General features: G+C 70.7%; 59 protein-coding genes and 1 rRNA gene (1 of these 60 only partly in view). 36 read left to right on the top strand and 24 right to left on the bottom strand.

Going from position 1 to position 54,582, the window contains the following annotated elements:
* Window positions 1-318 carry the 3' portion of an enoyl-CoA hydratase/isomerase family protein gene (locus ACWCXB_RS10265; protein WP_450721065.1) on the top strand. The gene continues 483 nt to the left of window position 1, outside the view, so the window shows 318 of its 801 coding nt (coding positions 484-801); its start codon lies beyond the left edge, outside the window; it ends in the stop codon at window positions 316-318.
* 55 nt (window positions 319-373) lie between these two features.
* On the opposite strand, the gene ACWCXB_RS10260 is transcribed toward ACWCXB_RS10265, so the two are convergent.
* On the bottom strand, window positions 374-1,060 hold the full coding sequence (locus ACWCXB_RS10260) for a hypothetical protein (protein WP_450721063.1): 687 nt from the start codon (window positions 1,058-1,060) through the stop codon (window positions 374-376).
* 163 nt (window positions 1,061-1,223) lie between these two features.
* Here ACWCXB_RS10260 and ACWCXB_RS10255 point away from each other — a divergent pair, with 163 nt between their 5' ends.
* From ACWCXB_RS10255 to ACWCXB_RS10230, 6 genes are all read left to right on the top strand, one after another.
* Entirely contained in the window at window positions 1,224-1,688 is a 465-nt protein-coding gene (locus ACWCXB_RS10255) for an Asp23/Gls24 family envelope stress response protein (RefSeq protein WP_450721061.1), read from the top strand.
* Between the two features lie 28 nt (window positions 1,689-1,716).
* On the top strand, window positions 1,717-1,908 hold the full coding sequence (locus ACWCXB_RS10250; protein ID WP_450721059.1) for a hypothetical protein: 192 nt from the start codon (window positions 1,717-1,719) through the stop codon (window positions 1,906-1,908).
* A gap of 6 nt (window positions 1,909-1,914) precedes the next feature.
* Window positions 1,915-2,286: a hypothetical protein gene (locus ACWCXB_RS10245; RefSeq protein WP_450721057.1), complete on the top strand. Its 372-nt coding sequence runs from the start codon at window positions 1,915-1,917 to the stop codon at window positions 2,284-2,286.
* A complete protein-coding gene (locus tag ACWCXB_RS10240; protein ID WP_450721055.1) occupies window positions 2,283-2,996 on the top strand; it encodes a DUF6286 domain-containing protein in 714 nt (237 codons plus the stop codon). The genes ACWCXB_RS10245 and ACWCXB_RS10240 overlap by 4 nt, the downstream gene beginning before the upstream one ends.
* A gap of 5 nt (window positions 2,997-3,001) precedes the next feature.
* Window positions 3,002-3,580 (top strand): alkaline shock response membrane anchor protein AmaP, encoded by a 579-nt coding sequence (gene amaP / locus ACWCXB_RS10235; RefSeq protein WP_450721350.1) that lies wholly within the window; start codon window positions 3,002-3,004, stop codon window positions 3,578-3,580.
* 245 nt (window positions 3,581-3,825) lie between these two features.
* Entirely contained in the window at window positions 3,826-4,017 is a 192-nt protein-coding gene (locus tag ACWCXB_RS10230; protein WP_450721053.1) for a DUF6381 family protein, read from the top strand.
* Between the two features lie 143 nt (window positions 4,018-4,160).
* Here the strand turns inward: ACWCXB_RS10230 and ACWCXB_RS10225 are convergent, their stop codons facing one another.
* From ACWCXB_RS10225 to ACWCXB_RS10205, 5 genes are all read right to left on the bottom strand, one after another.
* Entirely contained in the window at window positions 4,161-4,916 is a 756-nt protein-coding gene (locus tag ACWCXB_RS10225; RefSeq protein WP_450721052.1) for an SDR family oxidoreductase, read from the bottom strand.
* Window positions 4,917-4,964: 48 nt separating this feature from the next.
* A complete protein-coding gene (locus ACWCXB_RS10220; RefSeq protein ID WP_450721348.1) occupies window positions 4,965-5,771 on the bottom strand; it encodes an SURF1 family cytochrome oxidase biogenesis protein in 807 nt (268 codons plus the stop codon).
* A gap of 129 nt (window positions 5,772-5,900) precedes the next feature.
* On the bottom strand, window positions 5,901-6,134 hold the full coding sequence (locus ACWCXB_RS10215) for a hypothetical protein (protein WP_450721050.1): 234 nt from the start codon (window positions 6,132-6,134) through the stop codon (window positions 5,901-5,903).
* A gap of 182 nt (window positions 6,135-6,316) precedes the next feature.
* Window positions 6,317-7,300, bottom strand: a complete 984-nt coding sequence (locus tag ACWCXB_RS10210) for a DEDDh family exonuclease (protein WP_450721048.1) — start codon at window positions 7,298-7,300, stop codon at window positions 6,317-6,319.
* 257 nt (window positions 7,301-7,557) lie between these two features.
* The gene (locus tag ACWCXB_RS10205; RefSeq protein WP_450721046.1) at window positions 7,558-8,181 is read right to left on the bottom strand and encodes a TetR/AcrR family transcriptional regulator; all 624 of its coding nucleotides are present in this window, start codon (window positions 8,179-8,181) and stop codon (window positions 7,558-7,560) included.
* A 131-nt stretch (window positions 8,182-8,312) separates the two neighbouring features.
* Between ACWCXB_RS10205 and ACWCXB_RS10200 the strand changes: the two genes are divergently transcribed.
* The 8 genes from ACWCXB_RS10200 (at window position 8,313) to ACWCXB_RS10165 (ending at window position 16,110) form a co-directional block, all read left to right on the top strand.
* Complete coding sequence (locus ACWCXB_RS10200; protein WP_450721044.1) at window positions 8,313-9,119, top strand: acetoacetate decarboxylase family protein; 807 nt, start codon at window positions 8,313-8,315, stop codon at window positions 9,117-9,119.
* The gene (locus ACWCXB_RS10195) at window positions 9,116-10,000 is read left to right on the top strand and encodes an SDR family NAD(P)-dependent oxidoreductase (protein WP_450721042.1); all 885 of its coding nucleotides are present in this window, start codon (window positions 9,116-9,118) and stop codon (window positions 9,998-10,000) included. Before ACWCXB_RS10200 ends, ACWCXB_RS10195 begins: the two co-directional genes overlap by 4 nt.
* A gap of 32 nt (window positions 10,001-10,032) precedes the next feature.
* Window positions 10,033-11,367, top strand: a complete 1,335-nt coding sequence (locus ACWCXB_RS10190) for an amidohydrolase family protein (RefSeq protein WP_450721040.1) — start codon at window positions 10,033-10,035, stop codon at window positions 11,365-11,367.
* Window positions 11,368-11,370: 3 nt separating this feature from the next.
* Window positions 11,371-12,597, top strand: coding sequence for an amidohydrolase family protein (locus ACWCXB_RS10185; protein WP_450721038.1), 1,227 nt, complete (start codon window positions 11,371-11,373; stop codon window positions 12,595-12,597).
* 25 nt (window positions 12,598-12,622) lie between these two features.
* Window positions 12,623-13,333, top strand: a complete 711-nt coding sequence (locus ACWCXB_RS10180; protein ID WP_450721036.1) for a VIT1/CCC1 transporter family protein — start codon at window positions 12,623-12,625, stop codon at window positions 13,331-13,333.
* A gap of 136 nt (window positions 13,334-13,469) precedes the next feature.
* Window positions 13,470-14,369 (top strand): sterol desaturase family protein, encoded by a 900-nt coding sequence (locus ACWCXB_RS10175; RefSeq protein ID WP_450721034.1) that lies wholly within the window; start codon window positions 13,470-13,472, stop codon window positions 14,367-14,369.
* Window positions 14,366-15,046: a lysoplasmalogenase gene (locus ACWCXB_RS10170; RefSeq protein ID WP_450721032.1), complete on the top strand. Its 681-nt coding sequence runs from the start codon at window positions 14,366-14,368 to the stop codon at window positions 15,044-15,046. The genes ACWCXB_RS10175 and ACWCXB_RS10170 overlap by 4 nt, the downstream gene beginning before the upstream one ends.
* Window positions 15,047-15,066: 20 nt before the next feature.
* Window positions 15,067-16,110, top strand: a complete 1,044-nt coding sequence (locus tag ACWCXB_RS10165; protein WP_450721030.1) for a zinc-dependent alcohol dehydrogenase family protein — start codon at window positions 15,067-15,069, stop codon at window positions 16,108-16,110.
* Between the two features lie 101 nt (window positions 16,111-16,211).
* Here the strand turns inward: ACWCXB_RS10165 and ACWCXB_RS10160 are convergent, their stop codons facing one another.
* From ACWCXB_RS10160 to ACWCXB_RS10150, 3 genes are all read right to left on the bottom strand, one after another.
* Window positions 16,212-16,865, bottom strand: coding sequence for a hypothetical protein (locus tag ACWCXB_RS10160; protein WP_450721028.1), 654 nt, complete (start codon window positions 16,863-16,865; stop codon window positions 16,212-16,214).
* 211 nt (window positions 16,866-17,076) lie between these two features.
* Window positions 17,077-18,450, bottom strand: coding sequence for a CoA transferase (locus tag ACWCXB_RS10155; protein ID WP_450721026.1), 1,374 nt, complete (start codon window positions 18,448-18,450; stop codon window positions 17,077-17,079).
* 89 nt (window positions 18,451-18,539) lie between these two features.
* Window positions 18,540-20,075, bottom strand: coding sequence for a S8 family peptidase (locus tag ACWCXB_RS10150; RefSeq protein ID WP_450721025.1), 1,536 nt, complete (start codon window positions 20,073-20,075; stop codon window positions 18,540-18,542).
* 248 nt (window positions 20,076-20,323) lie between these two features.
* Between ACWCXB_RS10150 and ACWCXB_RS10145 the strand changes: the two genes are divergently transcribed.
* The 3 genes from ACWCXB_RS10145 (at window position 20,324) to moaA (ending at window position 23,480) form a co-directional block, all read left to right on the top strand.
* Complete coding sequence (locus ACWCXB_RS10145; RefSeq protein WP_450721023.1) at window positions 20,324-20,692, top strand: DUF485 domain-containing protein; 369 nt, start codon at window positions 20,324-20,326, stop codon at window positions 20,690-20,692.
* Window positions 20,689-22,323 carry a solute symporter family protein gene (locus ACWCXB_RS10140; RefSeq protein ID WP_450721021.1) on the top strand — a complete coding sequence of 545 codons (1,635 nt, stop codon included), beginning with the start codon at window positions 20,689-20,691 and terminating at the stop codon, window positions 22,321-22,323. The genes ACWCXB_RS10145 and ACWCXB_RS10140 overlap by 4 nt, the downstream gene beginning before the upstream one ends.
* A 167-nt stretch (window positions 22,324-22,490) precedes the next feature.
* Window positions 22,491-23,480, top strand: a complete 990-nt coding sequence (gene moaA, locus ACWCXB_RS10135) for a GTP 3',8-cyclase MoaA (protein ID WP_450721019.1) — start codon at window positions 22,491-22,493, stop codon at window positions 23,478-23,480.
* On the opposite strand, the gene ACWCXB_RS10130 is transcribed toward moaA, so the two are convergent.
* Together ACWCXB_RS10130 and ACWCXB_RS10125 are read right to left on the bottom strand one after the other, a co-directional pair.
* Window positions 23,463-23,687, bottom strand: coding sequence for a hypothetical protein (locus ACWCXB_RS10130; protein WP_450721017.1), 225 nt, complete (start codon window positions 23,685-23,687; stop codon window positions 23,463-23,465). The two genes, moaA and ACWCXB_RS10130, sit on opposite strands and share 18 nt — an antisense overlap.
* A 266-nt stretch (window positions 23,688-23,953) precedes the next feature.
* Window positions 23,954-24,340, bottom strand: coding sequence for a DUF3099 domain-containing protein (locus ACWCXB_RS10125; RefSeq protein ID WP_450721015.1), 387 nt, complete (start codon window positions 24,338-24,340; stop codon window positions 23,954-23,956).
* A gap of 218 nt (window positions 24,341-24,558) precedes the next feature.
* Here ACWCXB_RS10125 and ACWCXB_RS10120 point away from each other — a divergent pair, with 218 nt between their 5' ends.
* Window positions 24,559-24,834, top strand: a complete 276-nt coding sequence (locus ACWCXB_RS10120) for a GlsB/YeaQ/YmgE family stress response membrane protein (protein ID WP_450721346.1) — start codon at window positions 24,559-24,561, stop codon at window positions 24,832-24,834.
* A gap of 96 nt (window positions 24,835-24,930) precedes the next feature.
* Here ACWCXB_RS10120 and tyrS read toward each other — a convergent pair whose 3' ends face one another.
* From tyrS to ACWCXB_RS10105, 3 genes are all read right to left on the bottom strand, one after another.
* Complete coding sequence (tyrS, locus tag ACWCXB_RS10115; RefSeq protein WP_450721013.1) at window positions 24,931-26,199, bottom strand: tyrosine--tRNA ligase; 1,269 nt, start codon at window positions 26,197-26,199, stop codon at window positions 24,931-24,933.
* Window positions 26,200-26,278: 79 nt separating this feature from the next.
* Window positions 26,279-27,670 carry a metallopeptidase TldD-related protein gene (locus tag ACWCXB_RS10110; protein ID WP_450721011.1) on the bottom strand — a complete coding sequence of 464 codons (1,392 nt, stop codon included), beginning with the start codon at window positions 27,668-27,670 and terminating at the stop codon, window positions 26,279-26,281.
* A 251-nt stretch (window positions 27,671-27,921) separates the two neighbouring features.
* Entirely contained in the window at window positions 27,922-29,445 is a 1,524-nt protein-coding gene (locus tag ACWCXB_RS10105) for a TldD/PmbA family protein (RefSeq protein WP_450721009.1), read from the bottom strand.
* A gap of 269 nt (window positions 29,446-29,714) precedes the next feature.
* Between ACWCXB_RS10105 and fabG the strand changes: the two genes are divergently transcribed.
* The 3 genes from fabG to ACWCXB_RS10090 all read left to right on the top strand — a co-directional run bounded on the left by fabG (window position 29,715) and on the right by ACWCXB_RS10090 (window position 31,748).
* Complete coding sequence (gene fabG / locus ACWCXB_RS10100) at window positions 29,715-30,434, top strand: 3-oxoacyl-[acyl-carrier-protein] reductase (RefSeq protein WP_450721007.1); 720 nt, start codon at window positions 29,715-29,717, stop codon at window positions 30,432-30,434.
* A 4-nt stretch (window positions 30,435-30,438) separates the two neighbouring features.
* The gene (gene fabI, locus ACWCXB_RS10095) at window positions 30,439-31,209 is read left to right on the top strand and encodes an enoyl-ACP reductase FabI (RefSeq protein WP_450721005.1); all 771 of its coding nucleotides are present in this window, start codon (window positions 30,439-30,441) and stop codon (window positions 31,207-31,209) included.
* Window positions 31,210-31,430: 221 nt separating this feature from the next.
* Window positions 31,431-31,748, top strand: coding sequence for a hypothetical protein (locus ACWCXB_RS10090; RefSeq protein WP_450721345.1), 318 nt, complete (start codon window positions 31,431-31,433; stop codon window positions 31,746-31,748).
* 131 nt (window positions 31,749-31,879) lie between these two features.
* On the opposite strand, the gene ACWCXB_RS10085 is transcribed toward ACWCXB_RS10090, so the two are convergent.
* Window positions 31,880-32,563 (bottom strand): FadR/GntR family transcriptional regulator, encoded by a 684-nt coding sequence (locus ACWCXB_RS10085; protein ID WP_450721003.1) that lies wholly within the window; start codon window positions 32,561-32,563, stop codon window positions 31,880-31,882.
* 69 nt (window positions 32,564-32,632) lie between these two features.
* Between ACWCXB_RS10085 and ACWCXB_RS10080 the strand changes: the two genes are divergently transcribed.
* The 4 genes from ACWCXB_RS10080 (at window position 32,633) to ACWCXB_RS10065 (ending at window position 35,215) form a co-directional block, all read left to right on the top strand.
* On the top strand, window positions 32,633-34,000 hold the full coding sequence (locus ACWCXB_RS10080; RefSeq protein ID WP_450721001.1) for a CynX/NimT family MFS transporter: 1,368 nt from the start codon (window positions 32,633-32,635) through the stop codon (window positions 33,998-34,000).
* Between the two features lie 4 nt (window positions 34,001-34,004).
* The gene (locus ACWCXB_RS10075; protein ID WP_450720999.1) at window positions 34,005-34,121 is read left to right on the top strand and encodes an SGM_5486 family transporter-associated protein; all 117 of its coding nucleotides are present in this window, start codon (window positions 34,005-34,007) and stop codon (window positions 34,119-34,121) included.
* Between the two features lie 173 nt (window positions 34,122-34,294).
* Window positions 34,295-34,510 carry a hypothetical protein gene (locus ACWCXB_RS10070; protein WP_450720997.1) on the top strand — a complete coding sequence of 72 codons (216 nt, stop codon included), beginning with the start codon at window positions 34,295-34,297 and terminating at the stop codon, window positions 34,508-34,510.
* 153 nt (window positions 34,511-34,663) lie between these two features.
* On the top strand, window positions 34,664-35,215 hold the full coding sequence (locus tag ACWCXB_RS10065; protein WP_450720995.1) for a SixA phosphatase family protein: 552 nt from the start codon (window positions 34,664-34,666) through the stop codon (window positions 35,213-35,215).
* A gap of 142 nt (window positions 35,216-35,357) precedes the next feature.
* On the opposite strand, the gene serB is transcribed toward ACWCXB_RS10065, so the two are convergent.
* Together serB and ACWCXB_RS10055 are read right to left on the bottom strand one after the other, a co-directional pair.
* Window positions 35,358-36,572: a phosphoserine phosphatase SerB gene (gene serB, locus ACWCXB_RS10060; protein WP_450720993.1), complete on the bottom strand. Its 1,215-nt coding sequence runs from the start codon at window positions 36,570-36,572 to the stop codon at window positions 35,358-35,360.
* 189 nt (window positions 36,573-36,761) lie between these two features.
* A complete protein-coding gene (locus tag ACWCXB_RS10055) occupies window positions 36,762-38,402 on the bottom strand; it encodes a streptophobe family protein (protein WP_450720992.1) in 1,641 nt (546 codons plus the stop codon).
* Window positions 38,403-38,635: 233 nt separating this feature from the next.
* Between ACWCXB_RS10055 and ACWCXB_RS10050 the strand changes: the two genes are divergently transcribed.
* Window positions 38,636-41,233: an FHA domain-containing protein gene (locus tag ACWCXB_RS10050; RefSeq protein WP_450720990.1), complete on the top strand. Its 2,598-nt coding sequence runs from the start codon at window positions 38,636-38,638 to the stop codon at window positions 41,231-41,233.
* A 113-nt stretch (window positions 41,234-41,346) separates the two neighbouring features.
* Here the strand turns inward: ACWCXB_RS10050 and ACWCXB_RS10045 are convergent, their stop codons facing one another.
* From ACWCXB_RS10045 to ACWCXB_RS10035, 3 genes are all read right to left on the bottom strand, one after another.
* Window positions 41,347-42,102 (bottom strand): transglycosylase SLT domain-containing protein, encoded by a 756-nt coding sequence (locus ACWCXB_RS10045; RefSeq protein WP_450720988.1) that lies wholly within the window; start codon window positions 42,100-42,102, stop codon window positions 41,347-41,349.
* 293 nt (window positions 42,103-42,395) lie between these two features.
* Entirely contained in the window at window positions 42,396-43,460 is a 1,065-nt protein-coding gene (locus ACWCXB_RS10040) for an S-adenosylmethionine:tRNA ribosyltransferase-isomerase (protein ID WP_450720986.1), read from the bottom strand.
* A complete protein-coding gene (locus ACWCXB_RS10035; protein WP_450720984.1) occupies window positions 43,457-44,155 on the bottom strand; it encodes an SDR family NAD(P)-dependent oxidoreductase in 699 nt (232 codons plus the stop codon). Before ACWCXB_RS10035 ends, ACWCXB_RS10040 begins: the two co-directional genes overlap by 4 nt.
* Window positions 44,156-44,324: 169 nt before the next feature.
* Here ACWCXB_RS10035 and ACWCXB_RS10030 point away from each other — a divergent pair, with 169 nt between their 5' ends.
* From ACWCXB_RS10030 to ACWCXB_RS10020, 3 genes are all read left to right on the top strand, one after another.
* On the top strand, window positions 44,325-45,482 hold the full coding sequence (locus ACWCXB_RS10030) for a GAF domain-containing sensor histidine kinase (protein WP_450720982.1): 1,158 nt from the start codon (window positions 44,325-44,327) through the stop codon (window positions 45,480-45,482).
* On the top strand, window positions 45,475-46,119 hold the full coding sequence (locus ACWCXB_RS10025) for a response regulator (protein ID WP_450720980.1): 645 nt from the start codon (window positions 45,475-45,477) through the stop codon (window positions 46,117-46,119). Before ACWCXB_RS10030 ends, ACWCXB_RS10025 begins: the two co-directional genes overlap by 8 nt.
* 171 nt (window positions 46,120-46,290) lie before the next feature.
* Window positions 46,291-46,533 (top strand): chaplin, encoded by a 243-nt coding sequence (locus ACWCXB_RS10020; RefSeq protein ID WP_450720978.1) that lies wholly within the window; start codon window positions 46,291-46,293, stop codon window positions 46,531-46,533.
* Window positions 46,534-46,860: 327 nt separating this feature from the next.
* Here the strand turns inward: ACWCXB_RS10020 and ACWCXB_RS10015 are convergent, their stop codons facing one another.
* Window positions 46,861-47,649: a hypothetical protein gene (locus ACWCXB_RS10015; protein ID WP_450720976.1), complete on the bottom strand. Its 789-nt coding sequence runs from the start codon at window positions 47,647-47,649 to the stop codon at window positions 46,861-46,863.
* 143 nt (window positions 47,650-47,792) lie between these two features.
* On the opposite strand from ACWCXB_RS10015, the gene ACWCXB_RS10010 reads away from it, so the two are divergent.
* The 4 genes from ACWCXB_RS10010 (at window position 47,793) to ACWCXB_RS09995 (ending at window position 51,086) form a co-directional block, all read left to right on the top strand.
* The gene (locus tag ACWCXB_RS10010; RefSeq protein ID WP_450720974.1) at window positions 47,793-48,584 is read left to right on the top strand and encodes an ABC transporter ATP-binding protein; all 792 of its coding nucleotides are present in this window, start codon (window positions 47,793-47,795) and stop codon (window positions 48,582-48,584) included.
* A 66-nt stretch (window positions 48,585-48,650) separates the two neighbouring features.
* Complete coding sequence (locus tag ACWCXB_RS10005; RefSeq protein WP_450720972.1) at window positions 48,651-49,079, top strand: NfeD family protein; 429 nt, start codon at window positions 48,651-48,653, stop codon at window positions 49,077-49,079.
* A 117-nt stretch (window positions 49,080-49,196) separates the two neighbouring features.
* On the top strand, window positions 49,197-50,192 hold the full coding sequence (locus ACWCXB_RS10000; protein ID WP_450720970.1) for an SPFH domain-containing protein: 996 nt from the start codon (window positions 49,197-49,199) through the stop codon (window positions 50,190-50,192).
* A gap of 117 nt (window positions 50,193-50,309) precedes the next feature.
* Complete coding sequence (locus tag ACWCXB_RS09995; protein WP_450720968.1) at window positions 50,310-51,086, top strand: sulfite exporter TauE/SafE family protein; 777 nt, start codon at window positions 50,310-50,312, stop codon at window positions 51,084-51,086.
* A gap of 82 nt (window positions 51,087-51,168) precedes the next feature.
* Here the strand turns inward: ACWCXB_RS09995 and ACWCXB_RS09990 are convergent, their stop codons facing one another.
* The 3 genes from ACWCXB_RS09990 to ACWCXB_RS09980 all read right to left on the bottom strand — a co-directional run bounded on the left by ACWCXB_RS09990 (window position 51,169) and on the right by ACWCXB_RS09980 (window position 53,241).
* The gene (locus tag ACWCXB_RS09990) at window positions 51,169-51,699 is read right to left on the bottom strand and encodes an HNH endonuclease (RefSeq protein ID WP_450720966.1); all 531 of its coding nucleotides are present in this window, start codon (window positions 51,697-51,699) and stop codon (window positions 51,169-51,171) included.
* A 173-nt stretch (window positions 51,700-51,872) separates the two neighbouring features.
* Window positions 51,873-52,406, bottom strand: a complete 534-nt coding sequence (locus ACWCXB_RS09985) for a YbhB/YbcL family Raf kinase inhibitor-like protein (RefSeq protein WP_450720964.1) — start codon at window positions 52,404-52,406, stop codon at window positions 51,873-51,875.
* A 52-nt stretch (window positions 52,407-52,458) separates the two neighbouring features.
* On the bottom strand, window positions 52,459-53,241 hold the full coding sequence (locus tag ACWCXB_RS09980) for a sporulation protein (RefSeq protein ID WP_450720962.1): 783 nt from the start codon (window positions 53,239-53,241) through the stop codon (window positions 52,459-52,461).
* Between the two features lie 85 nt (window positions 53,242-53,326).
* Between ACWCXB_RS09980 and ACWCXB_RS09975 the strand changes: the two genes are divergently transcribed.
* Complete coding sequence (locus tag ACWCXB_RS09975) at window positions 53,327-53,968, top strand: DNA-3-methyladenine glycosylase (protein ID WP_450720960.1); 642 nt, start codon at window positions 53,327-53,329, stop codon at window positions 53,966-53,968.
* Between the two features lie 529 nt (window positions 53,969-54,497).
* A 16S ribosomal RNA gene (locus tag ACWCXB_RS09970) occupies window positions 54,498-54,582 on the top strand; the annotation flags it as partial.

Below are 54,582 nucleotides of genomic sequence, written 5' to 3'. Positions count from 1 at the left end.
CCGGATCTCACCGGGACCCACCCGCTCGTCTCGCTCGTCGGCTACGCCCGCGCGCTCGAGATCTGCGCCACCGGACGGTTCGTCCAGGCCGACGAGGCGGAGCGGATCGGCCTCGCCAACCTCGTCGTGCCGGCCGCCGAACTCGACGCGTCCGTACGCGACTTGGCGGCCGCGCTGCTCGCAGCGCCGCGTGACGCGGTGATCGAGACCAAGGCGCTGCTGCGGGGTGCCCAGGAGCGTACGTACGAGGAGCAGCGCACGGCCGAGCGGGCCGCCCAGGCCCGGCGCCTGCGGGACCTCGCGGGCCTCGCGGACTGAGGGCGCTCCGCGCCTGCGCCCCGCCCGCACGGCGGGGCGTCACTCCGCAGCCCTCTCAGGCCCCGGTCGGCACATCCGTGATCAGGACCGCCACCGGCACGGGCGACGGGAGCACCGGAGTGACCGCCTCCCGGACGGCCAGCGCCACCGCCAGGGGGTGGTGGCCGCGTGCCGTCGCGCATTCGATGTGCACGGACGACTCCTCGATGCGGACCGGCACACCCAGCGTGCCCGTGAGGTGGGCGACGCCCGGCACGGCGGCTGCCGTGGTGCCCACCTCGCCCTGTGGCGTCACCGCGGGTACGCCGGCCGACGGACTCGCCGGCTCCGCCTCCGGTACGGCGTCCAGCAGCGCCGTCACCCGCAGGTCGACCTCGGTCACGGCGAGGTCCAGCCGCTCCACGGCCGCGGTGTGGAGGGCCGCGCGGAGACGGTCCGCCACGGCCGGGATCGGCTCGTCAGATGCCGCCGCGAAATCCGCGTCGATGCGCAACAGGCCCGGCGGCAGAGCCCCGGGCGGGGGCGGGACCACAGGTTCAGCCGCCAGTTCCGGATCGGCGAGCGCGATCCGCAGCCGGCCGACCGCGGCGCCGCGCACCTCCTGCGCCGCCACCGCGCGCAGTACCGCCTCCGCCGCGCGCTCCGTCAGCCAGGCACCGTCCGCCGCGCCGCCGAGGGGGAGAAGTCTGCCCAGCCCCAGCCGGGCACGTACCGCCCCGGCCCATCCGCCCGCCGTCGTCATCGCGCGCACTCCGTCATCGCCTGGGCCTCGTCATCGCCTGCGCCCCGTCATGGCTTCCGCCTCGTCATTGCTCCAGCCTGCCGCATCCCCGGCGCGAGACCGGGCAAGCACACTTAGTGTGGTCAGCGGAGTCAGGAGTCCACCACCGCCCGGAAAGGGACGTATGGGCATGACCGAGACTGACGTCAATGTCAAGAAGGAGCCGTCCGGCCCGGTCAGGCGGGGGGGCGGAGACCCGGGAACCCGGGGCCGTACCACCATCGCCGACGGCGTCGTCGAGAAGATCGCCGGACTCGCGGCCCGGGACGTGCTCGGTGTCCACGCCATGGGCAGCGGAATCTCCCGTACGTTCGGCGCCGTCCGCGACCGCGTGCCCGGTGGCGGCGGGCGTTCCAGCGCCACCCGTGGAGTGAAGGCGGAGGTCGGCGAGGTCCAGACGGCGCTCGACCTGGAGATCGTCGTCGACTACGGGGTGGCGATCTCGGATGTGGCCCGTGCCGTCCGGGAGAACGTCGTCGCCGCGGTGGAACGCATGACCGGACTCGAGGTCGTCGAGGTCAACATCGCGGTCAGCGACGTGAAACTGCCGGAAGAGGAAGAGGAAGAGCCGGAGCCGCGGATTCAGTAGCGGAGCGAGCTCACGAGAGGAGCTCACGATGAGCATGGCGGTGGCCGGCCTGCTGGCCGGCATGGCGCTCGGCTTCGCCGGATACTTCGGCGGTTTCGGTGCCTTTCTCCTGGTGGCCGCGCTCGGCGCGGTCGGGTTCGTGGTCGGCCGCATCCTGGACGGCGACCTCGAACCGGGCGACTTCTTCCGGAGCCGCGAGCACGGCGACCGGCGGAGGTGACACGGCGTGGCCGCGGAGTCGACTCCGCCCGTGGCGACGAAGGGGATCGAGGCGCCCGAGCGGGGAGCGACGACGATCGCCGACCGGGTCGTCGCGAAGATCGCCGCGCAGGCGGCGCGGGAGGCCCTCGCGCACCTACCGGAGGGTGGCGAGGCCCCCCACGCCACGGTCACGGTGCACCATGACCACGCACGCGTGCGGATCAGTCTCGAACTCGAATACCCCTCCGACATCGGCGAGCAGTGCCGTGCGGTGCGTCGCCGTGTCACGCAGCGGGTAGAGGCGTTGGCGGGGATGGACGTGCCCGAGGTGGCCGTACAGGTCGAACGGCTGCACTCCGTCCATACGCGCCGGTCGGCCCAGGGGAGGCTCCGATGACCGAACCCGAGAAGGGAACCGGACCGGTGACGGGGCCGGTGTCAGGACCCGCGTCGTCGGGGGCCGGGGCGGGCCCCGCGCCGGGATCCGTGAAGGAAAAGGAACTGGACCAGTCGGCCTCGGCCGCCGCGTACCGGCCCGCCGCGGTGGACGAGGGCGACCGCCGTGGACGCTTCTGGTCCAAACGGCGGATCCCGGCCGGGCTGCTCGCTGCGGCGGTGACCGTCGGCGCGGGGCTGCTCCTGTACGACGTCGCGGCGGTACGGGCCCACCGGCCGGCCATGGCCTGGCGCCAGTCGCTCGCCGACCGCCTGGAGCGCTGGCCCCTCGACAACCCCTGGGTGCTGGTGGGCGCGGGCGTCGCGACGGCGCTCGGCGTGTGGCTGATCGTGCTCGCCGTGACGCCCGGGCTGCGGGGACTGCTGCCGATGCGGCGGGCCGCGGCGGACAAGGACGTACGGGCCGGACTGGACCGGGAGGCCGCCGCGCTGGTGCTGCGCGACCGGGCGATGGAGGTGTCCGGGGTGCAGTCCGTACGGGTACGGATGGGGCGGCGGCGGGTCGGGGTGCGGGCGGTGTCCCACTTCCGTGAACTCGACGACGTACGGGCCGACATGGACGCGGTGCTCGGTGCGGGCATCCGGGAACTCGGGCTGGCCCATCCGCCGGCGCTGTCCGTGGTCGTCCGACGGCCCGCGAAGAAGGGATGACGGGGATGCTCGGCGTCGTCAATCGCGTGCTGCTCGGCCTCGCCGGGCTGGTGCTGCTCGCCGTCGGGGGAGCGGTGCTCGCCGCCGGGTTCGGTCTCGGGGTGCCGTCCTGGTGGCCCTGGTCGGGGCCGGACGACGTCCTGCTCAGCGCAAGCGCCCGGCACCGGTGGCGGGCCGAGGGCTGGTGGTGGCCGGTCGTCATCGCGGCGCTCGCGGTCCTCGTCCTGCTCGCCCTGTGGTGGCTTCTGGCGCAGCTGCGCCGCTCCCGCCTCGCGGAGGTCCTCGTCGAGAGCGGCGACGGCGAGGGTGCGCTGCTCCGGGGACGCGCGCTGGAGGCCGTTTTCGCGGGCGAGGCGGAAGACCTGGAGGGAGTGGCCCGCGCCCGGATCGCCCTCCACGGCCGCCGGACGGCGCCGACGGCCCGTGTCCGTCTGCTCCTGGAGCCCTACGCGTCCCCGGGCGAGACCCTTCACCGCCTCTCGACGGAGGCCCTGACCCACGCGCGCGACTCGGCGGGTCTCGCGTCCCTGCCCTCGGAGGTCCGCCTCCGCGCGGAGAAGCACCGCGCGCGCCGCGTGACGTGACGGGGCGGGACCCTGTCGGCCTGGCGCCCGTCCCCCTCTTCCGCCACCCGCCCCTTCCCGAACCGGGTGGCGCCGACGGCGGCGACCGCGGTCCAGTATCCGGCGGCCTGGCGCGGGGGTTCGGGGCGCATCGGGGTGCAGGGGCCGACCTGTGGGATCGCGCTCGGCGATCGTTCGGGATGCGGGGGTGCGGGGGCGCTGGTTGGCTGGAGGTGCCCGCTCATCCCGACGTCCGAGGAGTGACCATGAGCGTTGCAGGCGAATCCGGTGGGCGCGTCCGGCAGATGCGTCAGAAGGCAGAGGAATTGAAGCAGGCTGCGGAACGGGCGACCGACCCGGAGGAGCGGCAGCGGCTCCAGGACAAGGCCCGCAGGCTGCAGGAGCAGAGCGAGCAGGAGAGCGCCATGGGTGCGGGGGACATATTCCCCCAGGAGTAAGCACTCAGGCACTCACCGGCCGGTGGCTGCTCGCGACACACCAGACGCGAGCAGCCACCGGCTACGTGCGTACGCACCCCCCACGGAAGCCCCCGGGAGCCTCCGGAAGCCGCCCCGGCCACAGGCCGCCCCCGGCGCCTTGCTCAGAAGCCGTGCCGGGCCCCGCCGTCCACCGGGAGCATGATGCCCGTCAGGTACGACGCCGCCGGGGACAGCAGGAACGCCGCCGTACGGCCGAACTCATCCGGAGTGCCGTAGCGCCGCAGCGGAATGCGGGACTCGTTGGCTGTGCGGGCAGCATCCGCGTCGCCCGAGAGGGCGTCGAGTTCGCGGACGCGGTCCGTGTCGATGCGGGACGGGAGAAGCCCCACGACCCGAATGCCCCGCGGGCCCAGTTCGTCGGCGATGGACTTGGCGAAGCCGGCCAGGCCGGGGCGGAGACCATTGGAGATGGTCAGGCCCGGGATCGGCTCATGGACCGAGCCGGACAGCACGAACCCGATGACCCCGCCGTCGCCGAGTGCCTCCGCCGCGCCCCGCGCCAGCCGCACCGCGCCCAGGAAGACCGCCTCGAACGCCGACTGCCACTGCTCGTCCGTGTTGTCCGCGACGAAGCCCGGCGCCGGGCCGCCGACGCTGATCAGGATGCCGTCGAAGCGGCCGAAGTGCTCCCGCGCCGCCGCGATCAGGCGCTCGGCGGCCGCCGGGTCGGCGTTGTCCACAGCGATGCCGACCGCGTGCGGGCCCAGTTCGGCGGCGGCTTCCGCGACCGGCTTCTGCTCCCGCCCCGTGATGATCAGCTTCGCGCCTTCCGCGGCCAGGGCCCGCGCCGCCGCGTTCCCCAGCCCCCGCGTCGCTCCTGTGACGACGTACACACGGTCCTTCAGTCCAAGATCCATGGGCTCTATCCTGCCGCCTCGTACGCGGCCGGCGACAGTCCGGGAACGTTACGCGGCTGCCGTGACGGACTTGGTCGCCTCCGACTCGCCCGCCTCCGACTCGCCCGCGGCCGCTGCGCGGTCACGCTTCTCGCGACGTACGAGGATCACCCAGCCGACCGGCACACCGGCCGCGAACAGCCACCACTGGATCGCGTACGCCATGTGCGGGCCGATGGAGTCGTGGTCGGGGTCGGGGATCAGCTCGGGCGAGCCCCCGGCAGGTTCCGGCGCCGTCTGCTCCAGATAGCCGCCGAGCACGGGCCGGCCGAGGCTCTTCGCCTGCTGCCCGCTGTTGATCAGCATGATCTGACGGGGCGGCAGCCCGGACAGATCCTTGATCCCGCTGGAGCTCGTCGTCTGATCGGCCATGAGCCGCCCGGTGACGGTCACCTCGCCCTTGGGCGCCGGCGGCACCTCGGGGAAGGCCGCCTGGTCGGCCGCGGCGGGCACCCAGCCCCGGTTGACGAGGACCGCGCGGCCGTCGGTGAGGATCAGGGGGGTCAGTACGTGGAAGCCGATCCGGTCGTCGGCGTTGGTGCGGCGGCGCACGACGACCTCGTGGGCGGTGTCGTACGTACCGGTCGCGGTGACCCGCCGCCAGTAGTCGGCGCGCGGGACGGTGTGGCCGGGGGAGGTGAGCTCGGTGACCGGGACGGGCCGGGCGGTGAGGTTGTCCGAGATCAGCTTGTTCTGCACGACCCGGTGCTGGTGCCGGTGCAGCTGCCAGAAGCCCAGCTCGACCATCGCCGGGATGAGGACGAGGATGATGAGGGTGAGGATCACCCACTGCCGGGACAACAGGAAGCGGTACACCCCATGACCGTACAACTCGGCCATGGGGCGCTCGGAGGGAGGGGTCCTGGGAGTCCGAGGGGTCCGGGAGCCCGCGGCGGGAGGTTCAGGCCTTGCCGGAGGGAGGCTCAGACCCTGCCGGTGGGAGGCTCAGACCTTGTCGACGATGCCTGTCCTTCCGTCGGCGCGGGCGCAGTGGGCGCCGCAGTACCAGTGGCCGTCGGCCTCGACGCCCTGGCCGATGATCTGGACCCGGCAGTGTTCACAGACGGGCGCCATCCGGTGGATGGCGCAGGAGAAGCAGTCGAAGACGTGCACCGCGCCCTGCGCGTGCACCTCGAAGGACATGTCGTAGTCGTTTCCGCAGACCTCGCAACGTGCCATGGGCCGCATGCTGCGGAGCGCGGGGCACCGGAGCAAGATCCATGCTGGCGGGTCGGCGCGGCCGCACCCGACCGGCGCAGCGGGTCCCTGTTCCCGGGACGCACCGCCGCGGCACGCACCGCCGCGGCACGCACTGCCGCGGCGTCACGGCCGTCGCCGAGCACCCGGACGACGGGCCCGCGTCAGCCCTCAGCCGCGGCCACGTCCCTCAGCAGCTGAGTGAAGGCCGCCTCGTCGACGATCGGCGTCCCGTACGACTTCGCCCTGACCGTCTTCGAGGTCGCCGCGTCGGGGTCATTGGTGACGAGCAGGCTCGTCAGCCGGGAGACGCTCGTCGCGACATGGAGCCCCGCCTCGATCGCGCGGTCCTCCAGGAGCTCGCGCTCGATGGACGTATCGCCCGAAAAGGCCACCCTCATGCCCTGCTTGAGCGGTTTGTCCGGCTCGTAGCGGCCGGGGTTGGGGTACGGACACGCGGGACGTCTGCGCGACGGGCGCCAGCTGTTCGGCCGGTACGAGGACTCCGACGCCTGCCGGCCGATGCGCGGGGCGGTGGGTGCGGACGACCACTCGGTCAGCGGCCGGCACTCCAGCAGAGGCAAGCGCACCCCGCGCTCGGCGGCCGTGTGCAGGCTCGGCCGGAACGCCTCGGCCAGCACCCGTGCGTCGTCCAACGCATTGTGGGCGCGCTGCTGGACGACACCGAAGTGGGCGGCCAGCGACTCCAGCTTGTGGTTGGGCAGCGGGAGCGCGAGCTCTTTGGAGAGCGCGATCGTGCAGAGCCGCTGTCGCACCGGCGCGACGCGCTCCGCCCGTGCGTACTCCCTGGCGATCATGGACCAGTCGAAGATCGCGTTGTGCGCGACGAGGACCCGGCCGTCCAGTCGGTGCGCGAACTCATGGGCGATATCGCTGAAAAGCGGCGCGCCTTCCAGTACATCGCTCGTCAGCCCATGGATCCATACCGGCCCCGGATCACGCTCCGGATTCACCAGCGTGTACCAGTGGTCCTCGACGTTTCCCTGGGCGTCCAGGCGGTAGACGGCAGCCGACACTATCCGGTCGTCGCGGGCGAGTCCGGTGGTCTCCACGTCGACGACCGCGTACCCCTGGGGATACGCGGTCGGCCACGCTGCTGCTGTCGTACGGTCGTCGAGCATGGTCACAGAGCTTACGGGCCACCTCTGACAAGGCCGTCCCGGCCCGGTCGCGACAGGCTCGGCCACCGCGACCGGCTCGGCCGAGCGCCACCCACAAGGTCCCCCGCCGTCGGCCGTTCCGGCCCTGCGTCTCCGTCAGCCCCGCACTCGGGTGGGGAAGTCCGTGCGAAGTATGAGAAGGAAGCACGCCAGCGGAGCCGACCCCGCGTACGGACGAACCCCCGGAGGGGGGCGGCCGGCCCGCCATCGATGTGATCCCCGCTCTAGTTCCCGTGCGCGAGCAGCGACTCCACCAGTGCTTTCACGGAGACGCTGAAGAGCTTCTCCGGGTCGGCGGGCCGTGCCAGCGCACGGGCCAGGGCCGGATCGTGCTCGGCGGTCTCGGTGTCCCACAGCTCCTCCTCGCCCGGAGACTGCACGGGCGCGCGCTCGCGGTTCCGTTCCACCAGGACGAAGCCGACGATCTGGAACTGCACCGCCCGTACGGCGTCGGCGGCGCGCGCCCCGCGCAACCCGGCGGCGTGCACCTCGTGGACGAGCGCCCGCTGCGCGGGCAGGAACATCCGCTCGGTGAGCCCGCGCTCATGGACCATCGCGATCAGATGCGGCCGTGCGCGCAGCTCGCGACGCAGGCGGCGGGCGACGGAGACGATCCGGGCGGCCGGAGTACGCCCTGACGGGCGGATCGCGCCCATCTCCTGGACGGTGCGCTCCACGAGCGCGTCAAGCAGTGACTCCCGGTTGCCGACATGCCAGTAGATCGATGTGACGGCCGTGCCGAGCTCGGCAGCGAGCTTGCGCATCGTGAGGGCGTCGGGGCCGTGCTGCTTGACGAGAACCGCAGCTGTGTCCAGCACCTCGTCGCGGGTCAGGGCAGTGCGCGGCATGAGGCCCCCATTCCGGTGCGTGCACGGCTCTTTACCCTTCATCGTCGCCGGTGTAACTGTGTTACAGAACCGACCCCCCGACGACGAAACGACGAACGACGAAACGACGAAACGACGAAGGGTGGTACGACATGGCACGCGTACGGTACGGCGCGCGCACCGAGGCCGAGATCGCGGCCGCCCGCGCCGCCGGTGCCAAGCTCCCCGACATCTGGTCCACGGGCGTCGTGGCGGTGTGGGAGACCGACCCGGACGCGGTCGCGGCCGTCCTGCCGCCGCCGCTCAAACCCACCGAACGCCCGCTCGTACGGGCCAACATCAGCAAGGTCGATCTGCCCGGCTATCCACTCGGCGCGGGCTCCGTCGCCGTCGCCGCCGCCCACGGCGACCAGCAGGGCTGGTATCCGCTCGTCATGCCGATGACCCATGAGCGTGCCCTCATCGGCGGCCGTGAGGTCTTCGGCGAGCCGAAGAAACTGGGCGAAGTCGGTGTCGAGCGCGACGGCCTGGTCGTACGAGCGTCCCTCACCCGGCACGGCATCGCGTTCGTCGAGGTACGGGGCGCGGTGTCCGGGCCCCTGCCGCTGCCAAGGCCCACCGAGAAAGTGGACTTCTACTTCAAGTTCCTTCCGGCGGTGGACGGTGCCGGCTCGGGCTTCGACACCGACCCGGTCCTCGTCCACTGCGTACGCAACGAGAAGTTCCGCAAGCTGGAGCAGCTCACCGGCGACGTCGTCCTGCGCGAGTCGATGTACGACCCGGTCGCCGACCTGCCCGTACGCAAGCTGGTGGAGCTCACCATCGGTGAGAAGACCACCGACCAGAAGGGCCGCGTGGCCGAACGGGTCAGCGCCCAGGCCCTTCTGCCGTACATCCACCAGCGGTACGACGACCCGCAGCAGATCCTCGACGGACCGCCGGAGGGGAGCGTCCGGTGAGGCTCGAGGAGGGACAGGTCGCCGTCGTCACCGGCGCGGCGAGCGGCATCGGACTGGCCATGGCGCGGCGGTTCGCCGCCGAGGGTCTGCGGGTCGTCCTCGCGGACGTCGAGGAAGCCGCCCTGCGCAAGGCCGAGGACGATCTCGTCACGGGCGGTGCGCATGTCCTCGCGCGGGTCGTGGACGTATCGGACCGCGACTCCGTACAACGGCTCGCCGACGCCGCGTACGAGACCTTCGGCGCCGTCCATGTCCTGTGCAACAACGCGGGGGTCGGCTCCGGGGCCGAGGGCCGGATGTGGGAGCACGAGCCGAACGACTGGAAGTGGGCCTTCGCGGTCAATGTGTGGGGTGTCTTCCACGGCGTCCAGGCCTTCGTCCCGCGCATGATCGCCGGTGGCGAGCCCGGCCATGTCGTCAACACCTCGTCCGGCGACGGCGGGATCGCCCCGCTGCCCACCGCGTCCGTGTACGCCGTCACCAAGGCGGCCGTCGTGACGATGACCGAGTCGCTGTACGCGCACCTGCGGGCCGAGGGAGCCGCGGTCGGGGCCTCCGTGCTCTTCCCCGGCCCGCACATGCTCCGCACCGGCCTGTGGGAGTCGCACCGCAACAGGCCGTCGCGCTACGCCAAGGAGCGGCCGCGCAGGACCCCTTACCGCAGCCTGGACCAGTGGGAGGGGGCGATGAGGGCCGCCGGGCACGAGGTGACGTTCACGCCGGTGGAGGAGGTCGCCGAGCACGTCGTGGACGGGATCAGGGCCGACCGCTTCTGGATGCTCCCGGCGAGCGAGCACAGCGACCGCCAGATCCGGGCGCGATCGCAGTCGATGCTCGACCGCGCCAACCCGTCGTACCTGGAGAGCTTCATTCTCGACTGACCGCGCTCGCATTCCTGACCGAGGGAGCCGTGATGACGGACCCGAACGACCCGCACCCGAACGACCCGCACCCGAACGACCCGCACGCGAACGCGAACGACCCCTACCTGATCATCTCCTCCGACTGCCACGCAGGGCTGCCGACCGAGCAGTACCGGCCCTACCTCGACGCCCGCTTCCATCGCCACTTCGACGAGTTCCTCGCCGGGCGCGACCGCCGCCGGGAGGAGATGACCCGACTCGGCGTACGCAACGAGGCCTTCGCGAACAAATGGTTCAGCGACAACGAGGAAGGCCTGCGCGGCGGCTGGGACGCCGCACAGCGGCTCAAGGAGCTCGACGGCGACGGGGTGGCCGCCGAGGTCGTCTTCCCCGACGCGGACGCTGTCGACAGCCGGACCGCCGCGCCGTTCGGCGTCGGCCTCGGGCTCTCCGGCGACCAGGACCCGGACCTCGGCATGGCGGGCGCGCAGGCCCACAACCGGTGGCTGGCGGAGTTCGTGTCCGAGAACCCCGAACGGCACTGCGGAGTCGCGCTCCTCCCCGTGACCGGCGAGGTCGACAAGGCCGTCGCCGAGATCCACCGGGCCAAGGAGTCCGGGCTCGGTGCGCTGATGATCCCGTCGATGTGGGCGGACAAGGCCCCGTACCACGACCGGCGTTACGACCCCGTCTGGGCGGCCGCCGCCGAGACCGCCATGCCGCTCGTCACCCACTCGGGCGCCGCCCCGCGTCATGAGTACGGCGACCACCTCGGGATCTACGTGTCCGAGGTGACCTGGTGGCCCGCCCGGCCGCTGTGGTTCCTGCTCTGGTCCGGGGTCTTCGAGCGGCACCCCGGCCTGAGGTTCGGCGTCGCGGAGTCGGGCTGCTGGTGGCTGCCGAATCTGCTCTGGTTCATGGACCGGCTCTATCTCGGTGCGCACGGCGGCAAGAAACTCTCGCCGTTCGCGGAGCTTCGGCGGCCGCCGAGCGAGTACCTGGACCGTCAGATCTTCATCTGCGCCACCAACACCAAGCGGCGCGAACTCGCCCAGCGCTACGAGATCGGCATCGACAACATCCTCTGGGGCTCCGACTTCCCGCACCCCGAGGGCACCTGGCCCAACACCCGCGCCTGGCTGAAGAACACCTTCCACGACATCCCCGTCGCCGAGACCCGTCGCATCCTCGGCCTCGCCGCCGCCGAGGTCTTCGGCTTCGACACCGGCAAACTCGCGCCGATCGCGCGCCGCATCGGCCCGACCCCGGCCGACCTGGGCCAGCCCGACGACCAGACGGCTGTCGAGGCGTCCTGGGCGCGCTCGCGCGAGGTCGGCCGCCACTGGCTGACGGACCACGACTTCCCGGTCCTGGGGGTGAACTGACCGATGAGCGACCGCTACACGGTCATCTCCGCCGACTGCCACGCCGGCGCGGACCTGCTCGACTACAAGCCGTACCTGGAGAAGCGCCACCACGACGACTTCGACGCGTGGGCGGCGACGTACGTCAATCCGTACGAGGACCTGCTCGCCGACACCGCCGACCGCAACTGGAACTCCGACCGCAGGGTCGCCGAACTGGAGGCCGACGGCGTCGTCGCCGAGGTCGTCTTCCCCAACACCATCCCGCCCTTCTTCCCGTCCGCATCGCTGATGGCACCGGCGCCGACGCGCGAGGAGTACGAGCAGCGGTGGGCGGGGCTGCGCGCCCACAACCGCTGGCTCACCGACTTCTGCTCCCTAGTCCCGGGCCGCCGCGCGGGCGTCGCACAGATCCTGCTGAACGACGTGGACGAGGCGGTGGCCGAGGTCCGCCGGGCCAAGGAGGCGGGCCTCAGCGGCGGGATCCTGCTGCCCGGAGCCCCGCCCGGTTCGGGCATCCCGGAGCTGTACTCGGCGACGTACGACCCGTTGTGGGCGGTGTGCGAGGAGCTCGACGTACCGGTCAATCACCACGGCGGTTCCGCGTCGCCTCCGCTCGGCGACGAACCGGCCGCGCGGGCCGTGTTCATGGTGGAGACGACGTGGTTCTCGCACCGGGCGCTCTGGCATCTGATCTTCGGTGGTGCCTTCCGCCGCCACCCGGGGCTGAAGCTCGTCCTGACCGAGCAGGGCTCGGGCTGGATCCCGGCGGTCGTCGAGATGCTGGACTACTACCACGGCCGGCTCGTCGCCGCGGCGTCCCGGGCCTCCACCGCGGAGTCCAAATTCGGTGCGGGTCTCGCCGCCTCGATGGGCAAGGGGCCCAGCGAGGTCTGGCGCGACAACTGCTTCGTCGGCGCGAGCTTCATGCGCCCCCACGAGGTGCCGCTGCGTGACCGGATCGGCCTGGACAAAATCATGTGGGGCAGCGACTACCCGCACGACGAGGGCACGGCCCCCTACTCCCGCGAGGGCCTCCGTATCGCCTACGCGGGCCTGCCGCGCGACGAGATCGCGGCGATGGCGGGCGGCAACGCGGCGCGGGTGTACGGCTTCGACCTCGCCTTCCTCGACGAGATCGCCGCCGTCCACGGCCCGACCGTCGAGGAGATCGCCGAACCCCTGAAGGAGGTACCGGCCGACGCCACCAGCCCCGCCTTCGCGGCGGGCGGGTCGGTACGCGTCTGGTGACCGCCCGGGATGAGACCCTCCCCGAGTGACCGAACCGACGCACCACGAGCCCCACGGCGAATCCCTCGGCATCCGCCTCAACTGGCTGCGTGCCGCGGTACTCGGCGCCAACGACGGCATCGTCTCCACGGCGGGCCTCGTCGTCGGCGTCGCGGGCGCGACCAGCGACCGGGCGGCCCTGCTCACGGCCGGCCTCGCCGGACTGCTCGCCGGCTCCATGTCCATGGCGACCGGCGAGTACGTCTCGGTCTCCACCCAGCGCGACTCGGAGAAGGCGGCGCTGGCGGTCGAGAAGCGTGAGCTGCGCGAAGAGCCGGAGGCCGAACTCGACGAGCTCACCGACCTGCTGGAGGACCGCGGCCTCACCCGCGACCTCGCCCGCGAGGCCGCGATCCAGCTCACCGAACGCGACGCCCTGCGCGCGCATGCGCGGGTCGAGCTCGGCATCAACCCGGACGAGCTCACCAACCCCTGGCAGGCGGCCGGCGCGAGCTTCCTCGCCTTCACGGCCGGAGCCCTGCTCCCCCTGCTGGCGATCGTGCTGCCGCCGTCCTCGTCCCGGCTGTGGGTGACTGTCGTCTCGGTGCTCGTCGCCCTGACCTTCACCGGCTGGTGGAGCGCCCGGCTGGGGGCGGCGCCGGCACGGCCGGCGATGGTGCGGAACGTGGGCGGGGGAGCGCTGGCGATGGGGGTGACGTACGCGGCGGGGTCGCTGCTGGGGGCGGCGGGGGTGTAGCGGTCCCTGCACCACGGACGACGCCCTACGGCAGCCCGCTTGGCGGAAGTCGCCAAAGGCCGCTGACAGCTCGTCCCCCATACTTGTTGGTAACGGCATCTAGCCGCGCCGGCACACGCACCTCTACGGTGCCCGCATGCCGCCCAACCTGCCCGATGTCGTGCTGTGGTCGATACCAGCCTTCGTCCTGCTCACCGTCCTGGAGATGGTCAGCTACCGGCTCCATCCCGACGAGGAGGCCGCCGGCTACGAGACCAAGGACGCCGCCACCAGCATCGGCATGGGGCTCGGCAGTCTGGGCTTCGACCTCCTCTGGAAGATCCCGGTCATCGCCGTCTACACGGCGGTGTACGAACTCACCCCGCTCCGCGTCCCTGTCCTGTGGTGGACCATCCCCCTGATGCTGCTCGCGCAGGACTTCTTCTACTACTGGTCCCACCGCGGTCATCACGTCATCCGGATCCTGTGGGCCTGCCACGTCGTCCACCACTCCAGCCAGAAGTTCAACCTCAGCACGGCGCTGCGCCAGCCGTGGACCGGGTTCACCTCCTGGCCGTTCTACCTCCCGATGATCGCCTGCGGTGTCCACCCGGCCGCCCTCGCCTTCTGCTCCTCCGTGAACCTCGTCTACCAGTTCTGGATCCACACCGAGCGGATCGACCGGCTGCCGCGGCCCTTCGAGTTCGTGCTCAACACCCCCTCCCACCACCGGGTCCACCACGCATCCCAAGGCGGCTATCTGGACCGGAACTTCGGCGGGATCCTGATCGTCTGGGACCGGCTCTTCCGGTCCTTCGCTGCCGAGACCGAGCGGCCCGTGTACGGGCTCACCAAGAACATCCGGACGTACAACCCGCTGCGGGTCGCCACGCACGAGTACGTCTCCATCGCCCGTGACCTGAGGGCCGCGCGCACGTGGCACGAGCGGGCGGGGCGGCTGTTCCGGGGGCCCGGATGGGAGCCGGGCCCGGCGGGCACCACGGCGGCGCCGGTCTCCGCCGCGACGGCGGAGACCGCGGCGGAGCCGGCCGCGTGAGCGCCGCAGCACGCACCCGCGAGGGCCTCGCCCGGCTCCTGCCGGTGCTCTTCGCGGCCGCCGTACTGCTCGACCTCGGCGCGATCCTCGCCGGCTGGCGGACCGGGCACCTGATCGCCAAGCCGCTGCTGATGCCCCTGCTCGCGGCGTACGCGGCGGTCCGTGGCGCGCCCCGCCCGCTGATCGCGGCCCTGCTCTGCGGCTGGGCCGGGGACGTGCTCCTGATGGCCGGCGCCGACCGGGCGTTCCTCGTCGGGATGGGGCTCTTCGCCGCGGGGCACGTCTGCTACCTCGTGCTCTTCGGCCGGGTGCGTACGAGTCCGGCGCTGGGCATCGCGTACGGCGTGTTCCTCGTCGCTGCCGTGGGGCTGCTCTGGACGGACCTGCCGGCGGAGCTGCGGATCCCCGTCGGTGTCTACTCGCTGCTGCTGACCGCCATGGCCTACCGGTCGAGCGGGCTCGGGTGGACGGCCGGGGCGGGCGGGGCGCTGTTCCTGGTCTCCGACATGCTCCTGGCGACCGGGATCGCCGAATGGCCGCAGCTTCCGGCACCCGACTTCTGGATCATGCTCACCTACGTGGGAGCGCAGTACCTGCTGACCACGGGCGCCCTCGGCGCATTCGGGTGCGCGCCCGTACCCGACCGGGCGTACCGTGAGCCGCGTACTGCCGTCTGAGAAGCAAGGACACGCCCGTCATGCGCGCCACCACGATCCACGCCCCGTTCGACATGCGCGTGGAGGAGGTTCCCGACCCGGAGCTGCGGCAGCCGACCGACGTCGTGGTGCGGGTCCTGCGGGCCTGTATCTGCGGCAGCGACCTGTGGGCCTACCGCGGCGAGTCGGAACGGCAGCCCGGTCAGCGCATCGGCCATGAGTTCCTGGGCATCGTCGAGGAGGCGGGCACCGAGGTGACCGGCTTCGCGCCCGGTGACCTGGTCGTCGCGCCGTTCGTCTGGTCCGACGGCACCTGCGAGTACTGCGCCGAGGGGCTGCAGACGTCGTGCCCGCAGGGCGGCTTCTGGGGCTCGCCCGGCTCCGACGGCGGCCAGGGCGAGGCCGTGCGCGTGCCCTTCGCCGACGGCACCCTCGTCAAGCTCCCCGCCGGCGCCGCGTCCGACGAGCGGCTGCTCACCGCGCTCCTCGCACTCTCCGACGTCCTGGGCACCGGCCATCACGCCGCCGTCGGCGCGGGCGTCACCCGGGGCAGCACCGTAGCGGTCGTGGGCGACGGCGCGGTCGGCCTGTGCGGGGTGCTCGCCGCGAAGCGGCTGGGCGCCGCGCGGATCATCGCGCTCGGCCGCCACCAGGTGCGTACGGACATTGCCAGGACCTTCGGTGCCACGGACGTCGTCGCGGCGCGCGGGGACGAGGCCGTGGCTGCCGTACGCGAGCTGACCGGTGGTCAGGGCGCGCACGCCGTCATCGAGGCCGTCGGCACCGAGCAGTCCATGCGCACCGCCGTCGGGATCACCCGCGACGGTGGCGCCATCGGCTACGTCGGCGTCCCGCACGGCAGCGGCACCGGCCTCGACCTCGGCGTCATGTTCGACCGCAACATCGCGCTGCGGGGTGGCGTCGCGCCCGTCCGCGCGTACATCCCCGAGCTGCTGCCGGACGTCCTCGACGGCACCGTCGACCCGTCCCCGGTCTTCGACCTCACCGTCGGCCTGGACGGCGTCCCCGACGGCTACAAGGCGATGGACGAACGCACGGCCCTGAAGGTCCTGGTCAAGCCGTAGCGCGATGTGTGCGGCGAGGGTGGGCGTGGTGGTGCCTGCCGCAGGCCCATTCCCATCCCCGCCCGCACAGGAGTCACCCGCGAACGGGGCCTCGGCGCCACTCAGCGGGGGACGAGCATGTACGTGTTCTCCAGCTCGTCCTGCACGACGTGGGCCTCGCCCTCGACCGTGCGAATGGTCAGGTCGTCCTCCGGGGTGCGGACCCGGTAACGCCAGCCTTGCGGGAGCTGCAGCCGTTCGCCGAGCACGGCCAGGGAGTCCATCGTCAGGCTGTCGTCCACGATATGGGAGTACGTCTGCATGACGTAGGTCCGGTCGCCCGGAGCGAGCAGTTCGTGGACGGGTTTGCCGCTGTGCAGGACGTACTCCGTGTCCCGTTCGACCGTGGCATCGACGTAGAAGTTCTTGGACTGCGTGCTGGTGAGGCCGAGCTCCTGGGGGATGCGGAGCTCCGCCACCAGGCGGGCCTCCAGGCCGTCGAACATGGCTGTGTCCCCCCACGCGAACGCCGTGATCTCGTCGACCACCCAGAAGCGCGGGCCGTTCAGAAACACCATCGGCACCCGGAACTGTTCCGCCAGCGAGCGGGGGTCGAGCGCCTTCCACCGCTCGGGTGGACAGTCGTTGAGACCGAGAGTGTTGTAGACCGCCGCCTTGAGGGCTCCGCCCTCGTCCGGCGAGATGAGCAGGATCTCGCCATAGCGAGCGTTCCGCAGACCGCTCAGATGCCGGGGTGCCTTCGATGAGTGCGGCATGACTTCTCCTGTCCGTTCCTGTCCGTGGCTTCGTCACCGTCCAGAGCAAGCTGGGTGAGCCTCAGCTCCTCAGCTCCTCATCCGCTCAGCTCCGTCGAGGATGGCTCGATCCGCGGCCACCGGACGTCAGGGGCCGATGGTGGGCGCGTCGCGGAGTCCCGGCCCGTTGGCATGCCCCAGGGGGCGGGGAGAGAAGCCCGCCGAAGGCGGCCTACGCCCAATTCGGCGCGTCCGCGCCCCACACGCCCGGCGGGCGTGACCAGTCCGCCGGGCCGCCTTCGAACGACACCGGCGACAGCGCGTACCGCAGCCTGCCGAGCGGGCTGTCGGTCTCGGCCAGCCGGCGGCCGGGATCGTACGTCCCGGCGTCGCCGCCGGCCTCGGCCGGCAGACCATGCGTCAGAAAGCGGGCGGTACGCGCCAGCGCCAGCCGTACGAGACGGGTGCCGCCCTCCCCCTCCTGCTCGGTCAGCGACCGCAGGACCGCCGCCGCGAGCAGATACCCGGTGCCGTGGTCGAGTGCCTGCGCGGGCAGGGCGCCCGGACGGTCCGGGGAACCCTCGGCGACGGCGATCCCGCTCGCCACCTGTACGAGGCTGTCGAAGCCTCGCCGACCGCCCCACGGCCCGTCGTCGCCCCACGCCGACAGCTGTGCGACGACCAGACCGGGCCGGGTGAGGCCGTGGCCGTCCAGCGCACCGGGGCGGTAGCCGGTGACCAGCACATCGGCACCGTCGAGGAGCTCGTCCAGGGTGCGCCGGTCCGCCGGGCTGTCGAGGTCCAGCGTCGCGGACCGCTTGCCGAAGCCGGTGTCGGCGTGCTGGTCGGGGAGCTCGGGCAGCCGGGGCGGGTCGATGCGCAGCACGTCCGCGCCGAGCAGCGCGAGCGTCCGCGTGGCGACCGGGCCCGCGATGACCCGGGTCAGGTCGAGCACCCGCAGCCGGCGCGACCGGCGCCGCGGGGCCGCGTCGTCGAGCCGCTCCCGGGTGAGCAGCGGCTGCCGGGCCGCCAAGGCGCCCTGCGGGTGCGCCGCCCACTCGTCGGGGGTGCGCAGGGCGACGGCGAGGCCGCCCGCCGCATACACCGCCTCCTCGACGTCCAGTGACTTCCGCGCGGCGAGCGCGCTCTCCACCCCGTCCTCATCGGTGTCCAGCGCGGCGAGCAACGCCGCTCGGTGGTGCGGGTAGTTGGCGTGCGTACGCACCCAGCCGTCGGCCGTGCGCCAGAACCGGGACAGCGGGGCGAACGTCACCGGAGCCCGCCCGTCCACCAGCAGATGCCGCTCGCTGACGAATGCCGTGGCGACCGCGGCGTCGTCGACCCGCACGGCAGGGATCGGGCCCCCGGCGCCGAGCGCGGCATGTTCCGCCGCCGCGAGCGAACACACCGCGACCGTGGCGCGGGCCAGTCCCATGACGGGAAGCCGGGCCGCAAGCAGGCCCTGCGGACCGCTGTACGAGATACGGCCGGTCAGCTCGGGGTCACCGCCGAGGGCCGCCCACAGCTGCTCGGCTCCGTGCGAAGTCCCGTCCGGAGTCCCTTCCGGAGTCCCGTCCGGAGTCCCGTGCGAATGAATGTCGCTCATGGCTGCACTATGGCACTCCGTGCCACCCCATGGCACGGGAAAGGGCCCGGACGCGATCCCCCACGCCCGGGCCCCTCAGCACAACTCGCTTACCGGCGAACCGCGTCCAGCGCGTCCGTCAGCCCGGTCCCGTAGAACCCGTTCTTGGCCGTGCCGCCCTCGCACACGGCGTCGACGGTGCCGTCGCCGTTGATGTCGTACGGCGCGCCGCACGCCGTGTCGTCGGCCTGCGCGTACAGCAGCGCCTTGACCGCAGCCGCCGAGGCGTGCGGGTGCGTCGACTTGATGAGCGCGGCGACACCCGCGACATGCGGGGACGCCATCGACGTACCGGCCTTGTAGCCGTACCCGCCGTTCATCACCGTCGACAGGATCAGGCCGCTCGTGGCCGGGGCGTCCGGCTTCTGGTAGGCCGTCGAGTCGCCGCCGGGCGCCGAGATGTCGATGGTGCCGTTGCCGTAGTTCGAGTACGACGACTTCAGACCCTTGGCCCCGGTCGCGGAGACGGTGACGACACCCGGCAGCATGGTCGGGTAGTCGAAGCACTCGCGCGGGTTGATGACGCGCGTCACCGGCGTGGTGTCGTTGGGGCTGGTGGTGTCGGTCAGCTCGTTCGCGGCCAGGTCCATCCGCGAGTTGCCGGCCGCGGCGACATTGACCGCGCCCTTGCGCTCCGCGTACCGCGACGCCCGGGTGACCGACTCGATGAGGGCCTTCTGGTCCTCGTCGTTCTTGCAGGCGAACAGCCACGGGTCCGTGTAGTAGCTGTTGTTGGTGACGTCGACGCCGTGCTCGGCGGCCCAGACGAACCCGCAGACGACCGACTCGGTGTAGAAGAAGCCGTCGGGGTTGGCCACCTTGATGCCCGACACCTTGACGCCGGGGGCGACGCCGGTCACGCCGACGCCGTTCTTCGCGGCGGCGATGGTGCCCGCCACGTGGGTGCCGTGGTCGCTCTCGCCCGCCGCCGGCCGCCACGAGCCGGGGGTCGTGTCCGGCGCGCCGGACACGCAGTTGGCGGACGCCTTGACGTCGAAGTTCGGCGCGAGGTCGGGGTGCGTGTCGTCGACGCCCGTGTCGATGACGGCGACGGTGACGTTCCTGCTCCCCAGCGTCTTCTGGTGGGCCTTGTCCGCCTTGATGGCGGGCAGGTCCCACTGCAGCGGCTCGAACGGGTCCTGCTCGCCCGTGGCCTCCGCCGCCGCCTGGGCCGCCTCGGCGGTGCCGAGGGGCTGCTCGACGTCGATGGCCGTGTCGGTCTGCGGGGCCAGCGGGTTGGTGCGGGTGGCGCCCGCCGATGTGACGCCCCTGACCGTGCGGATCTGCTTCGCGAAGTCGGGGTTCTGCGAGTGGACGACGATGACGCCGATCTGGTCGTAGGCGATCACCACCGTTCCACCGGCCTTCGCGATCGCCCTCTTCACGGCCTTGGCGGTGGAGTGACCGCCATGCGTGTTGACGACGTACGACAGCTTCGGACCGTCCGTGGTGACGGCGGCCGGGGCGGTGTCGTCGAGGGAAGCGGCCGACGCCGCACCCGAGGGCAGGAAACCGAGCGAGGCCGTGAGCGCCAGACCGGCGGGCAGAGCTATTGCGCGCGTCCGTCTGGATCGCAGATGAGCCATGGGTTCTCCACATCATCCGTAAAGCCGCCCAGACACCCGGTGCGAATGGGCGGGTACATGACGAGTGAAGTTATCCCGATCATCGGGGTACATCAACGACTTCCGATGGAAACCCTGACGAGAAGGACCGGAAGTGAACCGCTCCGCTGTTGCGTCCGTGCCGTTGTCAGGGAGTGGAGCACCATCACTCCTTCCCCCGTGAGGTCCCCGTATCCATGTCTACCGCACCCGCGTCGCGAGGAGATTCCGTGGCTACCGATGCACCGCCGCCGCCCAAGGGCGGTACGGACACCAGTCCTGCCCAGCCCACGACGGAGCAGTTCGCCGAGGTGCAGGAGAGTGCGGAATTCGGCGAACTGCGCCGCACGTACCGCTCCTTCGCCTTCCCCCTGACCATCGCCTTCATCGCCTGGTACCTGCTGTACGTCCTGCTGTCCAACTACGCGGGCGGCTTCATGGGTACCAAGCTCTTCGGCAACATCAACGTGGCGCTCGTCCTCGGGCTCGCCCAGTTCGCCACCACATTCCTCATCGCCTGGTTCTATGCGCGGCACGCGGCCGAGAAGCTCGACCCCAAGGCGGAAGCGATCAAGTCCCGTATGGAGGCCGACGCATGAGCAGCACCACCCTCCAGAGCGTCCAGCTCGCGGCATCGAGTGCCACCTCCGAGCACCGGCCGCTGATCATCTCGCTCTTCGCCGCCTTCGTCGTCGCGACGCTGTTCATCACCGTCTGGGCCGGCCGGCAGACCAAGAGCGCCGCCGACTTCTACGCGGGCGGGCGCCAGTTCACCGGCTTCCAGAACGGCCTCGCCATCTCCGGCGACTACATGTCCGCCGCGTCCTTCCTCGGCATCGCCGGCGCCATCGCCCTCTTCGGGTACGACGGCTTCCTGTACTCCATCGGCTTCCTGGTCGCCTGGCTGGTAGCCCTGCTGCTCGTCGCCGAACCGCTGCGTAACTCCGGCCGGTTCACCATGGGCGACGTCCTCGCGTACCGCATGCGCCAGCGCCCGGTCCGTACCGCCGCCGGCACCTCCACCATCGTCGTCTCGATCTTCTATCTGCTCGCCCAGATGGCGGGTGCGGGCGTGCTCGTGTCCCTGCTGCTCGGCATCACCACCGACGCCGGAAAGATCGCGATCGTCGCCCTCGTCGGCGTACTGATGATCGTGTACGTCACCATCGGCGGTATGAAGGGCACCACCTGGGTGCAGATGGTCAAGGCCGTCCTGCTCATCGCGGGCACCCTGCTCATCACCTTCCTGGTGCTGTGGAAGTTCAACTTCAACATCTCCGACCTGCTCGGCAAGGCCGCCGAGCAGAGCGGCAAGGGCGCGGCGTTCCTGGAGCCCGGCCTCAAGTACGGTGCCACCGGCACCTCCAAGCTGGACTTCATCTCGCTCGGCATCGCGCTGGTGCTGGGTACCGCGGGTCTGCCGCACATCCTCATCCGCTTCTACACGGTGCCGACTGCCAAAGCCGCCCGTAAGTCCGTCATCTGGGCCATCGGCATCATCGGCGCCTTCTACCTGATGACGATCGCGCTCGGCTTCGGCGCCGCGGCGCTCGTCGGACCCGAGGAGATCACCGCCTCCAACAAGGCCGGCAACACGGCGGCGCCGCTGCTCGCGCTCCACATCGGCGGGGTCGACTCGGCGGGCGGCGCGATCCTGCTCGCCGTGATCTCCGCGGTCGCCTTCGCCACCATCCTCGCCGTCGTCGCCGGACTGACCCTGGCGTCCTCGTCGTCCTTCGCGCACGACATCTACGCCAACGTCATCCGCAGGGGACAGGCCACCGAGCAGGAAGAGGTCCGCGCGGCCCGCTGGGCCACGGTCCTCATCGGCATCGTCTCCATCGCGCTCGGCGCACTGGCCCGCGATCTGAACGTGGCCGGTCTCGTCGCACTCGCCTTCGCGGTCGCCGCCTCCGCCAATCTGCCCACGATCCTCTACAGCCTCTTCTGGAAGAGGTTCACCACGCAGGGCGCCATCTGGTCGATCTACGGTGGCCTGATCTCGTCGGTCGTGCTGGTCCTCTTCTCCGGGGTCGTCTCGGGCAAGCCCACCTCGATGTTCCCGTCCGCGGACTTCGCCTGGTTCCCGCTGGACAACCCCGGCCTGGTCTCCATCCCGCTGGGCTTCCTGCTCGGCTGGATCGGCTCCCTCCTCTCCAAGGAGGAGCCGGACAAGGGCAAGTACGCGGAGCTCGAGGTCAAGTCGCTCACAGGCGTGGGCGCCCACTGAGGAGGGTTCTGTCATACAGATGAGCGCGGCCGCGTCGTAGGGTCCTACGACGCGGCCGCGTCGTTCGTCGTGGTAATCAGCACCTGTCGTTGTCACAGGTGTCGCGTAGGCTCGGCTGTATACACGAGTTCCTGTACGACTTCCGGACACCGGGGAGGGGGCCCGCAGTGCTTATCGACACCTACGGCCGTGTGGCCACTGACCTGAGGGTTTCGCTCACGGACCGGTGCAATCTGCGCTGCTCGTACTGCATGCCGGAAGAGGGTCTGCAGTGGCTCACCAAGTCGACCCTGCTCACCGATGACGAGATCGTCCGGCTGATCCGTATCGCCGTCACGGACCTGGGGATCACCGAGGTCCGCTTCACCGGCGGTGAGCCGTTGCTCCGGCCCGGACTGGTCGGCATCGTCGAGCGCTGCGCCGCGCTCGCGCCCCGCCCGAAGATGTCGCTGACCACCAACGGCATAGGCCTGAAGCGCACCGCGACCGCGCTCAAGGCCGCGGGCCTGGACCGGGTCAACGTCTCCCTCGACACCCTGCGCCCCGACGTCTTCAAGACCCTCACCCGCCGCGACCGCCACCACCACGTGCTGGAGGGACTGGAGGCCGCCCGCGACGCCGGACTGACCCCCGTCAAGGTCAACACGGTCCTCATGCCCGGGCTCAACGACGACGAGGCCCCCGACCTGCTCGCCTGGGCCGTGGAGCACGACTACGAACTGCGGTTCATCGAGCAGATGCCGCTGGACGCCCAGCACGGCTGGAAGCGCGACGGCATGATCACCGCGGGTGACATCCTCGAATCGCTGCGTACGCGTTTCAGCCTCACCCCCGAGGGCGACGAGGCCCGCGGCTCCGCGCCCGCCGAGCGCTGGCTCGTGGACGGCGGACCGCACCGGGTAGGGGTCATCGCCTCCGTCACCCGCCCGTTCTGCCGCGCCTGCGACCGCACCCGGCTCACCGCCGACGGCCAGGTCCGCACCTGTCTCTTCGCCCAGGAGGAGACCGATCTGCGCGGGGCCCTGCGCTCCGGCGCACCGGACGAGGAGATCGCCCGGATCTGGAAGCTCGCGATGTGGGGCAAGAAGGCCGGGTCCGGTCTCGACGACCCGTCGTTCCTTCAGCCCGAGCGCCCCATGTCAGCCATCGGCGGCTGAATCCCGCTCCCACTCGTCGAGCGTCACGACGTCCTTGAGGAAACCCCGGACACCCAGGAACTGGGACAGATGCTCGCGGTGTTCGTCGCACGCGAGCCAGGTCTTGCGGCGCTCCGGCGTGTGCAGCTTCGGGTTGTTCCACGCCAGCACCCAGACGGCGGCGGTACGGCAGCCCTTTGCGGAACAGATCGGGGTCTCGTCACTCACTCGATCATTGTCCACGATCACCGACGATCATCGGCCGACAGGACCATTGGCCCCCAATGGCGACGCCGAGCAGCCACGGGGGGAGCTGCCCGGCGTCGGTCCGTCGCTCCGACGGGGGATGCGGAGCGCACACGCAGTATGTCACGCAGAACCGGCTGCGGTGCACTGGAACTTCACGATTGATCTGAGCTTTTCTTGAGCTTTGCAGAGCCCGGTTTTCCGGGCTTCGAGGCCCGCGGAGCACCGGCCCCGGGGGCCGACGGGGGTCAACTCTGATGGGCGGGCCGTTCCGCCTGTTCCTCCGCTCCGGGGCCGCCCGCCTCCGCCGCGGGGGGCTCCGCGCCGCCCGCGGGTCCGCCCGCGTCGAGCATCGGCCGCACCGGTGGGGCGATGAACGTCGACGGCAGGGCCGGCGCGCTCTCCCGGCCGGCATTGGCGATCACCACGGAGATGTACGGCAGCAGCGCACCCAGCACCAGCGCCACGATCGCCACATGCCGCTCGACGCCCCAGAGCGCCGCGGCCAGGATCACCGCCACGGTCCGGATCGACATCGAGATCACATAGCGGCGCTGCCGGCCGCGCACATCGTCGGCGAGCCCCTTGCGGGCTCCGGTGATCCGGAAGACTTCGGTCGTACTCCGCTTCCGCATGACATTCCACCGCCCGACGACCACCATGCCGGACTCTCCCCGGCCCGGTCCTGGCTCCACGGTACGCCGCGGGTGCGACGCGTTCGAGACCGGGTCACTGCTTACCTGGGCATACGTCCGCCGCCGCACCACGTACGGAGCTGTCCGACATGCGCCGTATGGCGGATACGCTGAGACTGTCCGTAACTGCTCACGTCGATCCGAACCAGGAGGCAGCCATGGGCTGGTTGTGGGCGATCATCGTCGGGTTCGTGCTGGGATTGCTGGCGAAGGCGATCCTGCCGGGGAAGCAGCACAGCCCGCTCTGGCTCATCACGATCTTCGGCATCATCGGCGGGATCGTCGGCAACTCTCTCGCCGTGGCATTCGGCATCGGCGAGACCCCGGGCATCGACTGGGGACGGCACGCGCTGCAGATCGTCGCCGCAGTGATCGTCGTCTGGCTCGGCGACATGGCCTACATGGCCCTGCGCGGCAAAAAGCAGCACGCCTGACAGGGCGCCGGGAGGCCCTTGTACGACACCCCGGCACGACAGCGGCCGGGTGGGGATCGGTACCCACCCGGCCGCTGCCGTGTCCTGTGCGCCGGGTCAGCCGGCCGCGACCTCGACGGCCGCAAGGTTCTTCTTGCCGCGCCGCAGCACGAGCCAGCGACCGTGCAGCAGATCCTCCTGGGCCGGGACCGCGTCCTCGGCCGTGACCTTCACATTGTTCACGTAGGCCCCGCCCTCCTTCACGGTGCGGCGGGCCGCCGACTTGCTGGCCACCAGACCCACCTCGGCGAAGAGGTCCACGACCGGAGCGAGCTCGGCCACCCGCGCGTGCGGCAGCTCGGCGAGCGCCGCACGCAGCGTCGGCTCGTCGAGCTCGGTCAGCTCGCCCTGACCGAACAGCGCCTTCGACGCGCCCACGGCCGCCGCGCACTGGTCGGCGCCGTGCACCAGCGTCGTCAGCTCCTCCGCCAGCGCCCGCTGGGCCGCCCGCGCCTGCGGACGCTCCTCGGTCAGCCGCTCCAGCTCCTCGATCTCCTCGCGGGACTTGAAGCTGAAGATCCGCAGGAACTTGGAGACATCGCGGTCGTCCGCGTTCAGCCAGAACTGGTAGAACGCGTACGGCGTGGTCAGCTCGGCGTCCAGCCAGACCGTGCCGGTCTCCGTCTTGCCGAACTTCGTGCCGTCCGCCTTCGTGATCAGCGGAGTGGCCAGGGCGTGCACCGCGGCATGCGGCTCGACCTTGTGGATCAGATCGGCACCCGCGGTGAGATTGCCCCACTGGTCGCTGCCGCCGGTCTGCAGGACGCAGCCGTACCGCCGGTACAGCTCGAGGAAGTCCATGCCCTGAAGGATCTGGTAGCTGAACTCGGTGTAGCTGATGCCCGCGTCGGAGTTCAGCCGCCGGGCGACCGCCTCCTTCGCGATCATCTTGTTGACCCGGAAGTGCTTGCCGACGTCACGCAGGAAGTCGATCGCCGACAGGCCCGCCGTCCAGTCCAGGTTGTTGACCATGGTCGCGGCGTGCGGACCCTCGAAGTCGAGGAACCGCTCGATCTGCCCGCGCAGTCGCCCCACCCAGGACGCGACGACGTCCGGCGCGTTGAGCGTGCGCTCGGCGTTCGGCTTCGGGTCGCCGATGAGGCCCGTCGCGCCGCCGACCAGACCCAGCGGGCGGTTGCCCGCCTGCTGGATCCGGCGCATGGTCAGGATCTGGACCAGATTCCCCAGGTGCAGGCTGGGCGCGGTCGGGTCGAAGCCGCAATAGAACGTGACGGGACCGTCCGCGAACGCCTTGCGCAGTGCGTCCTCGTCAGTGGACAGGGCGATCAGCCCCCGCCACTGCAGTTCGTCGACGATGTCCGTCACGTCTCTCGCGTCTCCTCAGGTGTGCTTACGGTTGTGCTTGCGGGTGTCCTCGCGAACGTCCTCGCGGACGTCTCCGAGGTTATACGCCCTGGCTGACCGAACTCATATTGAAATCGGGGACCCGGAGCGCGGGCATCGCGGCCCGGGTGAACCAGTCGCTCCACTCGCGCGGCAGCGTCCTCTCCGTACGGCCCGCCTCGGCGGCCCGGGACAGCAGATCGACGGGCGACTCGTTGAACCGGAAGTTGTTCACTTCGCCGACCACCTCGCCGTTCTCGACGAGATAGACGCCGTCCCTGGTCAGGCCGGTGAGCAGCAGCGTCGCCGGGTCGACCTCGCGGATGTACCAGAGGCAGGTCAGCAGCAGGCCGCGCTCCGTGCTCGCGACCATGTCCTCCAGCGAGCGCTCGCCGCCGCCGTCCAGGATCAGGTTGCCGACACCGGGGGACACCGGCAGGCCGGTCAGGCCCGCGCTGTGCCGGGTGGTGACCAGCCGGTCCAGCGTTCCTTCCCGTACCCACGTGGTCGCGGACAGCGGAAGACCGTTGTCGAAGACCGAGGCGTCGTCGCCGGACGCGTGCGCGATCACGAACGGCGCGGACTCCAGACCCGGCTCGTTCGGGTCGCTGCGCAGGGTGAGCGGCAGCTCGGACAGGGTCTCGCCGATACGGGTGCCGCCGCCGGGCTTCGAGAAGACCGTACGGCCCTCCGCGGCGTCCCGGCCGGTCGACGACCACAGCTGGTAGATCAGCAGGTCGGCGACGGCGGTGGGCGGCAGCAGGGTCTCGTAGCGGCCGGCGGGCAGCTCGATCCGCCGCTCGGCCCAGCCCAGGCGCGTCGCCAGCTCCGCGTCCAGCGCGGCCGGGTCCACGTCCTTGAAGTCCCGCGTCGCCCGGCCCGCCCAGGCGGAACGGGTCCGGTCAGGAGACTTGGCGTTGAGCTCCAGCGTGCCCGTCGGCTGGTCGTGGCGGAGCCGCACGCCCGTGGACGTACCGAGATACGTCGAGGTCAGCGTGTGATGGGCGAAGCCGTACAGCTCACGGCCGCCCGAACGGGCCCGGGCGAACGCCTCGCCCAGCGCGGGCGCGAAGTCCGTGAAGACCGCCGACGACGTCTCGGCCGGCGCGTCCGTGAAGTCTCCGGCGACCGGCACGCCGGTCACCAGCGGCTGCGCGTCCTCGGCGGGCCCGGCTGACCGCGCGGCGGCCTCCGCGGCCCGCACCAGCGGCTCCAGGTCCTCGGCCGTCACGGCCGACCGCGACACCACACCGGACGCGGTGCCCTGCGTCCCGTCGACCGTGGCGATGACGGTGAGGGTGCGGCCGCGGGTGACGCCGTTCGTGGTGAGGGCGTTCCCCGCCCAGCGGAGATTGGCGGACGAATGCTCGTCGGCGATGACCACGCAGCCGTCGGCGGTGGACAGCTCGAGGGCGCGCTCGACGATCTCGTGCGGCTTGCTGACGGGGCTCATCGACCGGCCTCCTGCTGGGTCTTCGGGCTGTGCGTTCCTGGGACGTGGGCGCGACCCGTGCTCATCGGCCCGCCACCTGCGTCGTATTGAGACTGTGCTTTCCCGGGGGGCGACCCCCGGACCCCCGGCCGGAGGGGCTGTGGGCGCGACCCGTGCTCATCGGCCCGCCTCCTGCGTCGTATTGAGACTGTGCTTTCCCGGGGGTCGACCCCCGGACCCCCGGCCGGAGGGGCTGTGGGCGCGACCCGTGCTCATCGGCCCGCCTCCTGCGTCGTGTTGAGGATGTTCACGCCGCGGAACAGGGCGGACGGGCAGCCGTGCGAGACCGCCGCCACCTGGCCCGGCTGGGCCTTGCCGCAGTTGAAGGCGCCGCCCAGGACGTACGTCTGCGGGCCGCCGACCTTCTCCATCGAGCCCCAGAAGTCCGTCGTCGTCGCCTGGTAGGCGACATCGCGCAGCTGCCCGGCCAGCCGGCCGTTCTCGATCCGGTAGAACCGCTGCCCCGTGAACTGGAAGTTGTAGCGCTGCATGTCGATCGACCAGGACCGGTCGCCGACCACATAGATCCCGCGCTCCACACCCCCGATCAGGTCCTCCGTCGACAGACCGCCGGGCTCCGGCTGCAGCGAGACGTTCGCCATCCGCTGCACCGGAACATGCGCCGGGGAGTCCGCGAAGGCGCAGCCGTTGGACCGGCCGAGGCCCGTCAGCCGCGCGATGCGCCGGTCCAGCTGGTAGCCGACGAGCGTGCCCTCCCTGACGAGATCCCAGCTCTGCGCCTCGACGCCCTCGTCGTCGTACCCGATCGTGGCAAGACCGTGCTCCGCGGTCCTGTCGCCCGTCACATTCATCACCGGCGAGCCGTACCGCAGCTTGCCCAGCTGGTCGAAGGTCGCGAAGGACGTCCCCGCGTACGCCGCCTCGTAGCCCAGCGCCCGGTCGAGCTCCGTGGCGTGGCCGATCGACTCGTGGATCGTCAGCCACAGATTGGACGGGTCGACGACCAGGTCGTACCGCCCCGCCTCGACACTCGGCGCGCGCATCTTCTCGGCGAGCAGCTCCGGGATCTCCTCCAGCTCGGAGTCCCAGTCCCAGCCCGTGCCGGTCAGATACTCCCAGCCGCGGCCCACCGGCGGTGCAATCGTCCGCATCGAGTCGAATTCACCGGTCGTCGCGTCCACGGCGACCGCCGTGAGCTGCGGATGCAACCGCACCCGCTGCTGGGTGGTGACCGTGCCCGCCGTGTCCGCATAGAACTTGTTCTCGTGCACGGTCAGCAGCGAGGCGTCCACATGCGCCACGCCCTCCGCGCCCAGCAGCCGGGCGCTCCAGTCCGTGAGCAGCCCGGACTTCTCCTCGTCGGCGACGGTGAACGGATCGATCTCGTACGACGAGACCCACGTCCGCTCCGCATGCACCGGCTCCTCGGCGAGCTCCACCCGCTCGTCCGACCCGGCCGCCGCGATCACCTGGGCGGACAGCTTCGCCATCGCCACCGCCTGGCCCGCGACCCGGGCGGCGGCGTCCATGGTCAGATCCACGCCGGAGGCGAAGCCCCACGCCCCGCCGTGCACCACCCGCACCGCATACCCGAGATCGGTCGTGTCGGACGAGCCGGCGGGCTTGGCGTCCCTCAGCCGCCACGCCGCACTGCGCACCCGCTCCAGCCGGAAGTCGGCATGCTCGGCGCCCAGCGCACGGGCCCGCGCGAGCGCCGCGTCGGCGAGCGCCCGCAGCGGCAGCGCGAGAAACGTCTGATCGATGTCATGGGCCACAGGCGGCCTCTCCTTTTCACGCATGCGTGCTCGGATCACTACGCGAAGTCAAGCACGCGGCATGGACAGTTCCGAGGGAGTTTCCACACTCGTCGTCACCGTCGGCGATGGACGGAGCGTCACACCGGCGCGCGTCCCGGCCACCGGGGACGCCGACTGTAGGGTCCCCACAGCAGACACAGGGCGCCACTGTCGGTGGCCGATTCTCCCGATGCCGGGCGGTACCGATAGGTTTTCAGGTACCAGACCGCTATCGAAAGGGTGATCCGTTGAGCCGCTCGGTTCTCGTCACCGGAGGAAACCGGGGCATCGGCCTCGCCATCGCCCGCGCTTTCGCCGAGTCCGGCGACAAGGTCGCGATCACATACCGGTCGGGCGAGCCGCCGGAGGAGCTCACCAAGCTGGGCTGCCTGCCGGTCCGCTGCGACATCACCGACGCCGAGCAGGTGGAGCAGGCCTACAAGGAGATCGAGGACAAGCACGGTCCCGTGGAGGTGCTGGTGGCCAACGCCGGTGTCACCAAGGACCAGCTGCTGATGCGGATGTCCGAGGAGGACTTCGTCTCCGTCCTCGACACCAACCTCACCGGCACCTTCCGGGTCGTGAAGCGCGCCAACCGCGGCATGCTTCGCGCCAAGAAGGGCCGTGTCGTCCTGATCTCCTCCGTGGTCGGGCTGCTCGGCTCGGCGGGCCAGGCCAACTATGCCGCCTCCAAGGCCGGTCTCGTCGGCTTCGCCCGTTCCCTCGCCCGCGAACTCGGATCGCGGAACATCACTTTCAACGTCGTCGCACCCGGTTTTGTCGACACCGACATGACCAAGGTGCTCAGCGACGAGCAGCGCGCGGGCATCGTCTCGCAGGTGCCGCTCGGCCGTTACGCGAAGCCGGAGGAGATCGCCGCCACGGTGAAGTTCCTCTCCTCCGACGACGCCTCGTACATCACTGGAGCCGTCATCCCGGTTGACGGCGGATTGGGCATGGGTCACTGATCACATGAGTGGAATCCTCGCCGGCAAGCGCATCCTCATCACCGGTGTGCTGATGGAGTCCTCCATCGCATTCCACACCGCGAAGCTGGCCCAGGAGCAGGGTGCGGAGATCATCCTGACGGCCTTCCCGCGGCCCACCCTGACCGAGCGGATCGCCAAGAAGCTCCCCAAGCCCGCCAAGGTCATCGAGCTCGACGTCACCAACGACGAGCACCTGGCCCGGCTCGCCGACATGGTCCGTGAGGAGCTCGGCAGCCTGGACGGTGTCGTGCACTCCATCGGCTTCGCGCCGCAGGACGCGCTGGGCGGCAACTTCCTGAACACGCCGTTCGAGTCCGTCTCGACCGCGATGCACGTCTCGGCGTTCTCGCTGAAGTCGCTGACCATGGCCTGCCTGCCGCTGTTCCCGCACGAGGGCGCCTCGGTGGTCGGTCTGACCTTCGACGCGCAGTTCGCCTGGCCGCAGTACGACTGGATGGGCCCGGCGAAGGCGGCGCTGGAGGCCACCTCCCGCTACCTCGCCCGCGACCTGGGCAAGCAGAACGTCCGCTGCAACCTGATCTCGGCCGGGCCGCTCGGCTCGATGGCCGCCAAGTCCATCCCGGGCTTCAGCGACCTCGCGGACGTCTGGAACCACCGCTCCCCGCTGGAGTGGGACATGTCCGACCCGGAGCCCACCGGCCGCGGTGTCGTCGCGCTGCTGTCGGACTGGTTCCCGAAGACGACGGGCGAGATCATCCACGTCGACGGCGGCGTACACATGATGGGTGCGTAACGCACCGTTACCTGTGAGTACGGATTCACCCGTACGACCGTGATGCCCCGGTCACCCGCTGTGTGCGGGTGACCGGGGCATCGCCCGTTCGGCGTAGCGGAGCGGGCGCCCTGGTCGCCGAACAGCGACGCTGGAGAGGCAATCCCTCCCTTGTGGTGCAGCAGCGGTGCATTCCGCAGTACGGCCGAGGAGGTCTGCTTGTGCGTACGACCTGGCGTTCCATGTCCGCACTCGGCGTGCTGGCGACCCTGCTGCTGCCGGTGTCCACCGCGGCCTCTCTGTCGCCCGGAGAGTCCGCCCCGCAGCCGTTCGGAGCCGACTGCGATGTCGTCGTCGAGGGCTCACGCGCCACGGCGTACTGCCACAACTCCTATCTCGACACGGACCGGGTCCAGCTGCACGTCGAGTGCGAGCGATGGTGGGACCTCGATGCGGACAGCCGCCCCGTCGATGTCGCTCCCACCGCCCACGCCACGCTCACCGAGCGCTGCTGGAAGGAGATAGGCACCGCCTGGGTGAGTCACGTACGCGCCTCCTGAGCTGGTCCGCGGGTCCGCGAGTCCGGGGGTCCCGGGGTCCGGGGGTCCCGGGGCGAGGCCCTCAGGGTTCCCGGGCAGGGCCCAGGCTCCGCCTGACGCCTCCGCCCAACGCCTCCGCCCAACGCCTCCGCCTACGCTTCCTCGGCCGGTTTGCGCAGGCACATGAAGGGATAGCTCGCGGCCTCCGCCGCCGCGGTGTGCCCGTCACCCTCGCGGATCGCGTCGACGAGCCGTGCGTGGTCCATGTGGTGCTCCGGGCGCAGCTCATGGCCCACGTCGTCGCGGAGCCAGTCGCGCAGCAGGTCACCGAGGTCCGCGTAGAGCCCGGTCAGGACCTCGTTGTGGGACGCGGCGACCACGGCCAGGTGGAAGCTCGCGTCGGCGGTGACGAACTGCTCCGCGTCGCCCGTCTCCCAGGCCTCCTCGCGGCGCGCGAGCAGCGCGTCCAGCTGCTTCAGATCCCGCTCCGTGCGGCGCTCGGCGGCCAGTCGTGCAGCCGACGACTCGAGCGTGGAGCGCACCTCGGCGACATGGCCCGGATCGGCGTCGGCGAACCTCCTGTGCATGACCCCGGCCAGCTCGCTCGTCGCCACGACATACGTGCCCGAGCCCTGGCGGATGTCCAGGAGGCCGTTGTGGGCGAGCGCGCGGACCGCCTCGCGGACCGTGTTCCGGGCCACGCCCAGCTGCTCGACCAGCTCGGGCTCGGTCGGAATCCGTGAGCCCACCGGCCACTCGCCCGTGGTGATCTGGTTCCGCAGCTCGGTGATCACCTGGTCCGAGAGCGCGGAACGCCGGGGAGAGGACAGCGCCATGGTGCTCCTTGTCAACGAGATTCGTTCGGGATTGGACAATCAATCATCCCATGATTCTATGATGGCTCCATGCCTGACGAGACCCGGACCCGGACCCGTACCCGCACCAGGACCCTGAGCTCCGCCGCCACGGCATCCCGTACCTTCACCGATTCTCCCGCCGGGAACCCCTCGGTCTGGCTCAACCGACTCGTACTCGTCGGACTCGTCCTTGCCGCACTCAACCTCCGCCCCGCCATCACCAGCCTCGGCGCGCTTCTCGAGGAGGCGCGGGGAGGGCTCCACATGAGCGGCAGCGTGGCCGGGATCCTCACCTCCGTACCGCCGCTGTGCTTCGCGGTCTTCGGCCTCACCGCGCCGCGGCTCGCCCGCCGCTTCGGGCCCACCGCGATCGTCTGCGCCGGGATGGCGGCGATCACCGCGGGTCTGCTGATACGGCCCTTCGCGAGCGGCACCTCCGGCTTCCTCGCCGCCAGCGCGCTCGCGCTCATGGGCATCGCCGTCAGCAACGTCCTGATGCCGGTGATCGTCAAGCGGTACTTCCCGGAGCGCGTAGGCAGCGTCACCGGGCTGTACTCCATGGCCCTGTCGCTCGGTACCGCGCTCGCCGCGGCCGCCACGGTGCCCATGACCGAGTCACTCGGCGGCAGTTGGCGCACCGGCCTCGGGGTGTGGGCCTTGGTCTCCGCCGTCGCCGTACTGCCGTGGATCCTGCTCGTGCGCGACCGCGACCGCGACCGGGATCGGACCCGCGATGGCGACCGCGATCGGAACCGTGGCCGGGACGCGGGGCTCGGCCGGGCCGCGCCCGCGCCCGTCGGCCCGGCCGCCGGGACTGCGCCCGCCCTGCGCATCACCCGCAGCCGCACCGCCTGGGCCCTTGCCTGCTTCTTCGGCCTCCAGGCCACCGGTGCGTACATCACCATGAGCTGGATGCCGCAGATCTTCCGCGACGCCGGCGTCTCGCCCGGGACGGCAGGCGTGCTGCTCGCCATCACGATGGTCATGGGCGTACCCCTCGCCTTCGTCATCCCCCGGCTGGCCACCCGGCTCAGGACCCAGGGCCCGATCGTCGTGGCCCTCGGCCTGTGCGGACTCACGGGCTATGCGGGCCTCTTCCTCGCGCCCGCCGCGGGTGCCTGGGCCTGGGCCCTGCTGCTGGGCATCTCCAACTGTGCGTTCCCGCTCGCCCTGACGATGATCGGCATGCGTGCGCGCACCGGCGCCGGCGTCGTACGGCTCTCCGCGTTCGCCCAGAGCACCGGCTATCTGATCTCCATCCCCGGCCCCCTCCTGGTCGGCGTGCTCTACCAGCACAGCGGCGGCTGGGAGCTCCCGCTCGCGCTGATGGCGGGGCTCATGGTCCCGCAGATCATCGTCGGCAGCCTTGCGGGCAGGGACCGGACGATCGAACACGAAGCCGGGATGCGAAACTGACCGTATGCCTGTTCTCGACCCGAACCCCCCGAACGGCCAGAAGAAGCTCCTGCTCATCTTCGGCACGATGATCGCCATCACGGTGGTCATCGGCATCATCGCCTCGATCGCCGCGCCGTGACGCCCACGGTGAGCGCGGCGGACGGTGGTGCCTGCACCACCATCCCCTAGGGGGCAGGTGTCAGGGTGAAGTGGGTGGGTCACCGGATGGGAGACCGGGCTCATGATCCGTAGGTTGGAAGCACCTCGGCAGCCCAGCCGAGCAGCGCACCTTCAGACCCTACGGAGGCGGCCATGTCGGCCCGTGCACGCACCCGCTCCCACGCCCCGGCCGCGGGCGGCATGGACGTCCGGCTGCCGTGGTGGGCGCTCGTGCTGCCGGTGATCGCCTTCGCCGCGCTGCTGGTCCTGATGACCGCCTCCGGCGAGGCGCACGCCGTCACCGGCGTCACCGGCGACCCCTCGGTCGGCTTCCTCCTGGACCGGATACAGACCCTGACCGGCTCCTGACGCGGCCCCGACGCGACTCCCGATGGTCTCCCTACGCCACTGCGACGGGATTCCTGAGGCGACCCGCGCCCTGAGCGCCATGACGTCATCCTTGGCGGGGATGCGCGTCAACACCCTGCGCCCGATGGCCGGTTTCATGCGAAGCTGGGGAGCATGAGCGCCGCAGTGTTTTCCGGGGGGACACGCCCCGGATCCCCTGAATCCCGAAGGATCGTTCTCCTCCGCCATGCGAAGGCCGACTGGCCCCAGGTGCCCGACCATGAGCGGCCGCTCGCCGAGAGAGGCCGCATGGACGCCCCCGTCGCCGGACGCAAGCTCGCCGAGACCGGCATCTCCTTCGACCTGGCCCTGTGCTCGACCGCGACGAGGACCCGCGAGACGTGGAAGCTGGCCGTCCACGAGCTGCCGCACCGCCCGCGGACGGTGTACGAGGAGCGGCTGTACGAGGCCTCGCTCGGTGACCTGATCGCGCTCCTCAACGAGACGCCGGACGACATCGCCGACCTGCTCCTGGTCGGCCACAATCCCGGTATGCACGCTCTCGCGGACGCCCTTGCAGGGCAGGTGGAGGGCGACACCCTGGCCAGGATGAACCGGGGCGGCTTCCCGACCGCTGCGTTCGCCGTCGTCGGCTTCGAGGGCTCCTGGAAGTCCGTCGAGCACGGCGTCGGCAAGCTCCTCGACTACTGGGCCCCGCACGACTGATCGCCGCGCACCGGCGGACGAACCGGCGGAAGAACCGGCGGAGGCGCCGACAGACGAACCGGCCCCGGTGCGCAGATCGCGCACCGGGGCCGGTCAGTTGGCAGCCCGCTGGTTGCCCGGGCCTGGTGGCCCGTGCCGTGGCTCAGCTTTCGTGGACGTCCGCCGCCTCGACCTCTTCACGGGTGATCCCGAGCAGGTACAGCACGGCGTCGAGGAAGGGCACGTTGACCGCCGTGTCGGCGGCCTTCCGCACCACCGGCTTGGCGTTGAAGGCGACGCCGAGTCCCGCCGCGTTGAGCATGTCCAGATCGTTGGCGCCGTCACCGATCGCGACGGTCTGGGACAGCGGTACACCCGCCTCCGTCGCGAACCGCCGCAGCAGCCGCGCCTTGCCGGCCCGGTCCACGATCTCGCCGGTGACCCGGCCGGTCAGCTTCCCGTCCACGATCTCCAGCGTGTTGGCGGAGGCGAAGTCCAGGCCGAGACGCTCCTTGAGATCATCCGTGACCTGGGTGAACCCGCCCGAGACGACACCGACTTGATAGCCGAGCCGCTTCAGCGTACGGATCAGGGTGCGGGCGCCGGGCGTGAGCCGTACCTCCGCACGCACCTTGTCCACCACCGACGCGTCAAGGCCCGCCAGCAGCGCCACGCGCGCGTGCAGCGACTGCTCGAAGTCCAGCTCGCCGCGCATCGCCGCCGCGGTCACCTCGGCGACCTGGTCCTCGCAGCCGGCGTGCGCCGCGAACAGCTCGATGACCTCGTCCTGGATCATGGTGGAGTCCACGTCCATCACCACCAGCCGCTGCGCCCTGCGGTGCAGCCCGGCCGACACGACGGCAACGTCCACCCCGATCTCCGCCGCCTCGGTGGCGAGCGCCGTGCGCAGCGGCTCGGTCTCACAGCCGGACACCGCGAACTCCACCGCGGTCACCGGGTACTTCGCCAGCCGGAAGATACGGTCGATGTTGCCGCCGGTCCCCGTGATCCGCGCCGCTATGGCCGCCGTGGACTCCGCGGTCAGCGGGTGTCCGAGCACGGTGACATGGGAACGGCCACTGCCGCGCGGGCGGTTGTCGCCCGTGCCCGAAATGATCTCGGCCTGGAGCTTCAGCGACTCGGCCCAGCCGTGCACGGTGGCCCGCAGCTCGCCCTCGCTCCCCACGGACGGCTCCGTGACGAGCGCGCACAGGGTGATGCGGCCACGCGTGACGACCTGCTCGATATCGACCACGTCGACGGAGTACGCGGCGAGGGTGTCGAAGAGCCCGGCGGTGATCCCGGGACGGTCCTTCCCGAAGATCTTGACGAGGAGGGTGGGGACGTCGGAAGTCTGTGGGGGCTGCGATGCGCTCATGGTGCCTCCACGGTATAGGGCACTCCGTGCCACGCGCCCCCCCGTCCCGCGTACCGGACACCTGGTTTGTGGGCAGTCGTTCCGCGGGGCGAGCGAAGCGAATGGGGTCACTCCCATGCCCGAAGGGCTATGGGGGAGGGTGGGCACGATCCACCCACCGACCCGCACCCGCCCGACACGACGGACGGTTCAGCGGCGCGCCCGCGGCGTCCCCGGAGGCGGTGGCTCATCAGGAGGCCTGTCCCGGGGCCCCTCCGAGCGCGGCTTCGGCGGCAGCACCGGCCCCGCCACCGTCGGCGACCCGTGCACCCCGCCCTCCGCCGGAGGCAGCCGCAGGTACGGATTCGTGTCCGCGTTCGGCGGGCGGTACGGCACCGACGGCCGGTACGGCCCCTCGGGCGGAGCCGGCACCCTCGGCCCGCCCAGCGCGAACGGCGCCGCCCGCCGCCCCGCCGCGCCCACCCCGTACGCCGACAGCGCTCCCACGGCCCCCGCCCCCGCTCCCCACGCCGCCCCCAGCACGACCGCCAGCCCGAGATGCCCGTGCAGCTCCACCCCCGCGAACGCGTCGACCCCCAGGACCGAGAGCGACGCGTCCGCCGATACATCCGTCAGCACCACCAGCACCGGCAGAGCCACCGCGGTCACCACGCCCAGCGACACCGCGCACCGCCCCGCGAACGCCGCGACCCCGACCCCCGCCCGCAGCGGCGTACGCACCCCCACCAGCACGCCGGCGCACAGCATCATCAGCGCGCACGCCACGGCCAGCAGCCACACCCGCCCGTCGAGCTCCGCCAGTCGCCCGACCGTCACCGGCTCGTCCGCAGACACCCGCAACAGTTCGTCCAGCGGGTCCGGCAGCATCTTCGCCAGCTCGCCGGTCGCCTTCCCCTGCCACGGCACGAAGAGCCCCAGGGGCACACCGAGCCAGGCACCGTTCGGCGCGCCGAGCAGCGCCGCGCCGCCGATCCTCCCGGGGTGCTCGTCGCCGATCGCCGCGTACGCCGCGGCCGCGACGCCCGCCGCCACGGCGACCAGCAGCACGGTCACCAGCGCCGAGACCGCAGGCCGTACCAGTCGGTGCACCGCCTCCCAGCCGCGCGGCAGTGGCGTACGGCGCGAGGCGAGCAGCGCGACGAGCAGCACGCCGAGCACCCAGAACAGCGCCCCCGCGAGCGAGTCGGCGGTGTCGACGGTGAATCCGACCGATGCCCGGGCGTCCACGAGATCCCCGAGCCGGTCGGGCAGCAGCCCTCCGATGTCACCGATATCGCCGATGTCGCCGATGTCACCGAGTCCCGGGATCTCGATCCCACCGCTCCCGCCGCCACCGCTCCCGCCCGGCAGCTCGTCCGGCCGCAGCGCGCCGCCGTCGAACGTGATGACGTCATGGCCCGCCCAGGCCAGCCCGCCGACCACCCCGAGGAACAACGCCACCAACACCCCGGCCCGCGCCGCCAGTTCCGTACCCGACACCCATGCGCCGGCCGCGCGCAGCGACCGCAGGAAGAAGTGGGACAGCAGCAGCGCCCCGACCAGGCCCACCCCGAGTGGCGTGAAGTCGACGGCAGTCGAGGCCTCCGCCCCCTCCAGACCGAACACGGACACATCGCCCGACGGCGTGACGGAACCGCCGACCGCGAGCACGGTCACCGCCGCGGTCATCGGCCCCAGCGAGCCGCTCGCATCGACGCCCAGCAGATGCAGTCCGAGCGCCGCCGTACCCGCCATCCCGGCCATCGCCCAGCTCACCGCGGCGATCGACGCGAACACCACATCGCCCCATGGCACCGTGCGTTCCAGGCCCCTGCTGTCGCTCGCCGCCATCAGGACCCCCCGATCCGTACGGACTTGTGCCCTTGGTGCCTGATCCGTGCGCACTCATGGGTGCTTACCACTCTCCGGGCGCGTTTCTCCGCCGTCAACGGCACGTCCGTGCAAGCCTGAACGCCGCCTTCAGGAGGGCCGACTTTCGGTTACGGGGCCGGGCCTGAAATAGTTCCTCACGATGTTCACCATCCCTAGACTCCCAGCGACGGGGGTAACTCGGGGGACAACTAGTGGGGCATGGAGTGCCTGAACTCGTACTGGAATTGAACGGAAGGACCTGGACCCTCGATCCGTCCAGGTCGTACACCCTCGGACGCGATCCGCAGGGGGACCTGGTGATCGACGACGCCAGGGTCTCGTGGCGGCACGCCACGATCAGCTGGGGCGGCCGGAGTTGGGTCATCGAGGACCACGGCAGCACCAACGGCACCTATGTGCAGGGCCAGCGGATCCATCAGCTGGAGATCGGCCCCGGCTCCGCGGTGCACCTCGGCAACGCCACCGACGGCCCGCGGCTGAATCTCTCCGGTGCCGCTGCCGGTGCCGGTGCCGGTGCCGGTGCCGCTGCCGGCGCGTACAGCGCCCAGGGAGCCGCCCCGCAGAAGGCGCAGGATGCCGCCGGCGCGCAGGCCCCGGCCCAGCAGCCGCAGCAGTGGCAGCAGCAGGCCCCGCAGGGCCACGGCCAGGGCCAGGCGCAGCCGCAGGTTCCGCAGCAGGGCTGGCAGCAGCCCCCGGCCGCGCACATCCCGCAGCAGCACTCCCCGGGGCAGCACTCCCCGGTCCAGGGTGGTGCCGCGGGGGCCCCGCCGGTCTACGGCGACCGCAGCCCGACCACCTTCCACCAGTTCTCCCTCGGCCGCGTCATGCGCATCGGTCGTGCGCTCGAGAACGAGCTCGTGGTCTCCGACCTGCAGGTCTCCCGCCACCACGCCGAGTTCCACGCGACTCCCGACGGCCGTTTCGAGATCCGCGACCTCGGTTCCCACAACGGCACGTACGTCAACGGTCAGCCGATCACCAAGGGCGGCACGGCCCTCCTCGGCCCCAACGACATCGTCGGCGTCGGTCACTCGACCTTCCGTATCGTCGGCGGACAGCTCGAGGAGTTCGTCGACACCGGTGAGGTCTCCTTCTCCGCCCGCCACCTCACGGTGACGGTCGACGGCGGCAAGCAGATCCTCAAGGACGTCTCCTTCGGCGTCCCGGAGAAGTCGCTGATCGGCGTGATCGGGCCGTCCGGATCCGGGAAGTCGACGCTCCTCAAGGCGCTCACCGGCTACCGGCCCGCCGACCAGGGCGACGTCCTCTACGACAACCGCAGCCTCTACAAGCAGTTCGCCGAGCTGCGCCAGCGCATCGGTCTGGTCCCGCAGGACGACATCCTGCACAAGGAGCTGACCGTCCAGAAGGCGCTCAGGTATGCGGCGAAGCTCCGCTTCCCCGGCGACACCGCACCGGCCGAGCGCGAGGCCCGTATCGACGAGGTGCTGCGCGAGCTCAAGCTCGACATCCACAAGGAGAAGAAGGTCACCTCCCTCTCCGGTGGCCAGCGCAAGCGCGTCTCCGTCGCCCTGGAGCTGCTGACCAAGCCGTCGCTGATCTTCCTCGACGAGCCGACCTCCGGCCTCGACCCGGGCATGGACCGCGATGTCATGCAGCTGCTGCGCGGCCTCGCCGACGACGGCCGTACGGTCCTCGTCGTCACCCACTCCGTCGCCGAGCTGGGGCTCTGCGACAAGCTGCTGGTCATGGCCCCCGGCGGCTCGGTGGCCTACTTCGGCCCGCCGGAGGAGGCGCTCAACTTCTTCGGCTACGAAACCTGGGCCGATGTCTTCTCCGCCTTCGAGAACTACCGCGACTACGACTGGGCGGGCCGTTGGAAGGGCTCGCAGCACTACCAGATGTACGCCGCGGACATCGACGCCGTCGCCGCCCAGCCGGTGCAGATGCCGCCGCAGGCGATGGCCAAGCCGCCGAAGCCGCAGGGCTGGGGTTCCCAGCTGTGGACGCTGATACGCCGTTACGCCTCGGTCATCGCGTCCGACAAGGGCTTCATGGGTCTGATGGTCATCCTGCCCGCCGTTCTCGGCGTGGTCAGCGTGGTCATTCCCGCAGACTTCGGCCTCGCCCCGCCGACTCCGCCGTCACGCTTCAACGGCGACGCCGGCACGATCATGCTGATTCTCGCGGTCGGCATGTGCTTCTCGGGGGCCGCAAACTCCGTACGAGAACTGATCAAGGAACGAGTCATCTACGAACGCGAGCGGGCCACCGGCCTGTCCCGCTCGGCGTATCTGATGTCCAAGGTGATCGTCCTCGGCCTGATCACGGCCCTCCAGGGCGTCATCATCTGCGCCATCGGCTTCGCCACCCGTGAGCTGCCCGAAGAGGGCCTGATCATGCCGCCGGCCGTCGAGCTCTGCGTCACGATCATCGCGCTGGGCTTCACGTCGATGATGTTCGGGCTCGTCATCTCCTCGCTGGTCAAGACCGCCGAGAAGACCATGCCGCTGCTCGTCATGTTCGCGATCGTCCAGGTCGTCTTCACCGGCATCCTCTTCCAGGTGTACGGATCGCCCGGCCTGGAGCAGTTCGCCTGGCTGATGCCGTCGCGCTGGGCCATCGCCGGCGCCGGCGCGACCCTCGACCTCGCGCACCTGATGCCGCCGTGGGACCCGAAGAACCCCGACGACCTCGACCCGCTGTGGGAGCACACGGCCGGCCAGTGGGGCGTCAACATCACGATCCTGCTGCTCATCGGCATCGCCTGTGGTGTCGCGGTGGCGCGTCTGCTGCGCCGCCACGAGCCCGAGGTCATGCGCAAGTAGCCGCACCCGCGGTCGTACGACGCCGAAGGGCGGCACCCCGTGCGGGGTGCCGCCCTTCGGCATGTGCGTCCAGCGGCGGTACGTACGGCCGTACGGCGCCGGTACAGCGTCCGTCAGTAGGCGCTGTTGACGTTGTCCATGGAGCCGTAGCGGTCGGCCGCGTAGTTGCAGGCGGCGACGATGTTGGCGACCGGGTCGTACTGGTCCCAGGAGGTGCCGGGGATGTGGTAGGCGTCGAAGGTCGGCTTGATGACCTGCAGCAGGCCCTTCGACGGGACGCCGTTGATGGCGTTGATGTCCCAGTTGTTGATCGCACGCGGGTTACCGGAGGACTCACGCATGATGTTGCGGTGGATGCCCTCGTAGGTGCCCGGGATGTTGTGCTTCTTCATGATGTCCATCGCCTCGCGGATCCAGCCGTCCAGGTTGTTCGCGTAGACGGGCTTACGGGCGGCGGCGCGGCTGGCGGCGGCCTTCACCTCGGCGCGCTGCTTCGCGGCGGCCTCGGCCTTGGCCTTGGCGGCAGCGGCGGCCTTGGCCTTGGCGGCGGCCTGGGCCTGGGCCTGGGCCTCGGCCTTGGCCTTCAGCGCGGCGGCGGCGTCGGCCTTGACCTTGGCCTCCTGGGCCTTGGCGTCGAGGAAGGCGGACTGGTTCGCGATGCTCGCCTGAAGGGCGGCGGCCTTCGCCGTGTCGACGCTGGAGGACCAGGCGACATTCGCCGATGACACGGCCTGCGTCTCGGTCTCCGCGACCGCATTGCCCGGGACGAGGGAGAACGCGAGGGCGGAGGCGCCAACGGCGGCCACACCGGCAATCGTGAACTTGTGAGTCTTGGACAGACGGGAACCGGGGGTGCGGGACGCGAACATGCGAGACGTACCTCTTCGAATAGCGGGGCGTCGCTACAGCCGGGTGGCTCAGCGCCTTCTCGGCGGCGACGGACGCAATTCTTAGCGGCAGCAAAATCCTGTGGCAAAGGTGTGACGTACTACCCGAAATAGTGGATCAGGGGCTTCCCGGGATGCCCGGAAAATGCCCCTGTCGCCCGCTCACGTGGTGCTTATGTGTCCTATTTGGTTCCACTAGGTCCGTTCGTAAGTGATGTGCGCCCTATGCGCGGGCTCACATCGGGCACGTCACGACTTCACCGGGCGTTGATTCCTCATTGCAAAGCGTGAGGGGTGTCAGACGGAAGGATGAGGTGGACGTCCCCGAACTCGTGCCAGAGGTAGAGACGGCGTAGCGCCTCGGCATAACTGCCTGCCAGAGCCTCGCGTCCGGAGATCGCCTCCAGCATCAGCAGATGCGAGGCCTCCGGTTCATGCAGCCCGGTCAGCAGGCCGTCCACCGCCCGCACCCCGCGTCCGGGCGTGACGACGAGATCGGTCCAGCCGGAGGCCGCCTGCACGACCCCGTCGGGGCCGGCGGCCGACTCCAGCGCCCGTACCGCCGTCGTCCCGACCGCGATGATCCTCCCGCCGCCCGCCCGGGCGGCGTTCACCAGCCACGCCGTGGTCGCGGGCACCACGAAGCGCTCCGGGTACGGCGGCTCGTGCGCCTCCGCCGACGCCACCCCCGTGTGCAGCGTGACCGGGGCGAACTGCACCCCCCGGCGCACCAGCTCCGCCACCAGCCGCTCGGTGAAGGGACGGGCGGCACTCGGCATCTCGGCCGAACCGGCCCCGTCCGCAGCGGGCACCGCGAACACCGTCCGGTACGCGGACAGCGGCTGGTCCCGCTCGGTGTAGCGGTAGCGGATGGGCCTGCCGTACCTCTTCATCAGTGCCGGTATGTCGACCGACGCCCTGGCCCACCACAGCCGGTCCGCGCCGGGCACCAGCGGCTCCTCCGGTACGAGCAGCCCGCCGCCCGGCAGCCGGATCTGCGCCCCCGCCGGGCCACCCGCCCTCGGCAGCGTGCTCCCCGCCCCGTCCGGCGAGCGCAGCTCCACCGCCCAGCGGCCGTCGTCCCCTCGCGTGGAGAAGTGGACGACCAGCCGTTCCGCGCCCAGCCGTCCGTTCACGGCGGCGGCCAGCGTCGCCGACGTGTTCACCACCAGCACGTCACCGGCCCGCAGCAACCCCGGCAGCTCCCGGAACGTGTGGTGCGACACCTCCGTCCCGCGCGACACCATGAGCCGTACGTCGTCCCGCCCGCACCCGCGCTGCTCCGCCGGCACCCGCGCCGACAGCTCATCCGGCACCCGCAGCGCCTCCAGCACCCTCATCGCGCCCCCAGCAGCGAAGGAGCCGCATACCGCCCACTGGCAGGCCGCTCGTCGAGGAGCCGCAGGAACCCGGGTACGACCGTCTCGGGCGCGGGCCGCCCGCTGTCGTCGTCGACCGGCACGGCCGCCGCGTACAGATCGGTGCGCATGTCGCCCGGGTCCACCGCCCACACCCGCAGCGCGGGCTCCTCGACCGCGAGGACCGCGGCGAGCTGGTCGAGCGCGGCCTTCGACGCCCCGTACCCGCCCCAGGTCTCGTACGCCTCGGCCGCCGCGTCCGAACTGAGCGCGATCACCGCCGGAGCCCCGCTCGCCCGGAGCAGTGGCAGAGCCTCCTGCACGAGCCCCAACGCGGCCACCACATTCACCTCCAGCGCCGCCCGGAACCCGTCCAGCGGCTGCGCGTCGAGCCGCACCAGAGGCGCTGCGCCCAGCACGCTCGCATTGCTCACCAGCAGATCGAGCCCGCCGAGCCGCCTGGCCTCGGCGACCAGCTCCGCGCGGTGCCCGGCGTCCGTGACATCCCCGGGCACCGCCACCACCCGCGTCCCGAACCGCTTCAGCTCGCCCGCGGTCTCCTCCAGTACGGTCGCCGTCCGCGCGTCCAGCACCAGATCCCAGCCCCGCTCCGCGAGCGCCGCACCCAGCGCACGCCCGAGCCCTTTCGACGCCCCCGTGATGATCGCGACAGGCATGTCATCCATCCCCTCTGTATCGGTGCCCCCAGAGTGGATCCCGGCCCCGGCCGGCCGCGTCGTCCCCGGGCCCGTACCGGCCAGGGCACTTCGACCTAGGCCCCAGGTCCTGATCAGCCGCCGTCCACAGCCCGATACGCACGGTCACACCCGCCGGTACGGTGATCCCATGAGCCACCGACCGAGCTCCGGCCTCGCCGCCGTGAGCACCGCTCTCCTCGCGATGAGCAGGCATCTCGAGGTGCGCGACGTCCTCAAGACGATCGTCGCCTCGGCCCGCGAGCTGCTCGACGCCGAGTACGCGGCACTGGGCGTGCCCGACGACCACGGAGGCTTCGCCCAGTTCGTCGTCGACGGCGTCAGCGACGAGCAGTGGCGGGCGATCGGCCCGCTCCCGCGCCAGCACGGCATCCTGGCCGCGATGCTCAGGGACGCCAAGCCCGAGCGGCTCGCCGACGTGCGCAAGGACCCCCGCTTCGAGGGATGGCCCTCCGCCCACCCCGACATGTCCGACTTCCTGGGCCTGCCCATCAAGGACGGCGACGAGACGATCGGCGCGCTGTTCCTCGCCAACAAGCGGTGCCCCAGGCCCCCCTCTTCCCGCGGAGACAGCTGCGGCTTCACCGAGGACGACGAGGAGCTCCTGTCGATCCTCGCCCAGCACGCCGCGATCGCCCTCACCAACGCCCGGCTGTACGAGCGCAGCCGCGAGCTCACCATCGCCGAGGAGCGCTCGCGCCTCGCCCACGAGCTCCACGACGCCGTCAGCCAGAAGCTCTTCTCGCTCCGGCTGACCGCGCAGGCCGCAGCCAGGCTCGTGGACCGCGACCCCGTCCGCGCCAAGGGCGAGCTGCAGCAGGTCGCCGCCCTCGCCGCCGAGGCCGCCGACGAGCTGCGGGCAGCGGTGGTCGAGCTGCGCCCCGCGGCCCTCGACGAGGACGGCCTGGTCAACACGCTTCGTACGCAGATACAGGTCCTCGACCGCGCCCACACCGCCCGGGTCACCTTCGACAGCTGCGGGGTCCGGGCACTGCCCGCCGCCCAGGAGGAGGCCCTCCTGCGGGTCGCCCAGGAGGCCCTGCACAATGCCCTGCGCCACTCGGGCGCGGAGCTCGTCGCGGTCAGCCTGGCCCGCAGGGGCCAGGGCGCGGTCCTCAGCATCACGGACGACGGCAAGGGCTTCGAGCCCCGCTCGGTCCGCAGGGCGGGCCGTCACCTCGGTCTCGTCTCCATGCGCGACCGGGCGAGCGGTGTCGGCGGCACACTCACGGTGGAATCGGCGCCCGGCAAGGGCACCACGATCGAGATGGAGGTGCCCGGTGGGTGACAAGGCGATCCGGGTGCTGCTGGTGGACGACCATCAGGTCGTCCGCCGCGGCCTGCGTACGTTCCTCGAGGTACAGGACGACATAGAGGTCGTGGGGGAGGCCGGGGACGGCGACGAGGGCGTCGCGCGCGCCGAGGAGCTGAAGCCCGACGTCGTCCTCATGGACGTGAAGATGCCCGGCACCGACGGCATCGAGGCCCTGCGTAAACTCCGCGCGCTCGCCAACCCGGCGAAGGTGCTGGTGGTCACGAGCTTCACCGAGCAGCGCACCGTGGTCCCCGCCCTGCGCGCCGGCGCGTCCGGTTACGTGTACAAGGACGTGGACCCGGATGCGCTGGCCGGCGCGATCCGCTCCGTGCACGCGGGCCATGTGCTGCTCCAGCCCGAGGTCGCGGGAGCGCTGCTCGCCCAGGACGATCCGAACACCGGGCAGGGGAGGGGGACCTCACTCACCGAGCGGGAGCGCGAGGTGCTCGGCCTGATCGCCGACGGCCGGTCCAACCGCGAGATCGCGCGCGCCCTGGTTCTCTCCGAGAAGACGGTGAAGACGCATGTGTCGAACATTCTGATGAAGCTGGATCTGGCGGACCGCACCCAAGCCGCGCTGTGGGCCGTGCGCCATGGGCTCACCCGCTGATCGGATCGTTTCAGCAGGTCAACGGGGCAGCCATGCGGACCGTCGCCTTCCGGTGTGAGATTCATACCGTCGGGTGTATGTCGCCCACATGGCGTATCCCGGGCGGCGCGCCGGCGTTCTTCATGGCGTGCTGCGGCGACCCCGCCGCGGCGATGACCAGGAGGATCTGAAGTGAAGAACCTGAAGAAGGCCGTTGCCGTCACCATGGTCGCCGGTGGCCTCATCGCCGCCGGTGCCGGTGTTGCGTCCGCCACCTCCGCGCACGCCGACGGTCAGGCGACCCACTCCCCGGGCGTCGGCTCCGGCAACCTGGTCCAGGTCCCGGTCCACGTCCCGGTCAACGCCGTGGGCAACACCGTCAACGTCATCGGCGCGCTCAACCCCGCGTTCGGCAACGAGGGCATCAACTTCTGAGCCGGCCGCCGGCGGTCCCCGCCGCATCGCAGTGACCACCGGACCCCGGGCATCGCCCGGGGTCCGGTCGCGGTCCCGCTCTCGACGCGCCCGGCGTACGGGCCGGCGGGTCCGGTTACGGCCGTCGGCGTTCCAGCTCTTCCATGTACGCGTTGTACGCCGCGACCTGGGCCCGCCGGGCCACCCGTTCCACCGGCCGCAGTGCAGCCCCCCGCGCCGCCAGCCCTTTTCTCGACGCGCCCCTCGCACCGTTCGGCGCCGGGGGCGCCTCGCGGGCTTCGGGGCGCTGTGCCGGACTCCGTCCGGCGTACGGGCCGGCGGGTCCGGTTACGGCCGTCGGCGTTCCAGCTCTTCCACATACGCGTTGTACGCCGCGACCTGGGCCCGCCGGGCCACCCGCTCCACCGGCCGCAGTGCAGCCCCCCGCGCCGCCATCTCCGATGCGCTCACCGCACCGCCGTGCCCGTGGTCGTACGCCAGCGAGATCAGCAGTCCGATCCGCTGCGCCAGCTCCAGCACCCGCACCGCACGCGGCGGATACCCGGGCGCCAGCACCTCGCGGCCCGCATGAGCGCGCGCACGGTACGCGTCCAGCGCGGCCTCCGCCACCGGACCCGACGCCGCCACATCGAGCCGCGACAGCACCACCGTCGCCTCCCGCAGCGCCTCCGCGAGCTCCCGCTCCGCCTCCCCGAGCGACGGCACATCGGCGGGCGGCGCCTCCCGCACCGGCAGACAGTGCCAGACGACCTCCACATGCACATCGCCGGCCGGTCCTGCCTCGTACACCTCCGGCACCAGCCCGTACGCCGCCCCGTGGCCGACGACCGCCTCCTCTGCGTCCAGCGCCCGCGCATTGAAGTCGGGCGGCCCGCTGAGACCCAGCGGATGCCCCGGCGCGGGCAGTGCGACGCGGAAGCCGTTCATGCCGAGCCCGCGCAGCCGCCCCAGCGCCAGCGTGAGCCCGACCGGGCCCGCCTCGCCCGGCAGCCCCTCCACACGGTGCACCGCGTCGTCCCCGACAATCGCGAGCACCGCGTCATCCGGTGATACAAATCCGGCCAATAGGGCATTTCCCCATGCGGCCAGTCGTCCTGAGCGTGGTTCCGAGAGCATGGACCCAGCCTAGGTACCGGACCAGGCCGTCGGCCCACCCGGCAGGTGGCGTAGGTTTTCCCTGGGAGCCACGCCCACAGGCGCACCGGACTCCCGGGACTTCTCGAGACCTCTCGACGATTGCATGGGGAGACAACGCGCTCATGAGCGATGTACTGGAGCTGGTGGACGTATCCGTGGTCCGCGACGGACGCGCTCTGGTGGACGACGTCTCCTGGTCGGTCAAGGAAGGCGAGCGCTGGGTGATCCTCGGCCCCAACGGCGCCGGCAAGACCACCCTCCTCAACATCGCCTCCAGCTATCTCTTCCCCACCACCGGCGCCGCCACCGTCCTCGGCGACCGGCTCGGCAAGGTCGACGTCTTCGAGCTCCGCCCCCGCATCGGCATGGCCGGCATCGCCATGGCCGAGAAGCTGCCCAAGCGCCAGACCGTCCTGCAGACCGTCCTCACCGCCGCGTACGGCATGACCGCCACCTGGCACGAGGACTACGACGCCGTCGACGAGGAGCGCGCCCGCGCCTTCCTCGACCGGCTCGGCATGTCGGAATACCTGGACCGCAAGTTCGGCACCCTCTCCGAGGGCGAGCGCAAGCGCACCCTCATCGCCCGCGCGATGATGACCGACCCCGAACTGCTCCTCCTCGACGAGCCTGCCGCCGGGCTGGACCTCGGCGGCCGCGAGGACCTGGTGCGCCGCCTCGGCCGCCTCGCCCGCGACCCGTACGCGCCCTCCATGATCATGGTCACCCACCATGTCGAGGAGATCGCCCCGGGCTTCACCCATGTCCTCATGATCCGCCAGGGCAAGGTGCTCGCCGCCGGCCCCATGGAGACCGAGCTGACCTCCCGGAACCTCTCCCTCTGCTTCGGCCTGCCGCTCGTCGTCGAGCGCAACGGCGAGCGCTGGACGGCCCAGGGGCTCCCGCTCTCCTGACCGTGCTGCCTGCGCTCTCCTGATCGCGCCCTGTCGGGGCGGCATTCGCGCCCCTACCATGCCCATGTGGACATCGACGCATGGGTGTGGTGGCTCATCGCAGCGGTGGGACTCGGCATCCCGCTCGTACTCACCGCCATGCCCGAATTCGGCATGCTCTCCGTCGGAGCTGTGGCCGGGGCCGTCACTGCGGGCCTCGGCTTCGGCGTGGTGGCGCAAGTGGTGGTCTTCGCCGTGGTGTCGGTCGCGCTCATCGCGGTCGTACGACCCATCGCCGCACGCCACAGCTCCCAGCGCCCCCAACTGGCCACGGGTGTCGACGCGCTGAGAGGCCGTCAGGCCGTCGTCCTGGAACGGGTCGACGGCAACGGCGGCCGCATCAAACTCGCCGGCGAGGTCTGGTCGGCGCGTTCCCTCGACACGGAGCGGGCCTTCGAACCCGGCGAGCAGGTCGACGTCGTGGAGATCGACGGGGCGACCGCCGTGGTCATGTGACCACTCCTCAGGTGACCTCTCGTCATGATCATGTGACCGAACCGCCCCCACGACCGCCCGCGGTCTGGGAAACTCGATCATCAGATTCATCCGGCAGCGAAGGGCACGGGTAGCACGATGCCATCGATCATCATCGTCCTGGTCATTCTGGTGATCCTGGTGTTCATCGCCCTGATCAAGACGATCCAGGTCATCCCTCAGGCCAGTGCCGCCATCGTCGAACGCTTCGGCCGCTACACCCGGACGCTCAACGCGGGCCTGAACATCGTGGTCCCGTTCATCGACTCGATCCGCAACCGGATCGACCTCCGGGAACAGGTCGTCCCGTTCCCGCCCCAGCCGGTGATCACCCAGGACAACCTCGTCGTCAACATCGACACCGTCATCTACTACCAGGTGACCGATGCCCGGGCCGCGACGTACGAAGTGGCCAGCTACATCCAGGCGATCGAGCAGCTCACCGTCACCACCCTGCGCAACATCATCGGTGGCATGGACCTGGAGCGGACGCTCACCTCCCGCGAGGAGATCAACGCGGCCCTGCGCGGCGTCCTCGACGAGGCCACCGGCAAGTGGGGCATCCGCGTCAACCGCGTCGAGCTCAAGGCCATCGAGCCCCCGACCTCCATCCAGGACTCGATGGAGAAGCAGATGCGCGCCGACCGTGACAAGCGCGCCGCGATCCTCACCGCGGAAGGTATCCGCCAGTCGCAGATCCTCACCGCCGAGGGTGAGAAGCAGTCCGCGATCCTGCGCGCCGAAGGTGAGGCCAAGGCCGCCGCCCTACGCGCCGAGGGCGAGGCCCAGGCGATCCGTACGGTCTTCGAGTCCATCCACGCCGGAGACCCCGACCAGAAGCTGCTCTCGTACCAGTACCTCCAGATGCTCCCGAAGATCGCCGAGGGAGACGCCAACAAGCTCTGGATCGTGCCCAGCGAGATCGGCGACGCGCTCAAGGGCCTCTCCGGCGCCCTCGGCAACTTCGGCGGCGGCCCGCTCGGCGGCAACATCGGCGGCAACAAGGGCGGCAACGGGGGCAACGGGAGCGGGGGCCACACCATCCCGCAGCAGGGCAGCGGCACCGAACGACGCGAGCAGCCCCCCATCGACTGACACCACCCCTCCCCACCGACGCACCCCCCTCGACCGGCGGATACGTGCGGTCGTGCATGATCGGTGGAGCCCCTCGACCTTCACGGCGGGGAGGCGACACCCTGATCATGTGAGGAGATGGCTTTGTCCATCTGGGAAGTGCTCGCGGTCTTCGCCGCCGGTACAGCAGCGGGCACGATCAACAGCATCGTCGGCTCGGGAACCCTCATCACCTTTCCCGTCCTGCTGGCCACCGGCCTGCCCCCGGTCACCGCGACCGTCTCGAACGCCCTGGGCCTGATACCGGGATCGATCAGCGGAGCCATCGGCTACCGCGAGGAGCTCACCGGCCAGCGCCGCCGCATCCTCCGCCTCGGCACCGCCGCCCTCATCGGCGGCCTCGGCGGCGCGATGCTGCTGCTCCTGCTGCCCTCGACGGCCTTCGAGACCGTCGTCCCCGTCCTGGTCGCGCTCGCCCTCGTACTCGTGGTCCTGCAACCCCGCATCACCCGGGCCGTCCAGCGCCGACGTGAGCGCAACGGCTCCGAAGACCCCCACCCCGACGGCGGACCGCTCCTCTTCGCCGCCATCATGCTCGCCAGCGTCTACGGCGGATACTTCACCGCCGCTCAGGGGATCATCTACCTCTCCCTCATGGGCATGCTGCTCCACGACACCCTGCATCGCCTCAACGCCGCCAAGAACGTCCTCGCAGCGATCGTCAACGGCATCGCCGCGCTCTTCTTCCTCTTCGTCGCAGACTTCGACTGGAACGCGGTCCTGCTGATTGCTGTCGGCTCCGCCATCGGCGGCCAGATCGGCGCCAAGATCGGCCGCAGGCTTCCGCCCACGGTGCTGCGGACCGTGATCGTCATCGTGGGCACGGCCGCCATCGTCCAGCTGGCGCTGCGCTGACAACACCACCCGCCGCGGGCACACGGAAGCCCGCCTCCCGAAGGAGGCGGGCTTCCGTCTTCCGTACGACCGCGCGGTCGGGCTACGCCGCGGACTGCGCGACCGACGACGAGCTGTGCTGTGCCAGCCACTCCGGCAGCGCCGACCGCTCACCCGCCCGCAGTGCCAGCAGCATCGCGTCCGCCGGGGTCGGCACGAACGGCTCGTGCAGCAGCGGCATCCCCGCCTGCTCCGGCGTACGGTCCGCCTTGCGGTGATTGTCCTCGGCACAGGACGCGACCGTGTTCAGCCAGCTGTCCGCACCACCCTGCGACCGCGGCACCACGTGGTCCACAGTCGTCGCGCGCCTCCCGCAGTACGCGCACCGGTGCTGGTCCCGTACCAGGACCCCCCGCCTCGACCACGGCGCCTGTCTTCGGAACGGCACCCGTACGTATCTGCAGAGCCTGATCACCCGGGGCACCGGAAGATCCACCGCGGCACCGCGCACACGCAGCTCGGGGTGGGACTGCTCGACGACGGCCTTGTCCTGCAACACAAGCACCACCGCACGGTTGAGCGTCACCGTCGACAGCGGCTCGAAGCTCGCGTTGAGTACCAGCGTGTCCCGCATTGTGCCCCACCTCCCGTGTGCCGGCCCGGCCCTTGTGGCGGGCTCTGGGCTTGGATCAACTCTGGCCGGGCACGCCGCGATGGACAACGCAATATCCGCGCACAACGAAAGATGCCCGCTCCTGATCTCTCCAAGACCAGGAGCGGGCAAACAACAAGCGAACCCTCGGAAAGCTACCCGCGGTTCTCGTACTCCCCGATGAGCTGGGCCCGCGCGAGCGCATGGAACCGCAGATTGAAGCCCACGACCGCAGGCGACACATCGTCACCGGGCCCCAGCTTCTCGTGGTCCACCGCGTACACGGTGAAGACGTAGCGGTGCGGCCCGTCGCCCTTCGGCGGCGCAGCACCGCCGAAGTCCTTCGACCCGTAGTCGTTACGGACATGCACCGCGCCCTTGGGCAGCCCCTCGAACTTCCCGCTGCCCGCGCCCGCCGGAAGCTCCGTCACCGACGCCGGAATGTCGAACAGCACCCAGTGCCAGAACCCGCTCCCTGTCGGCGCGTCCGGGTCGAAGCACGTCACCGCGAAGCTCTTCGTCTCCGTCGGGAAGCCCTCCCAGCTCAGCTGCGGCGACGTGTTGCCGGCCGAGTAGACCTGGGCGTCCTTCAGGACACCGCCGGGCTCGATGTCGGCGCTCGCCACCGTGAACGACGGCACCGGCGGATGGAAGTCATGAGGCAGCGGAGCCCTCTTCGCCTCGGTCACGTCTGAACCTCCGAATCGGCGTTCCTGCGCTTACGCGCTTGCGGCACCGAGCCTAGAGCCAGTTACGACGGCCGCCGACATCCGCGAGCCACTGGTTGAGGTAGGCGGCGTAATCCGTCGCCTGGAAGTTGTGCAGGTCCACCTGGAACGAGCGGTACGAGTCGCTGCCCTCGCTGAACAGCCCGGGCTTCTTGTCCATCTCCAGTACGACGTCCATCTCCCGGCTGTCGGCGACGAACGTGAGCTCGACCTGGTTCAGCCCCCGGTACTGCGCCGGCGGCAGGAACTCGATCTCCTGGTAGAAGGGCAGCCGCTGCCGCGTCCCGCGAATGTGCCCGCGCTCCATGTCGGCGCTCTTGAAACGGAAGCCCAGCTGGATGAACGCGTCGAGAATCGCCTGCTGAGCGGGCAGCGGGTGCACATTGATCGGGTCAAGGTCACCCGAGTCCACGGCACGCGCGATCTCCAGCTCGGTCGTCACACCGATGTTCATCCCGTGAAGCTGCTGGCCCGCGATGCTGGTGATCGGCGTCTCCCAGGGGATCTCCAGACCGAACGGCACCACATGCACAGCGCCGGCCTTCACCTCGAAGGCGCCGCCGAGACGCTGCTTGGTGAACTCGATGTCCTGCTTGACCTCCTGGTCACCACCCTCGACCTCGACGCGTGCCTGCAGACCGACCGACAGCCCCTCGATCTGCTGATCGACCGAACCGCCCTGGATCCGCACCTCGCCCTGCACGACGCCGCCCGGAACGACGTTCGCCTCGGTCAGCTCCGTCTCGACGGACGCACCGCCGGCACCCAAGCTCGCGAGCAGCCTCTTGAAGCCCATGTTCAATCCCTCCTGTGTCCTGACCCCTACATACGCGCGACGACGGTAGCCGGTTCCCCCGAGGGGGCGAGTACCCTCGTACGCCATGATCGAGAGCCCCGACCGTACGCCGCTGCCCCGGGACTTCTTCGACCGGCCCGTCCTCGAGGTCGCCCCGGACCTCCTCGGCCGCACGCTGGTGCGCCAGAACGACGACGGCCTCGTCGAACTCCGGCTCACCGAGGTGGAGGCATACGCGGGCGAAGCCGACCCGGGCTCCCACGCCTACCGCGGCCGCACCGCCCGCAACGGAGTGATGTTCGGCCCGCCCGGACACGCCTACGTCTACTTCACCTACGGCATGTGGCACTGCCTGAATCTCGTGTGCGGCCCCGAGGGCACGGCCAGCGGGGTCCTGCTGCGCGCGGGCGAGATCCGAGTGGGCACCGAGCTCGCCCGCAAACGTCGAATCTCAGCCCGAAATGACAAGGAACTGGCCAAAGGCCCGGCCCGCCTGGCCACGGCCCTCGACATCGACCGCACTCTCGACGGCACCGACGTCTGCGCAGGCCCCGGCGCCCCTCTGCGCATCCTCGCCGGCGCGCCTGTCACCTCTGACCAGGTTCGCAACGGCCCGCGCACGGGAGTGGCCGGCGAGGGAGCCGGCCACCCCTGGCGCTACTGGATCACCGACGACCCCACCGTGAGCCCCTATCGGCCTCACGTGCCACGCCGCAGGTCAACTTGACTCGGGGTATCGAGACGCCTAACGTAGCCCGAGCCGCTTGTACAGGGACTGCTGTTCTACAGCCCCCGAAGTGGCCATCCACTACCTACGACCAACCCAAACCGGGTGGGATTTCGGCATGCCGAAATTCAACCTGATCGGCTCGATTATGAGTCACCGGGAGAATCGGCTAACGTAGTGAACACGCCGAAAGGCAAAAGGCCCTCCAACGGCCACCGGAATCAGAATCCGAACCGGGAACGGAACGGAAAATGAATCTGGTAAGGTTGGAAACACCGAAGGGAAGCGCCCGGAGGAAAGCCCGAGAGGGTGAGTACGAAGGAAGCGTCCGTTCCTTGAGAACTCAACAGCGTGCCAAAAATCAACGCCAGATTAGTTGATACCCCGTCTCCATCATGGAGATGAGGTTCCTTTGAAAGTCCATCCCGCTTGCGGGGTGGCAATACACAGCGAGGACGCTGTGTGCGACCGGGATTATTCCTCCTGGTCGCACCGCTCTCGTGGTGTCTCTCCCGATTACGGGAAAACATTCACGGAGAGTTTGATCCTGGCTCAGGACGAACGCTGGCGGCGTGCTTAACACATGCAAGTCGAACGATGAAGCCCTTCGGGGT

The sequence above is a fragment of the Streptomyces sp. NPDC001514 genome (assembly GCF_053597075.1).
This window is presented reverse-complemented; position numbering and strand designations above follow the sequence as displayed.

Bases quoted from the DNA above. Each gene is read 5' to 3' on its own strand.
- ACWCXB_RS10015 (WP_450720976.1), bottom strand. From the start codon at position 47,649: ATGCTCTCGGAACCACGCTCAGGACGACTGGCCGCATGGGGAAATGCC.
- ACWCXB_RS10185 (WP_450721038.1), top strand. From the start codon at position 11,371: ATGAGCGACCGCTACACGGTCATCTCCGCCGACTGCCACGCCGGCGCG.
- ACWCXB_RS10000 (WP_450720970.1), top strand. From the start codon at position 49,197: ATGCCATCGATCATCATCGTCCTGGTCATTCTGGTGATCCTGGTGTTC.
- ACWCXB_RS10055 (WP_450720992.1), bottom strand. From the start codon at position 38,402: ATGGCGGCGAGCGACAGCAGGGGCCTGGAACGCACGGTGCCATGGGGC.
- ACWCXB_RS10190 (WP_450721040.1), top strand. From the start codon at position 10,033: ATGACGGACCCGAACGACCCGCACCCGAACGACCCGCACCCGAACGAC.
- ACWCXB_RS10085 (WP_450721003.1), bottom strand. From the start codon at position 32,563: ATGGCGCTGTCCTCTCCCCGGCGTTCCGCGCTCTCGGACCAGGTGATC.
- ACWCXB_RS09995 (WP_450720968.1), top strand. From the start codon at position 50,310: ATGGCTTTGTCCATCTGGGAAGTGCTCGCGGTCTTCGCCGCCGGTACA.
- ACWCXB_RS10070 (WP_450720997.1), top strand. From the start codon at position 34,295: ATGTCGGCCCGTGCACGCACCCGCTCCCACGCCCCGGCCGCGGGCGGC.
- ACWCXB_RS10150 (WP_450721025.1), bottom strand. From the start codon at position 20,075: ATGGCTCATCTGCGATCCAGACGGACGCGCGCAATAGCTCTGCCCGCC.
- ACWCXB_RS10215 (WP_450721050.1), bottom strand. From the start codon at position 6,134: ATGGCACGTTGCGAGGTCTGCGGAAACGACTACGACATGTCCTTCGAG.
- ACWCXB_RS10155 (WP_450721026.1), bottom strand. From the start codon at position 18,450: ATGAGCGACATTCATTCGCACGGGACTCCGGACGGGACTCCGGAAGGG.
- ACWCXB_RS10035 (WP_450720984.1), bottom strand. From the start codon at position 44,155: ATGCCTGTCGCGATCATCACGGGGGCGTCGAAAGGGCTCGGGCGTGCG.
- ACWCXB_RS10205 (WP_450721046.1), bottom strand. From the start codon at position 8,181: ATGCCGCGCACTGCCCTGACCCGCGACGAGGTGCTGGACACAGCTGCG.
- ACWCXB_RS10010 (WP_450720974.1), top strand. From the start codon at position 47,793: ATGAGCGATGTACTGGAGCTGGTGGACGTATCCGTGGTCCGCGACGGA.
- ACWCXB_RS10125 (WP_450721015.1), bottom strand. From the start codon at position 24,340: ATGCGGAAGCGGAGTACGACCGAAGTCTTCCGGATCACCGGAGCCCGC.
- ACWCXB_RS10230 (WP_450721053.1), top strand. From the start codon at position 3,826: ATGAGCGTTGCAGGCGAATCCGGTGGGCGCGTCCGGCAGATGCGTCAG.
- ACWCXB_RS10075 (WP_450720999.1), top strand. From the start codon at position 34,005: ATGCCTGTTCTCGACCCGAACCCCCCGAACGGCCAGAAGAAGCTCCTG.
- fabI (WP_450721005.1), top strand. From the start codon at position 30,439: ATGAGTGGAATCCTCGCCGGCAAGCGCATCCTCATCACCGGTGTGCTG.
- ACWCXB_RS10165 (WP_450721030.1), top strand. From the start codon at position 15,067: ATGCGCGCCACCACGATCCACGCCCCGTTCGACATGCGCGTGGAGGAG.
- ACWCXB_RS10030 (WP_450720982.1), top strand. From the start codon at position 44,325: ATGAGCCACCGACCGAGCTCCGGCCTCGCCGCCGTGAGCACCGCTCTC.
- ACWCXB_RS10065 (WP_450720995.1), top strand. From the start codon at position 34,664: ATGAGCGCCGCAGTGTTTTCCGGGGGGACACGCCCCGGATCCCCTGAA.
- ACWCXB_RS10080 (WP_450721001.1), top strand. From the start codon at position 32,633: ATGCCTGACGAGACCCGGACCCGGACCCGTACCCGCACCAGGACCCTG.
- ACWCXB_RS10120 (WP_450721346.1), top strand. From the start codon at position 24,559: ATGGGCTGGTTGTGGGCGATCATCGTCGGGTTCGTGCTGGGATTGCTG.
- ACWCXB_RS10255 (WP_450721061.1), top strand. From the start codon at position 1,224: ATGGGCATGACCGAGACTGACGTCAATGTCAAGAAGGAGCCGTCCGGC.
- ACWCXB_RS10260 (WP_450721063.1), bottom strand. From the start codon at position 1,060: ATGACGACGGCGGGCGGATGGGCCGGGGCGGTACGTGCCCGGCTGGGG.
- ACWCXB_RS10250 (WP_450721059.1), top strand. From the start codon at position 1,717: ATGAGCATGGCGGTGGCCGGCCTGCTGGCCGGCATGGCGCTCGGCTTC.
- ACWCXB_RS09975 (WP_450720960.1), top strand. From the start codon at position 53,327: ATGATCGAGAGCCCCGACCGTACGCCGCTGCCCCGGGACTTCTTCGAC.
- ACWCXB_RS10175 (WP_450721034.1), top strand. From the start codon at position 13,470: ATGCCGCCCAACCTGCCCGATGTCGTGCTGTGGTCGATACCAGCCTTC.
- ACWCXB_RS10040 (WP_450720986.1), bottom strand. From the start codon at position 43,460: ATGAGGGTGCTGGAGGCGCTGCGGGTGCCGGATGAGCTGTCGGCGCGG.
- ACWCXB_RS10045 (WP_450720988.1), bottom strand. From the start codon at position 42,102: ATGTTCGCGTCCCGCACCCCCGGTTCCCGTCTGTCCAAGACTCACAAG.
- ACWCXB_RS09990 (WP_450720966.1), bottom strand. From the start codon at position 51,699: ATGCGGGACACGCTGGTACTCAACGCGAGCTTCGAGCCGCTGTCGACG.
- serB (WP_450720993.1), bottom strand. From the start codon at position 36,572: ATGAGCGCATCGCAGCCCCCACAGACTTCCGACGTCCCCACCCTCCTC.
- ACWCXB_RS10160 (WP_450721028.1), bottom strand. From the start codon at position 16,865: ATGCCGCACTCATCGAAGGCACCCCGGCATCTGAGCGGTCTGCGGAAC.
- ACWCXB_RS10090 (WP_450721345.1), top strand. From the start codon at position 31,431: ATGTCCGCACTCGGCGTGCTGGCGACCCTGCTGCTGCCGGTGTCCACC.
- amaP (WP_450721350.1), top strand. From the start codon at position 3,002: ATGCTCGGCGTCGTCAATCGCGTGCTGCTCGGCCTCGCCGGGCTGGTG.
- ACWCXB_RS10240 (WP_450721055.1), top strand. From the start codon at position 2,283: ATGACCGAACCCGAGAAGGGAACCGGACCGGTGACGGGGCCGGTGTCA.
- ACWCXB_RS09980 (WP_450720962.1), bottom strand. From the start codon at position 53,241: ATGGGCTTCAAGAGGCTGCTCGCGAGCTTGGGTGCCGGCGGTGCGTCC.
- ACWCXB_RS10225 (WP_450721052.1), bottom strand. From the start codon at position 4,916: ATGGATCTTGGACTGAAGGACCGTGTGTACGTCGTCACAGGAGCGACG.
- ACWCXB_RS10140 (WP_450721021.1), top strand. From the start codon at position 20,689: ATGAGCAGCACCACCCTCCAGAGCGTCCAGCTCGCGGCATCGAGTGCC.
- ACWCXB_RS10110 (WP_450721011.1), bottom strand. From the start codon at position 27,670: ATGAGCCCCGTCAGCAAGCCGCACGAGATCGTCGAGCGCGCCCTCGAG.
- ACWCXB_RS10200 (WP_450721044.1), top strand. From the start codon at position 8,313: ATGGCACGCGTACGGTACGGCGCGCGCACCGAGGCCGAGATCGCGGCC.